We start from the raw sequence: 57,671 nt of genomic DNA, 5'->3' as shown, positions 1-57,671 counted from the left end.
AATAAACAGGGACGGTAAGGTCTCCGGCATCTTGCCCATGTCCGAGACCGTCGGGACAGTCAAACCGGCGGCAATGACCAAACCGGTGAGCACGATAATCGTGACCAGCGGGGCGGGGATCACACTGGTGAGCTTGGGGAAGAAAATCATGATCACCACACCCAAGCCGACGAGTGGGTAGACCATCCAAGGCACATCAATGAGGTGTTCGAGTTGGGCGGTGAAAATCATAATGCCCAGTGCATTGACGAAACCCAGCATCACCGATCGGGGGATAAAACGCTGAAGTTTCGCCACACCGAGGGCTCCGAGCACGATTTGTAGGACACCGCCCAACAAGACGGTGGCGATGAAATAATCCATCCCGTAACCACGCGCCACAGGAGCAATGACTAGGGCAATAGCCCCGGTGGCGCCGGTGGTCATTGCCGGGCGGCCACCGGTAAAGGCGATCGCAATGGCCATGACTACCGAGGAAAACAGACCCATGGCTGGGTCAACACCGGCAAGGATGGAAAAGGCAATGGCCTCAGGGATCAGCGCCAGGGATACCGCCAGTCCGGCCAGAATCTCTATACGGATACGGGCGGGGGAAGAAAATGCGTAACGGAAGGATGCGATGATCCCGGTAGGGGCATCAGCGCCGTCTGGACTCAGGAGGGGGCGGGGGGCCGCCGTGCTAGTTTCAGTCATAGATGTCCAATCTTTGAGGGGATAGGTAACTGGGCGAACGCCCGAAAGGAATCCAACCCTCTAGTAACTTTAGGTTTGGTGATGGTGGTCATGGTAGCGGGAGTTTTACTCAACCGCCAACCCAGGCACAGGAACCCGTGGGCAACATCACCGTGAAGGAGAACAGGCAATGCAAAACAGTAATTTCAAGATCGGCGAGGTCGTTGACCAGACTGGGTTGTCGATTCCCACCTTGCGTTATTATGACAACGTCGGCCTGATTACCCCATCGGGGCGTAGCCCTGGTGGGTTCAGGCTTTATAGTGAGGCTGATGTACGTCGTGTTTTGCTGGTGCGACGGATGAAACCGCTGGGGTTTACTCTGGATCAGATGCGAGAATTCCTGGAAGCTGCGGAGATTCTTCATAGTTCAGATGGCGGGCAGGACAGTGATCCCGCACAGCAGGCACGGAGTAATGCCAAGGCCACCCTTGCCGACATTCGTGAGGAGACGCGCACCCGCTACGAAAAGCTACGCAAGCAAATTGCCTACGCTGAGGAATTCCTCGATCTGGTCAACACCCTGGCACCCTAAAGTGCCCCCATCCTTCGCAGGGAGAAAGAGACCATCCGATTGAATGCGCTCGGTCGAGTCGCGTTCCAGATGAAGTGGACGAACGCCCGCGGCCTCTCCGGAGTGGATGGCGATAGTGCAGAGGACTTCTGAAATCCGTGCAGACGACTCCTCAAAACGACACAGTCATCCAAGGTCACATAATCGAAAATTGTCACTTAACCCGTTATTTTACCTACGCGGTGCTGTTGCAAAGTTGGGCCAGGGTCGAAAAGCCTACCCTCAAGACATTAGTTGTCCTTGCTCCGGGGTGCTTAAGCTGTCTCGAATATCCGGCTGACGATCACCGCGTCTGGGTTCGGGTGCCCGTAGGTAAACATCGTGCCCTGGCCCAACTTTGCAACAGCGCCGTCTAAAAGTATGTTCAGATCTCCTTGTTTAAGGATTGAAAACTGTAGTGTCTTGCTGTGGAGGCAGCAAGGTGGCGTATTGAGATGCCAAGTAAGTCCCGTCTTCCCACTTGGCTTTCAGCATCCTGGCGATACACATGACAGTGACATGGTGATCGCCTGCTCGGTGCAGAGATACCGCTTCTGATTGCGCACTGGCTCCGCTGACCCAAGTGTCCTCCACTAGCAGCACGTGCCGACCGGCGACTGCAGCAGGATCTATCACTGAAAAACGATCTGGGCTTATTGTGTGGGACGCGCCGGTGTTATCACCTGAAGATTCTAAAGCCGCTGGTGTGAGACGATTTCGGATATATGACCGAGAGCAGAATTGAGGGCACTAGCAAGTGCCCCACGGTCGCGTCCGGGACTGCGGTTGGTAGAGGGGACGTGAGTTATCACTTCTACCGGACTGACTGCTTGAGCAAGAGTTGGAAGATTATCTCGTAACGTGGTGTACCCTAACCGACTTAACTCAGTGTCCTAAATTGTTCATGACACGTGCAGTTTTATCAATCATGACCGCAACTTCGTGTTGCTCGTAAACATTTTGCATATTCCGGCCAAGGCTGACGTCTATCCACCCATTTGTGGCATGTTCTGACTTTGTCTCCGTTGCAGCTATGGCATCAATGATATTGCTTTGGTCTTTCCAACGGGCATCATTCAAAATGTAGACCACGGCCTTGTCCCAGGCCTGCTCAAAGCTTGGCTCCCTACCGTAGAAGAACGTTGTCTTTAAAGTCGGCGAATATACGCGAAATTCAAACATGTACCTTATTGTAAAAGTGGGGTGTAATCAACTTTTACAAGTGTTATCTGTCTCGGAGAGGATAAGAATCAGAGCATGATCCTCTACGTCCGGTTCCTACCCCAGATCATTCCCACCGAAAGCCGCCGCCAACCGGCCTGACCTCGCTCACTCGCCGGGCCACGGCATCACCATGGGGCTTGACCCTCGAGCCGGGAGCCCGGGTGCTTGCCAAGGTCCAGCGAAGCTCTCCTGCTGCCGTGAACTATGTCGCGGTGGACATCGCGTCCTACGAGACGGCCGATGAAATCAGGGAATTCCTGGCCGGAAATGGGGCGTCATCCCTGGCCTTTGCCTCTGATACCGATACGCGGCTCATCACCGCCTACCGGATAAACCAGGTAAGCACCGCTGTAATCCTGGACGCCGCGGGCACGGAGGTCTTCCGTGCCGTGGAGCCGGGTGCTGCGTAACTGCAGACGGCACTGGCCGCGGCGGGAGCCGGCTCAGTGAAGCCCCTTAGCCTGCGGCGGGCTCAGATGTAACTGCAGATTTGTTCAGCATCGCAGCGCTGAGGGTCGGCCACCTCGGCGGTTGCATATTGTTCGGCCACGGTCACCCGGAGCGCGGTGAGCTCCGCGATTTTCCGGTCCAGGTCCTGCAACTGTTTCCCCAGGACATCCCGTACGTGGGTGCAAGGCGTCAAACCGCTATCGCGGATCCGCAGAATGCCCTGGATCTGCGCCAGGGTCAGCCCGGCGATTTGGCTGCGGCGAATGAATTCGAGGCGGCTGAGGGTGTCGTGGGTGTAGTCACGATAGCCGTTGGCCGAGCGCTCAGCCGGTGGGAGCAGGCCCCGGTCCTCATAGAACCTGATCGTCTTGGTTGTTATACCGGCAGCATCAGCAACTTCACCGATTCGCATTTCGGGTCCTCATCTCGTTCCAAAAAATCGCATATGACCCTTCCATCGTACTGGAATGTTCCGCATCGGCACCCGCAAACCAACAGGTCCCGTCGCCAGCTTGACCTTCCCCCTTAGTGGAAGGTTGATAATGGGGTGTGACGTACTACTGGCCGTCCGGTTTCGTGTTGGGGTCCCCTGTCGGGGTCCCGGACACGAGCCGGACATATGAAGGGATGATCATGTCAATAAAAGTGAAGGGCCGGGAGCGCTCTGGCCTGGTGCTTGCGGCAGGCACTCTGCTGTCCTCCCTTGGTGTTGTGATGGTGGCGCTCGTGTGCTGCGGGGTACCCGTTCTGACGGCTGCAGCCGGTGTTTTCGCCGCGGCCGGCGCAATGGCCGGCAACCTCTGGTTCATTGCCGCCGCAGCCCTTGCCGCGGGGGCCCTGCTCCTGCGGGCGCAGCGTCGGGGCAGCCCGGGGACGGATTGTTGCGCCCGTTCCCGCCCGGGGGCCAGCCTGTCCGCGGGTTCTACTCCAACACCTCATTCATCGTCGGAGCAGGAGCGGTCCGGGCAGTCCCGGGCCGGTGCTTCTGAGGATGCGGGGTCACAGGGATGACGGGTGTTTTGGGTCTGGCCTTTCTGACCGGAATGCTTGCCACGGTGAATCCATGCGGGTTTGCGATGCTGCCAACCTATCTGGCGTATTTCATTGGTTCAGGCCCCGGTGCGGGACGGAAGCGGCCGTTGCTTGCAGGTCTTCAGGCCGGGGTTGCCCTCAGCGCCGGTTTCGCCACTGTCTTTGTTACGGCCGGCCTGCTCGCCGCTGTAGGCCTGCGGTCGGTGGCGTCGGCGCTTCCCTGGGCGGCGGCGCTGATCGGAGCGGTTATTGTGGTTGCCGGCCTTGGCATGGTGTTCGGATGGCAGCTGCCCGGGGCGAGGTTGAACCTGCCCCGGATTCTGAAGACGGACGGGACCAGTTCGGGCCTCAGGGCGGTCTTTGGCTACGGGGTGGCCTATGCGGTGGCTGCGCTCTCTTGCAGCCTGGCCCTGCTGCTGGCTGTTGTCGCCCAGGCTGTGTCCACCGGGAGCCTGGCCGGGCTGCTGGCGGTCTTCGCCGCCTACGCCTTGGGCTCCTCGGTGGTGCTGGTCCTTCTGTCCCTCGGTGCAGCGGTAGCGCGGGACGTCCTGGCACGCCACGTCCGAAGGATCCTGCCGTTTGTTAATCGTCTCGGCGGAGCCGCGCTTATCCTCGCAGGGATCTACCTGTTGCTCTACTGGGTTCCGGCCCTGTCCGGCGGGCAGGCCGGGGAGATCATGGGCGGGACGGTCACCGAAGCCAGCGTGGCGCTGTCCGGTTTCATCTCGGGCAACTGGCCCATCATCACCCTCACCGCGGTGGCCGCCGTCCTCGCCGCCGCGGCCCTGGCCCTGCGGCGCCGCAGTAAAAGCAAGGCACAGGACAACAGCGCAATCACGGATGGGGCTGAGAGCAGCGACAGCACCGAAGCGTGCTGCGGCCCGGAACATCTTCTTCCCGACACGGCGCCAGGGCGCACCAACCAGAAAGGAAACCCATGACAACGACCAGAAACCACCGGCGGATCTTCACCATTACTGCCGTCGTAGCGGCCGCGGCCCTCATCCTGGTCCTGGCCCTCACTGCGTTGAACCGCGGGAGCGAAACCGCTCCCGCCGCCGGGCCAGCGGGCGCAAACAACGTGGACAGGATCGAGATCACATCTGTGGACGGCAAGGCCCTCACCGTCCCTTCCACCCGCCCGACAGTGCTGTATTTCATGGCGAGCTGGTGCTATACCTGCGTTCCGCAGGCAGAAGCGATGAAGGAACTGGAACAGGAATATGCCGATAAGGCAGACTTCGTCGCCGTGGACGTGACGCCGGAGACCACAAAAACCCAAGTGGACCAGTTCCGCGAAATGGCCGGCACACCCGGATACCCCTTCGTTGTCGACCGGACCGGGGAACTCACCCAAAAGTACGCGGTCACATCCCTGGACAGTACCGTCGTCATCGCACCTGACGGTGACATCCTGGGCCGGGCCGATTCCCGGCCCATGAAGGCCGATGCCCTGAAGGAATTTCTTGACACAACACTTCCGTAGCAACACCGATCTCTTCGCTCCCGTTCTTGACCTTCCCGTGCAGGGGAAGGTGCAGACTAGGGACAGCATGCAAAAAGGAACGCCCCCGGGGTGTTCATTCGAGACTCCAAGGAGGACTAATGCCTGAGGCAGCACCAGATTTTGATTTAGCCGTGATCGGTTCCGGAGGCGGCGCCTTCGCCGCCGCCATCCGGGCCACCAAGCTGGGCAATCGGGTCGTGATGATCGAACGCTCCACGGTGGGCGGGACCTGTGTGAACACCGGGTGCGTTCCCTCCAAAGCCCTGCTGGCCGCCGCCGAAGCCCGGCATGTCGCTGTGGATGCGACCGGAAGGTTCCCCGGGATCAGCACTTCCGCCGCCCCGGTGGACATGGGTGTACTGATAGACGGGAAACGCTCCCTGGTCGAGGGAATGCGCTCGGATAAATACGTGGATCTGGCCGCCGACTACGGATGGGACCTGCGCCAGGGCACCGCGGTGTTCGCCGGCACCCCGGAGGAACCGGTCCTGGAAATCACCGGACCCGACGGCACCCGCGACTCCCTGACCGCCGCCCATTATCTGGTCGCGACCGGTTCGACCCCGTGGGCACCCCCGGTGCCGGGACTGGATGAAGTCAACTACCTGACCTCGACCACCGCCATGGAACTGAACGAGGTGCCCGAGTCCCTGATCGTCTTCGGCGGCGGGTACGTGGCCCTGGAGCAGGCGCAGCTTTTTGCCCGCCTCGGATCCAAAGTGACCTTGCTGGTCCGCTCCAGGCTTGCCTCGCACGAGGAACCGGAAGCCTCCCGTGCGCTGATGGGCGTCTTCGCCGACGAGGGCATCCGCGTGGTCCGCCGCGCAGCCGTAACTTCGGTCCGCACAGATCCCGCCGGCGCAGAGGTCCTTGTCACCGCCACGGTCGCCGGGGGCCAGGAGGAATTCCGCGCCGCAAAGCTGCTGGTAGCCACCGGCCGACGCGCCGTCACCGACGGACTGAACCTGGACGCCGTCGGCGTCAAGACCGGCGACACCGGCCAGATCCTGGTCGAGAGCACACTCGCCAGCTCCAACCCCAGGATCTGGGCCGCAGGGGATGTGACCGGGCACCGAGAATTCGTCTACGTCGCGTCCGCCCACGGAACCCTGATGGTGGAGAACGCCTTCAACAACGCCGGGCGCGAGGTCGACTACCGGCACCTGCCCCGCGTGACGTTCACCAGCCCGTCACTGGCCGCGGTCGGCATGACCGACAAGGAAGCCAACGAGGCGGGCATCCGGTGTGAATGCCGGGTCCTGCCCCTGGAATACGTTCCCCGGGCACTGGTGAACCGGGACACCCGCGGCTTCATCAAAATCGTCGCCGACGCCGACACCGGACGGATTGTGGGGATCACCGCCGTCGGCAAGGAGGCCGGTGACCTGGCCGCCGCCGGAGTCTACATCCTCGAGGCCGGCATGACCGTTGACCAGGTCGCGAACCTCTGGTGCCCATACCTGACCATGGCCGAAGGGATCAAAATCGCCGCACAGTCCTTCACCACCGACGTCTCCAAACTCTCCTGCTGCGCCTCCTGACCCGCGCCAGATCCCAGCCTAATCCCATTACGTTGTTGGCAGTTCCGCTTGAAGGAGCCCAGGATTCGTACTCCTAGCCCCATGCTGGGGCAGGCTATGTTTATCTGCGTTCCTTCTGCCTTGTGGCAGTGGAACTAGTCGCTGGCTTCGGTATGGCTTATTTTCGTCCCTGTCTGAAAATGATCCGGGGGGGGTGTTCCCGATCTCTGTCTTCGCATAGATAAAGCGCGTTAGCATTTATTACCCTTAAAGAGTGATTACCAACGAACTTCGAAATTTACTAGCCAAAGCAACCACCCATGCACAGCGTTTTCAAGACGGAGAAGACCACACTGTAGCCGCAGCACTCCTCACCAAATCAGGCAAACACGTACTCGGTTTGAACGCGCACCACTTCCTCGGTGGTCCTTGCGGGGAAGTCTCGGCTTTAGCTAACCATGCTGCTAGTTATCCAGAGGACCCAATCCAAGCAGTAGTCGCCGTATACGGACCTACTGGTCAAGTTATTCCTCCCTGCGGTAAATGCCGCCAGGTGCTTTTTGATGTTGATCCGTCCATTCGGTGCATCGTGCGCGGAAGCAATGGACTTGAAGCACTTACCGTAGAAGAACTCTTGCCTTTCGCATTCAACTGGCGAGATATGGAACAAGAGCAGCGCATCTACATGTGGGAAGGCTACGAGGAATCAATTCGTAGCGGAGAAAAGCAACAAACCATCCGGGTAGATGATCCTTTCCATGAAGGAAGTGCCCAAATTGTCTTCGAGAAAGAATCCGGAGAGGTCGTCACCATTCCTGCACAGGTCACGTCCGTTGTCTCGACCCAGCGAAGTGAATTGTCGGAAAAGCAAGCTAGAAATGACGGTTTTGGTTCTCTCACCGAGCTTCAGGAAGCGCTAGATACTCACTATCCCGGATTAGCTGCCGATGACGAAGTCGACCTCGTAGAGTTCAAACTCCAGTAATTCAAACAATCTAAAAGCGCACTTACCCTTTTTGTAGAAGCAGTAAAACTACACCAGAGTTTGTGACTTAGGGGAGTGCTTCACATCTGCAAAACCGACGACTAATTTCTTGTTTTTTCTGTGTGTCAGCTCACTAACCAAAAGCCTAGGACACGCACCTGTGCGCCTTGTTTATTGGAGCGCACGGGGATACTGGAGACTACGAGTACGCACTAGACGCCGCCAACAGTGCAGCCGGACACCTGCAAGCAATACAAGCGGAGCTGCCTTCCACTTCCCCACTGGCCCGTGACACTGGAAGGCTTGCAAGGCTCGTGCGCGCCGCACAGCGGAACCTGTCTCAACAGCGTCCCGCAGATAATTCAGTCGAACTTCTTAACTTAGCCGCCAGCCTCAAAGAAAGGCTGGAAGGGGCGGATTCTAGGGGTCATTTTTCTTTGGCTAAACGCGGTTTTAGGCCGAATTTCGGCTCTCGACCACGAGCTCTAGGCCACGGGCTTCGTCCTCGTTTGAGAACCAGCCGGTGGCCTTGGTCGGGCTACGCCGCAAGCGGTGGCGCGTTGGGGAAAGCGTCGGTGCTAGTCTCATTGCGTCCGCGGGTGAAATTGGATAGCCGAAAGTTTAATTGCTGGGATTCTGTAAACTCTGTGTGATTAGATTCACACGCCCCGACAGCGCTTCAAAAAGACCTTCCGGGCGTTATAGGAGCCACCGATAACGCCCGGTCGGGGCCGTTTGGAACACTGCTGCTCCGTCAGAGCCCGAAGGCTCCGCCACTGACGAGGATCACGATACCGAGGCCGATGAGAACGATGGGAAAGAGGATGCCCTCCCAGCGTTCGAGCACTTCCGCGATCGGGGGGCGGGTTGCGACGAACTTTGCCAGGGCCACCAGGACCGCAACGAGCGCGAGGAAAATAACGCAGTAGGCGACTACTGCGAGAGGTTCCACGCTGAGGAATACAGGGGTGTAGACGCCGATGTTGTCGCCACCGTTGGCAAAGGTGACGCCTGCGACTGTCCCCACGCCAACCTTCTTGCCGGCAATCTTGGCCTCGTCGTCATCGTCCTCATCGTCTCCGCGCCAGGCCTCCCATGCGGCCCAGAGGCCGAGGCCCAGCGGGATTAGACCGAAGTACGGGATGGCTGTCGAGGGCAGGAATGCTCCGGCGCCCATGGTCACTAGAACCGCGGCACCGAGGATGCCCGCGAATCCGAGGTACTGGCCGGCCAGAATGCGGGCGGTAGTGCCGCGCTGGCCTGCCCCTCGCGCGAAGAAGAGGGAGAGCACGATGATGTCGTCGATGTTGGTAGCTGCGAACAGGCCTATCGCCTGCAAGACCGAGGTGAGGATCATGCGTCCTCCCCAGCTGCGTAGCACCCGGGAAGCGAGCAGGCGGGATCGATGCACGGGGCGTCTTCGTCTACTGCCAAGGTGGCATCGACCAATGTGGTCAGCGCCTGCGCCAGGTGCGGATCGGCGATCTCGTATCGTGTCCGACGCCCCTCGGGCTCGGAGACGACAATCCCACAATCGCGCAAGCATGTCAGGTGGTTGGACACGTTCGGGCGTGTCAGGTCCAGATCTCGGGATAGTTCCGCCGGGTAGGCGGGATGGTCGAGCAGGGTCAAGATGATCCGAGATCGAGTGGGGTCGGCCAGTGCACGACCCAGGCGGTTCATCACGTCGAGACGCGAAGCAATAGTCAGCATGCGCTGAACTATACAGCGATCGCTGAACTAGTCAAGTTCCGGGTAGCGGTGCAGCTGTGTGCGCTGCTGAAGAGACAGTGAAAGTAGCAGAGATGGCGCAGATTCCGGCAAAGTTGCGAAAACAGCTGAACCACGCTCGTTTCTGATGATCGGCCCATGTGCGATTTGTGCCGCGCCGAAGGCAACCGAATTGGCTCGAAGTTCCGTAGCGTTGAAAGTTCCCGCTCGAACCGTAAGTCACCGGAGGTGCTCACCTTTGACGAACTTATCGAGCGTTCACGGTGGAGCGTGGAGCTTGCCGAGAGGCAGGAAGAGTCGGAAGCGGAATTTCCTGACTTCCCGTTCTCAGGAGCGCTCCTGCTCACGTCAAAAATTTACTTCTGTTGTGTAACCCGAGGCGAAACTGCGTGTAACCGGGGTGTTGCCGCGGGCCTAATACATCTGGTCAGGAAGTTTCATAAAAGCCCCTCGTCCTGAACTAGCCCCCGAAAATTGGACTGGTTTAACTCTAGGCGGTTAGGGCTTCAAGGGTCTGATTCCGATATTGCATCGGGGTCAGGCCCTTGAGTCGTTGTTGGACGCGTTCGGTGTTGTACCACCCGATGTACTCATCGATCGCCTGGTTGAACTCTGCGACCGTGTCGAAGACTTCACCGTGGTACATCTCGGTTTTCACGTGCCCGAAGAAATTTTCCATGACCGCGTTGTCGTAACAGTTGGCTTTACGCGACATCGACTGAACACCACCGTTGTCGCCAATCAGGTCACGCCAGGAGGCATGCTGGTACTGGAAACCTTGGTCAGTGTGCATCATCCACCCGGGTTCAGGTGCCCACGCCGCGATCGCCTTGGACAAAGAATCGGTGGTCAACGCTGTCGACGGCGATGTAGCCACGGTGTGGGCAACGATTGAACGGTCGAACAAGTCCATCACCGGTGACAGGTAGACCTTGCGGCCTGCAACCCTGAACTCGGTGACGTCGCTGACAAAGACGGTATTTGGCTTATCTGGGGTGAATTTGCGGTCAAGTGTGTTGTCAGCAATGTGGCTGATCGTCCCAACATAGGAAATATACGGTCTGCGCTGGCGAATCTTAGCTCGAAGCCCCATCTGGCGCATGAGTTTGTAGACGAGTTTGTGGTTGACCACCCAGCCCTGGTTGCGTAGGTCAAGTAGCACTCGCCGGTAGCCGTAGCGATGCTTGTTACGCTCGAAGCTTTCCCGAATCGCTTGCTTGAAAACGGCGTGGTTATCTGGCTTACTGAGTCGTTGTTGGTGGTAGAAGAACGTCGACCGTGGGATACCTGCTGCCTCTAGGAGATATTCCAAGCGGTGGTGAGACTTGAGGATGACAATCGCCTGGACTTTCAGGCGCGTCCCTGATTCCTCAAGTCCCGCATTTTTTTTTAGATAGGCATTTTCGGCCCGCAACCGTTCGTTTTCGCGACGCAGCTTGTCTTCCTCCGACAGCGGCTTCGGCGTGACCGATCCTTTGGGCCTGCCCTTCGGCTTTGGTTTCAACGCGTCATCGCCGTCTTTGCGCCATTTCCACGACCACCCGCGGACCAGCTGCTGTGATGACAGGCCAAATTCACGCGCAAGATCCATCGCTGTCTAGCCAGCAAGGTGGCGTTGGACAACTTCCTTCTTAATCTCAAACGAATACTGCTGCTTAGTCGGTTTCTCCACAAGACATAGCCTGCCATGCAGCACAAACCGACAATAGAGCCGGCGCACAGCGTGTTTGGAGACACCCAGAGCATTAGCAGCGGCTCTATAGCCCATGCCCTGCTCAAATAGTTCAACCAATTGCTCGCGCTGATATTCACTTAGCGAACTTCGTGCTCTCAATGACAACTACTCCCCACTAGTCGGTAACTGATTTCTCAGTCCAACTAATGGGGAGCAGTTCATCCGTCACGGGGCTTTCAAGAAACATCTTCAATCTTTCCACGAAACCCCTGGCCGGCCGAAGGAAAACGGCGCTCAATAAAAGGAAACTCCCCTAGTGCTTCTCGTCGTTGGAAGCACTAGGGAAGAATCCATATCCGCAGTACGGGATATGCTCTTTGAAAAACCATGCTGAGCTGCCATCGTGAACATCACACCATCGAAATCCGGAGATGGAAACCACAGAAGTTTCCACTCCGGTTCTTTTTATTTTTCCTAGTCGCAGTTCTTCTGCTTAGTACGCAGCATATCCATGCTCATCAATCATGTACTGGGTAGCAGTATTTAATTCCTGCTGGGAAATATCCCGCAAACTCGGCCCCGCCGCTGACCCTCCCCAGTGGTCGTAGTAGCGGGGGTTGGGGTGGAGTTCGGATAGTCCTGCGAAGTGCTCATAGCACTAAGGCAACCACACCCACGCCCGCTACGAAAGGCCAACCACACTAACCTTGTGGACAACCCACACAGGGCTAGTGTGGTTATCCACAGAAATCCACGTTGGTTGCAGTGTTCGATAGCGTTTAGGCGGGCATGTCGGTATGGGCCTCTTGGCTTGAGGCCATAGGCTTCTTAGAAAACCTCCTCAACCGCTACACCCCACGCATGCCGTGCGAGCCGGTCTTTGCGGTCATTGATACCGAAACCACCGGCTTTAACAAGCGCTACGACCGCATCATTGAACTTGCTGCCGTGCACGCCGACGCATACTTCAATCCCGTCAACTCCTGGCACACATTGTTCACCCCTGACACCAACGCCGTGTCCACTACTCGGGGGCACCCCCGCCCACCTCGGCACTCAACCCTGCTGTGGCGGTTACTCGTAGCGAAGCGAGCTGAGCATCCCGGTTTCCATGTGATAGGCGTTATGGCAGTGAAATGCCCACTCACCGGGGTTGTCAGCGATCAGGTCGGCGATCATGGTTTCACCGTGGCGGAGAAGGACGGTGTCCTTGCGTAGCCCGCCGCTGCCGGGCAGCGCCCACGTGTGGCCGTGGATGTGCATGGGATGGGGCATCATGGTCCTGTTGCGCATGACCATCCGCAGGCGCTGGCCCTCCTGCACGGTCGCGGAGGACGATTGGCCGTCGGTGAGAATGCTCCATTCATACGGCATCATCTGCCCGCCCAGGTCGATGCTGACTTCTCGGTCTGGTGTGCCCTCGGGCAGGAGTGCACGGTCTGCTGGCTTCAGGGAGGACAGAAGCAGTCCGGTGGACGATAACTCGGGGAAGTCGACATCGGGGCGGGGAGCCTGGCCGCCGGCGGTGCGGATGACGGCGAAGGCGCGGTCGTCCTTACCCACCGCCAAAGCCGTGAGCGGGAAGATGCCGTCGCCGAGGATGACCTCGACGTCGACACGCTCGCCCATCGACAGGTAGATCGATTCGGTCTCCCGGGGCTGGACAGGGAAGCCGTCGGTGTGGGTGACGGTCATGCGGTGGCCACCGAGGGCCACCTTGAAGATGGTGTCACCGCCGGAGTTGATAAACCGCAGGCGGGCCTTGTCGCCTGGGCGAGCCTCGAAGGTCCGGTGAGCACGGGGGATACGTCCGTTGATGAGGTAGTGCGGATACATCACATCGCCGGCATCCCCGCCCAGTACCCGGTCCGGGGTGCCGTGCATCATATGGCCGTGACCTCCCATCCCCTTCTTCCCGTTATGGTCGTCCGACCCCATTCCGGTGAGCTTGTCGAGCTCATCGTCGGGAGTGCCCTGAATGCCATCGACCCAGTCGTCGAGCACGATGGTCCACTCGACGTCCTGGTCCTCAGCGTCTTGCGGGTCACGGACGATCAGTGGGGCGTGGAGGCCGCGATCAAGCTGCAGGCCGGAGTGGGAATGGTAGAAGTAGGTGCCACCGTGGGGGACTTCAAAAACATAGGAGAAAGACTCGCCAGGTTCAATGGGGTCCTGGGTCATGCCGGGCACACCGTCGGCTGCGTTGTGGAGTGCGATGCCATGCCAGTGGATGGAGGTGCTCTCAGGCAGTTCATTGGTGATATCGACCTGGAGGACATCGCCGGCGGTGGCCTCAATGGCCGCATCCCCGGTGTCAGAGACGTATCCCCACGTCTTGGCTTCGATACCGCCGATATCCAGAGAGAGGGGCCGGGCGGTCAGTGTCCGGCGCACCGTCGGCTCACCGAGCGCAGTGGGGGTGGGAGTGGGGCGAAGGGAGGAACCTGGTGCCGGGGCAGCGGGTCCAGGGTCGCTGGTGCAGGCGGCCACGGCCCCGGTGCCGGCGAGGACGAGCCCGCCGAGCAGAAACTGTCGTCGGGAAAACGCATTCGTCATGATTTAACCTTCCTGGTGTAAGAATTCAGTGACACGGGAGACAGGCGCAGGTGAGGACCCTGCTGAGCCATCACGTCAGGCGCAGGTCTGTGACACAGGTGGCACCGTCGTCGGCGGTGGAAAACTCCGTGGTGCCGGTACGCCCCTGGTAGCTGACCTCAATCAGACCGGTGACATCATCGGGAAGCCAGAAGCCAATAAACCCGTTGTCGAAGGTGGTTGTCGCCTCGTCCACCAGCACCTCACCGGTCGCCTCATCGGTGATCGTGACCTGGATATCCTCATTGTCGAGTTCCCCCTGGCAGGTCGTGAGGCTGTGGTAGAAGCAGTCGTGGGTGGAGGTGAGATAGGGTGCGATCGAGACATACGTCTGATTGTCGGGAAGATCGAGCACGACTTCCTGGTCATCGCTCGAGAGCAGCAGTTCATCGGCACGCACTGAGGCGATCAAATCCGTGGGACGCTCAGTGACCTTCTGCCGGTCGAGGTGATCAATGATCTCCACCGCGCCCATGTCGGCCAGGCCATGGGCAGTCAGGAATGTATCCTGGGACACCGTCCCATCGGCGGTGGGTTCCGGGTCGGCAGCCGAACACCCCGTGAGGGCGAGGGCAAGGGCGGCGACTGCGATCGCTGCTCGTTTCACGTCAATCTCCTTGGATCGTGGTAAGACCATGAGAAGACACCGCCTCAAGGTCGATGCCATATCTTTATCTAGCACGGGTGCCTGACGGACTAGAAATCAAAAACCCTGCTCACAGCCTTATAGCAGGGCGAAAAGAGGGTGAATTCGGTGAGCTGGGTCACCACCGGGACACCACCCCACAGCCGTGGGCGATGTCCTTCTACCCGCCCCGGGTATGCGGTGCTTGCAGTAAAATCCCTGGTGGCGCCTGCTGAACCGACCAGGGGAGGCGATGCCGCCGGCCCGGGGTGGGGCACAGGGGTGACGGCGGTCGAAGGGTTATATTTGAAGATTTGATGAAGATTCCCCGCCGGGCACTGAGCGAGGATGGTATTCCCCCCCTGGCCGGAGCGATACTGGGGTCTATGGCTGACCACACACCGACCACCGCCACGCCCCCGGGGCGGGTGCTGGTCGTCGATGATGAACAACCCCTGGCTCAGATGGTGGCCTCCTACCTCATCCGGGCAGGCTTCGATACCCGTCAGGCGCACACCGGCACCCAGGCCGTGGACGAGACCCGTCGCTTTTCCCCCGATGTTGTGGTGCTGGATCTGGGGCTGCCCGAACTCGACGGCCTGGAGGTGTGCCGACGGATCCGCACCTTCTCGGACTGCTACATCCTCATGCTCACCGCGCGTGGCAGCGAGGACGACAAGATCAGCGGTTTGACCCTGGGGGCGGATGACTACATCACCAAACCTTTTAGCATCCGGGAACTGGTGACCCGGGTGCATGCAGTGCTGCGCCGTCCGCGCACCAGCACCACCCCACCGCAGGTGACCACCCCCTTGATCGTTGGTGACCTCATCCTTGACCCCGTCGCCCATCAGGTGCGGGTGGGGGAGACGACTGTGGAGCTCACCCGCACGGAGTTCGAGCTGCTGGTTGCCCTGGCCCTGCGCCCCGGCCAGGCGCTGACCCGCCACGACCTGGTCACCGAGGTCTGGGACACTACCTGGGTCGGTGATGAACGCATCGTCGATGTCCACATCGGCAACTTGCGTCGCAAGCTCGGCACCGACACCCGAGGCCGGGGGTTTATCGACACCGTGCGTGGCGTGGGCTACCGGGTGGGGCAGCCATGAATCACGGACCCGGCTTGACCTTCCGCTTCCTGGCCGCCCAGGTGTTGGTCGTGGTGATTAGCCTGATGGTGGCCGCGGCCGTGGCCACGACGGTGGGGCCGACCCTGTTCCATGATCATATGTTGATGTCCGGCCGGGAGGACCCCTCGCTGGAGCTGTTCCATGCCGAGCAGGCCTACCGGGACGCCAACCTGATCACCCTGGCCGTCGCCCTGCCCACTGCCTTGATCAGCGCCCTACTGGCCAGCCTGTGGTTATCGCGTCGCCTGCGCACCCCCCTGCAGGATCTCACCCGCGCCGCTACCAGCCTGGCGGCCGGTAACTTCCGTATCCGCGTGCCCGCCGGAGAAGCAGGCCCCGAGGTTGCCACCCTGGCAGATGCCTTCAACACCATGGCCGACCGGCTGGAACACACCGAACAGGTCCGCCGCCAGATGCTCTCTGATCTGGCCCACGAAATGGGCACCCCCTTATCGGTGCTCACGGTCTACCTCGATGGTCTCCAGGACGGGGTCGTGGACTGGAATAATGCCAACCATACGATCATGGCTGACCAACTCACCCGCCTGACCCGGTTGATGGAAGACATTGACGATGTCTCCCGAGCCCAGGAACACCGGATCGATTTGGACCTGGCAGAGGAAAGGCTCGGGGATCTGCTCCATACCGCCGCTGCTGCCGCGGGGGAAGCTTATGCTGACAAAGGCGTCGATTTACAGGTCGAGACCATTACGGACACCGCCCGGGTGCTCGTGGACCGGCAACGCTTCGGCCAGGTGATGAGCAATCTCCTGTCGAACGCGCTACGGCACACCCCGGCCGGCGGGCAGGTCCAGATCAGCGTCCACCGACAGGGGGCGTCCACCGCGCTCATCCACGTCGCCGATGACGGCGAGGGCATCCCACCTGGCCAGCTCGGACACATCTTCGAGCGCTTCTACCGGGGGGGATGCCGCCCGCAGCCGGGACAACGGCGGGTCTGGTATCGGTCTGACCATCTCCAAGGCATTGATCGAGGCCCACGGCGGCACTCTCACCGCCACCTCCCCCGGACCCGGTCGCGGAGCGGTGTTTGCCCTCCGCCTCCCGCTGTCCCCTCCCGACAGTGAGGAGGCTGCTCGGTGAGCACACCCTGCCCCGTGTGAGGGCCGTGCCCTCCACTCCTTGAAAGTATACCCCAGGGGGGTATATGCTAGCGAGCGTTACCGCATCCCACCGACCCGTAGGAGCTTTCCCATGATCACCTCCCCGCCCCGCCTCTTGCCGATGGCCTCCCACGGCTGCAGCTGTTGCGGACCTGCCTCACGTGCCGACACCGCCTCCGTCCCTGCCGCCAGCGACTCGTCAGCAGGAGGGTCCTCCCCTAGCTACCAGGTCACCGGCCTAACCTGCGGGCACTGCGCGAAAAGCGTGACTCAGGCCCTTCAGGGGCTCCCCCAGGTCGACGACGTCCAGATTGACCTCGCTGCTGGTGGTGTTTCCACCGTCACGGTCACCGGTGCCGTACCTCCGGAGATGGTTCGCCGGGCCATCGAGGAGGCCGGCTACACCGTCTTATCCTGATCAGTTTTACCCATCATCTCGACCCCGACCGGGTTGAGCGGAAGGAACGTCATGAGCACTCCCCACCATTCCGGCGATCACCATGGTGATCACCCCGCTCCGGAAACAGACCACAACCACCACCCGGATCATGCCAGCCACGAACACCACACAGATGCCGACACCCACGGCCAGGCGATGCCCCACGATCACCCGCACTCCGCCCTGGACGACGACCACCACGTTCATAGTCACGGCGAACACGCCGGACACAGCACCGCAATGTTTCGGGAACGCTTCTGGTGGTCGCTGATTCTGTCCATTCCCGTCGTTATTTTCAGCCCCATGGTCGCCCAGCTGCTCGGTTACCACCTCCCGGCATTCCCCGGATCCACCTGGATCCCCCCGGTGCTAGGCACGATCATCTTCGTCTACGGCGGAACGCCTTTCCTCAAGGGAGGATGGAACGAACTGAAATCCCGCCAACCCGGGATGATGCTCCTGATCGCCATGGCCATCACCGTGGCGTTTGTCGCCTCCTGGGTCACCACTCTGGGGCTGGGCGGTTTTGACCTGGACTTCTGGTGGGAGCTGGCCCTGCTGGTGACCATCATGCTGCTGGGCCACTGGCTGGAGATGCGTGCTCTCGGGGCCGCGTCCTCCGCGCTTGACGCGCTGGCTGCCCTGCTGCCGGATGAGGCCGAGAAAGTCATCGACGGGACCACCCGCACCGTGGCCATCTCCGAGCTGGTCGTCGACGACGTCGTGCTGGTGAGGGCCGGTGCCCGGGTGCCGGCCGACGGAACCATCATCGACGGAGCCGCCGAATTCGATGAGGCGATGATCACCGGCGAATCCCGTCCCGTCTTCCGCGACACCGGTGACAAGGTGGTCGCCGGTACCGTGGCCACCGACAACACCGTCCGCATCAGGGTGGAGGCTACCGGCGGGGGCACCGCCCTGGCCGGGATCCAACGCATGGTTGCCGACGCCCAAGAGTCCTCCTCCCGGGCCCAGGCCCTGGCGGATCGGGCGGCAGCGTTGTTGTTCTGGTTCGCGCTGATCTCCGCTCTGATCACCGCGGTGGTGTGGACCATCATCGGCAGCCCGGACGATGCCGTGGTGCGCACGGTCACGGTGCTGGTCATCGCCTGTCCGCACGCCCTGGGCCTGGCGATTCCGCTGGTCATTGCGATCTCCAGCGAGCGGGCCGCGAAATCCGGGGTGCTCATCAAGGACCGGATGGCGCTCGAGCGGATGCGCGCCATCGACGTGGTGCTCTTCGACAAAACCGGCACCCTGACCGAGGGGGCGCACGCGGTCACCGGTGTCGCAGCAGCTGTCGGCGTCACCGAGGGCGAGCTGCTGGCCCTGGCCGCCGCCGCGGAGGCCGACAGCGAGCACCCCGTGGCCCGCGCCATCGTGGCGGCCGCGGCCGCCCATCCCGAGGCCTCCCGTCGGCAAATGCGTGCAACTGGTTTCAGCGCCGCCTCCGGCCGGGGGGTCCGGGCCACTGTCGATGGCGCTGAGATCCTCGTGGGCGGGCCGAACATGCTGCGCGAGTTCAACCTCACCACCCCGGCCGAGCTCACCGACACCACCAGCGCCTGGACCGGGCGTGGGGCCGGTGTGCTCCATATTGTCCGCGACGGTCAGATTATCGGTGCGGTGGCCGTCGAGGACAAGATCCGCCCCGAATCCCGCGCCGCCGTGAAAGCCCTGCAGGACCGCGGGGTGAAGGTCGCGATGATCACCGGTGACGCGCAGCAGGTGGCCCAGGCGGTTGGCCAGGACCTGGGGATCGATGAGGTCTTCGCCGAGGTCCTGCCCCAGGACAAAGACACCAAGGTCATGCAGCTGCAGGACCGGGGTTTGAGCGTGGCCATGGTCGGTGACGGTGTCAATGACGCCCCCGCTCTGACCCGCGCGGAGGTCGGTATCGCCATCGGTGCCGGCACGGATGTGGCCATGGAATCTGCCGGGGTGGTCCTAGCCAGTGATGACCCGCGGGCAGTGCTGTCGATGATTGAGCTGTCCCAGGCCAGCTACCGCAAGATGATCCAGAACCTGGTCTGGGCCTCTGGCTACAACATCCTCGCCGTGCCGCTGGCCGCCGGAGTGCTCGCCTCGATCGGGTTCGTGCTGTCCCCGGCCGTGGGCGCGATCTTGATGTCTGCCTCGACCATCGTGGTGGCCCTGAACGCCCAGCTGTTGCGCCGCATTGATCTGGATCCGGCTCACCTGGCTCCGACCGAGTCGAAAGAGGAACACGCCACGCCTACTCCGGCATCCACCGCCGTCCACTGATCCACCGCTTCTCTCCACTGCCCCCATATGCCCCTGAAAGGTGCTGTTGCAAAGTTGGGGCAGTAGGAAGAGTGACGTGAAATAGTCACAGCCATGGGTATTTTCTCCGGTCGTCATTTCTCCCCGTGACATCATTCTGTGGGCAGTGGGTGGTACTGCCGCTACGGGGTGAGCTACCGCGATCTGGAGGAAATGATGACTTCAGCGGGGCGTGCCGGTCGATCACACCACGATCTACCGCTGGGTCCAGAAATACGCCCGTGAGCTGGACAAGCAAACACGGTGGTCCCGACAGGTAACTGACTGGCAGGCCAGTTCCTGGCGGGTGGATGAGGCCTATATCCGGGTCGGCGGCAGGTGGCCGCAGCGAAGTGTTTCCTGGCCAAGGCCGTCAGATCCAATGCGTCAGCCGGGTATCCCAAAGTGATCAACGGCGATAAAGCACCCTCCCTAGCCAGGGCAATCGCCGAGTTGAAGTCAGAGGGAATCTGCCCGCCAACAGTGGAACACCGGCAGGTGAAATACCTCAACAACATCCTGGAAGGCGACCATGGTCGGCTGAAGCGGATCCTCGGTCCGAAAGGCGCGTTTAAGAACCGGACATTTGCATATCGGACGTTGAAAGGGATGGAGGCGATGTACTCATTGCGGAAAGGGCAAGGCGTGATGTTTGTCTACGGGCAACCGAACCCGGACGCGGTGATCGTCAACCGGGTCTTCCGGAGTGTCTAAGCAGGCTGGGCCATAATGCTGGCCAGGCGACGAAGAAAGGAGTGTTCGCGGTTCTCCACCCAACTTTGCAACAGCACCCTTCGAAGTCATACAGAAGCTCGCTCGACACTATAACGGCGGCGACAGTTTATGTACTGTCGCCTGCCAAGCTCCACACCAAGAATCGTCTCCAGGTTCGGCAGTGCTGGACCGACACGATGGCGAGGTGTGAGGACATGCGATAGGTGAAGCGGAGTTAGCCGAATAGGACGCCCACTGGCCCCGAACCAAGGTCTCACCTCGGACCCAAACCGGCCACATAAAGCACTGCGCCACGAAACTCCGCACTAGGTTTCGTGGTGCACTCTCGGCGCGCTTTCCGTTGCAGGTTTTCCGAAACGGTGGACGTGGCGTGTAAGGAAACGGTGGAAAAAGTGTAAGCCGCCCTGTCAGCGGCGGCAATGCTAGAGGTTGGAGAGCTAACTGAAAGCTCCCCCCTCGCGACCTACTTTTATGGGGCGCGAGGGTTCTTTATTTTTCTCGCAGATTCGTAGAAATACTAACTCTTCTATGAGCTCTGTAGAAATAGCGGGGAGAGAGGAAGGTCTAGAAACCACGGAGTCTGGTTCGCGTTCATTAAGTACGTCGCTCACTGCGAGAGTAACGGTGTCAACGCCACCAATCCACTGATGAAGATACAAATGCGGAATAGTTGTTGACACCTCAGCGTTATTGCGAACATGCCATCACTTTTTGATTCCCTCCAACTGGGTCGTCTGACCCTGCCGAACCGCATAATCATGGCTCCGCTGACGCGCTCGCGGGCGGGGCGCGACGGCGTTCCCACCTCATTACACGAGACTTACTACACTCAGCGCTCCTCGCTGGGTCTCATTGTCACCGAAGGCGTCTTCCCCAAGGTAAGCCGCCGCGCTTTCCCCGGTCAGCCCGGAATTGACACCGCGGAACAGATAGCCGGATGGCGTCGCGTCGCCGACTCCGTTCATGAAGCCGGCGGGCACATCTTCATGCAAGTGATGAATGCTGGACGTTTATCTCACGCCAGCCTGCAGGAGGGCACGGAGCCGGTCGCGCCCTCCGCTGTGGCATCGGGCACCGCGGTCCGAGACTTAGAATCACGCAAGGACTGCCCGGTTCCACGAGCCCTCGATACCACGGAGCTGCCAAGCATTATTGACGAGTTCCGTCACGCCGCTCGCAACGCCATCGACGCGGGAATGGATGGCGTGGAGATTCACGGTGCGAATGGTTACCTGCTGCACCAGTTCCTCTCGCCGAACTCGAACTTGCGTGAGGATTCCTATGGAGGATCACCGGAGAAGCGGTTCCGACTCATCGAGGAGATTCTACGCGCGGTGGCCGATGAAATCGGTGCAGACCGTGTAGCTATCCGACTCTCCCCGCAAAACAACATTCAGGGTATAGAGGAAGTGGATGCGGCCGACGTTCTCGCCACCTATGGCGGGCTTCTCGATGCCACCGCGGACCTCGGCCTTGCCTATGTCTCTTTCATGCACGCAAATCCTGCGGGTGATCTGATGACCGAGCTGATTTCTCGTGCCCGCGCGAACGGTCGCACGCGCGTCATCCTCAACCACGGCTTCGGCCAGCTGCCCGACCGTGATGCGGCCGAACGGCTGATTCAACAGGCGGACGCCGCCGTGGTGGGTCGGCTGGCCATTTCTAACCCGGACTTGGTACGCCGCTGGCAGGAGGGGCTACCGGTGACGGCACCGGACGAGTCCACGTTCTACACCGGCGGAGAGAAGGGCTACACAGATTACCCCTTTTTCACGGTGAGCTCGTAGACGCCAGCTGGCATAAAAATGTGGGCGTCGAAGCGCGAGAAGAAACCTCCGGTTTGTCACTTACAGTAGGAAAATCGAAAAGTCGACTGTATAGTTTCCGGTTGAATCAACCTATCTATTGGATGCCAGCTCCTTCCATGCCAGTAACTCGGCAAGTAAACCTACAGCTGGCACCCCCAGTGGTTTTTCAGGAGACGCCGACCCAGAAAGCCGGGAATTAAACCACGCAACGCAGGCCCGAGAAGCCCAGAAAGTGAGATGGATGTGAATACGCGAACTCAGCTGTCAGCTGTACAGCACCCTCAACTCACTACTAGCCGGCGCAATCACCGCCGGCACCTGGCGCTGGCCTGCTGCTTCCTCACCTTCGCAGCCACGGCCACCAGCTGCGCCAACAACGAAGGCGAGGAGGTTGCCGCGACGCAAACCTCGTCGTCAAGCTCGCTTACTACGGCGTCGTCGACAAGCTCGCCGCCGACGACGGGACCAAAGGTTCGAGAAGGCGGTACGCCGCGCATCGGGCAGCTGTGCCCGAACCAGACCGGCGAAATACGAATGAGCGCCAACGGCCAGAATCTTGAATGCGCACAAGTCGGCGAGCAGGAGGTGTGGACGGTGCTGCAGCAAACCCCCGCGAACCCGACATCGCAGCAAATGTGGATCTCCACTACTTCGACGACCTCTGAGCCACAGCCTCAGGAACCTGAGCCGACGACTCCGAGCGAGAGCACAACGGAGACTAGTGAGACGGAGAGCTCGACGACCTCTGATTCTTCCACGCCGCCCGATACTTCAACGACTCCGACTACCTCCGGCGAGCCGACGGAATCGGAATCGGAGCAAGACGAGCAGCCAAGCGAAGATAATCAAGGGCTCACCGGCCTGTTCCGCTAGGTTCGTCTCTGGCTGCGAGGTTCGTCGGCTCGGGACTTAGTTAGGTAAGGTGCACTAGCTCGCCCTAAAACACCAAAATCCGCTGCAACAATACTGCAGCGGATTTTTGTGATTGCAGAATCACTCAGGCAGCGGCGAGCCTGAAGGAAACTTCGGCTCGCCACCGCACAGCAGAAATCGTGGCGCTCCCCTACTTGCGGTGACGGCGGTTGTAGAACGGCGTCGGAACGACGGTGGCGGTAATGTCGGCGCCTTCAACGGTCAGCTCCGTGCCAGTGGAGGACTGCCAACGCTGAACGTATGCAAAACCGATGGGGTGACCCAAAGTCGGCGACACCTTGGCGGAAGTCAGCACACCAACCTCGTTACCTTCCGCATCAATGAGCTTGGTGCCACGCTTCGGAGCTTCATCACCGGAGAAACGCAGACCAACCAGTAGCTCCTTCGACTGCGGACGATTAATCAGTGCGTTGCGACCAATAAACTGCCCCTTGGTCGGCCCCATGATGGACTTCAGGCCGGCCTCCAGCGGAGTGCGGTCGCGAGTCAGCTCGTAGCCATAGAGCGGCATACCGGCCTCAAGACGCAGGGTGTCGCGGCAGGCCAGACCACACGGCAGCAGGCCGAGGTCAGCGCCGTTGTCAGCCGGATCCTCCGGGTTTTCCACCTTGCCACCTGCTGCAATGATTGCACGCCAGACCTCGACGGCGCGGTCAGCCGGCGGGAAGATCTCGAAGCCGTCCTCACCGGTGTAGCCGGTTCGGGCAACAATCATTTCCACACCTGCGACCTCGAGCAGGGTGCAAGAGTAGTAGTTCATGCCATCGAGAGTCGCGTGCAGATCCTGCGGCAGCAGACGGCGCAGAAGCTTCGCAGCCTTCGGCCCCTGAATGGCCAGGAGCACATTCTTGTCATTCATGCTCTCAACCTGGACGTTGTAGCCACCAACGCGCTCGCGCAGCGTCGAGTACACATCTTCAGCGGCTGCGGCATTCTGCACCAGCATGAATTCGTGACTACCGAGGCGGTAAATGATGAGGTCATCAATAATGCCGCCGTCTTCCTGCACAATCATGGTGTACTTGGCACGGCCCAACGCCAGCGGCTTGATTGCCGAAATCAGGGAGTGTGCAAGGAACGCCGCCGCATCCTCACCAGTGACGCGGATGATACCCATCAGCGACAGGTCGAAAATACCAACGGCCTCACGCACTGCGTTGTGCTCTGCAATTTCCGAAGAGTAGCGGAACGGCACTTCGTAGCCACCAACATTGCGCATTTCTGCGCCAAGGCTTACGTGCTCATCATGCAGGGCGCTACGGAAAGAATTGTTGTTCTCAGAAGCGCCAGAATTGTCAGTCATACACACTCCAATTATTGCGGTGGGGCAAACCAGATTGTTACCTTCCCACCTTATATCTAAGACTCCGTGCTCGCTTCCGCGAGCCCCTGCGGATCCAGGGCAACAGGCCCGTCCATTAACTATCATGCACTGATTCGCACATGCTTGACGACGACCCCGCGCCCACCACAAAGGCCCCGCTACCAGTGACGATAACGGGGCTTTTGCATTTGTCTATTCAGTTAATTGAGTTTGGCCGAGCTGTTCGGGCAGCGTTGCCAGCCAAAGGCTCAGTGGTTATTAGTGATCAACCGCAGCCTCGGTACCAACACCGGTCAGGGAGCGAACTTCCATCTCAGCTGCCAGGTCATCGAAGTTATCCGGCTTACCCATGTAGGTGGCGATGATGCCAGCCAGGAACGCCAGCGGGATTGCGAGCAGACCCGGCGAGGTCAGCGGGAACCAGGAGAAGTCAACGGACGGAATCATCGAGGACTCAGCGCCGGAGACTGCCGGGGAGAAGATAATCAGAACCAGCGAGGCGATGACACCGGTGTACATGGAGGCAACTGCGCCTGCGGTGTTGAAGCGCTTCCAGAACAGGGACATCAGGATGGTCGGCACGTTTGCGGATGCTGCCACTGCGAAGGCCAGCGACACCAGGAAGGCGACGTTCTGCCCCATGGCCAGGATGCCGAGGATAATGGCGACAACACCCAGCACGATAACGGTAATGCGGGAGACACGAACCTGCTCGGCTTCCGTGGCCTGTCCCTTGCGAATCACGGCCTGGTAGAGGTCCTGGCCGACAGACGCGGAAGCGGTAATTGCCAGACCAGCGACCACGGCCAGCACGGTAGCGAACGCCACTGCGGAAATCACAGCCATGAAGATGGAGCCACCGATTTCGAAGGCCAGCAGCGGAGCTGCAGCGTTGGCCCCGCCCGGCGCGGCCATGATGCGGTCCGGGCCGACGAGTGCAGCAGCACCGTAGCCGAGCACCAGGGTCAGCAGGTAGAAACCACCGATGAGGATGATTGCCCAAGTCACGGACTTACGAGCTTCCTTTGCGGTCGGCACCGTGTAGAAGCGCATGAGCACGTGTGGCAGACCAGCAACACCGAGGACCAGTGCCAGGCCCAGAGAGATGAAGTCCAGCTGCTGGACGAAGGAGCCGCCGTACTTCAGACCCGGCTCAAGAATGGCGGAGGCTTCGTAGCCCTTCTCGGCGATGTAATCCGAGCTTGCGTGCATGTCCACTGCGTCCTGCAGGAGCTGGGAGAAGTTACCCTTAACGCCAACCAGGATGATCAGAGTCATGATGATGACAGCACCGACCAGCAGGACGGCCTTAATCATCTGCACGTAAGTCGTGCCCTTCATACCACCGATGAGAACGTAGGCAACCATGATGATGCCGACGACCGCGACAACGATGGACTGCTGAGTGGAGTCGTGGATGTTGAGCAGCACGGCGACCAGGGAACCTGCACCGGCCATCTGCGCGATGAGGTAGAACAGGGTCACCGCGAGGGTCGAGATAGCAGCCGCAGTACGTACCGGGCGCTGCTTAAGACGGAAGGACAGCACGTCGGCCATGGTGAACTTACCGACGTTACGCAGCGGCTCTGCAACCAACAGCAGCGCGACCAGCCAGGCTACGAAGAAGCCGATGGAGTAAAGGAATCCGTCGTAACCAGTCAGCGCAATGGCGCCGACGATACCGAGGAAGGAAGCCGCCGAGAGGTAGTCACCCGCAATGGCAAGACCGTTTTGGGTACCGGAGAACTGTGCGCCACCGGTGTAAAAGTCTGATGCTCCCTTGTTTCCGCCCTTGCCCACTCGAGTAACGATGAACATGGTCGCAACAATGAAGGCGACGAAGACCGCGATGTTGAGAATCGGGTTACCTGCTGCTGCAGTGTCATCTGCAGCAAAGAAACTAGTCAGCATGCCTATGCCTCCTTCTTTGCGACGATTTCAGCGATTTCTCCGCTTTCCAGTGCCTCGCGCAGCTCTGCCTGCATCGGCTCAAGCTTCTTGTTGGCGAAGTTGATGTACACCCAGGTGATGGCGAAGGTGGTCACGAACTGGAGCAGACCAAGGACGATGCCCAGGTTGATATTGCCCAGTACGGGAGTCGCCATGAGATCCGGCGCGAACGTCGCAAGCAAAACGAATGCGATGTACCACACCAGACCTGCGACGGTCATCGGGATGGCGAAAGAACGGAATGTAGAGCGGAGCTCTTGGAACTGCGCTGAGTTTTGCACGTAGCGGTACTCGGCCGCCTGTGGCTTATGCCGGTCTGTCGGCAAGGGAGTTGCGGACACGGGCTAATCCTTTCCAGGAAGTTATGCAGGTGTTCGTAATGAGGTTCAGCACAGCCACCCCGAGGGTGTGCCATGCACCACATTTTTCATTATGTGTGGAAACAAAGTTACCTGGAACACAGTTAGCAAAGAAGTTAAATGCGGCTAACTACTTCTCAGCGAGCCTTAAGGCACCCCCAAAAACGCCATTACCTGCATACTTAGGCGCCGTTTTTACTACCCCCATTTACGCCGTTGTACTCGTGTTCTCCGCTTCTTCCGGCAATGGCTTACTCTGACGCCACCACCACAGCGCTTCGATAATGACCGCGCCGATGGCCCCCACGATCAGCGCGGGAATCAACAGCTCCCGCCCTACCCAGTACAGATTAAGCACTGTGGCCACTGAACGAACCGAGAAGATGAACAGGTAGGCTCCTGCCGATACCGCCAGCAACAGAACCTTCCACCAGGTGTATGGCCTAGCCACGACCACCAAAACCCAAAATGCCGAAACAATCAGCACAATGAGGGTCGCAGTAGACGCCTCCCCTCGTGCCGCATCGCTGGCGTCGACTCCCGGGTTTGCCCACAACCAAAACATGAAGGTCAACAACCCCACCGTGATGCCCGCCGGTATCGCTAAGCGCAACACGCGCCGCACGAAACCATCGCGCGCACGCTCCAAGTTAGGAGCCAACGACAGCACGAACGCCGGGATTCCAATCGTGAACCATCCCGTAATGGTCACATGAATCGGCTCGAATGGATAATCCATCCCCCACAGCCCCACAGCCAGCGCCAGCACCACCGAGTAGATGGTCTTCGTCAAAAAGAGGTTGGCCACACGCTCGATATTGCCAATGACGCGACGCCCCTCCGCCACAATCATCGGCATCACGGCGAAGCGATTATCCAACAGCACCAACTGCGCAACCGAACGTGTCGCCGGCGCCCCATCGCCCATAGCCACGCCCAGGTTCGCCGCTTTTAGCGCCAGCACATCATTGACACCATCACCGGTCATCGCCACATGATGCCCCCGCGACTGCAGCGCATGAACCATATCGCGCTTATTCTCCGCCGTGACACGGCCGAAGATCTGCCGCGACTCCACAATGTCTGCGAACTCGTTGCGGATCTCGGTGGGCTTGGCTTCGCTATTCTCATCGCGGCTGACCGGAAGCTCAGAAGCATCGACAGGATTGTTAGCCCCCTCCATTTCCAGCTCACGTGCAACAGCCCCCACGGAGCGGTCATTGTCACCAGAAATGACCTTGACCTCGACGCCTTCTTCATAGAAGTAGGCCACCGTGTCCGCCGCATCTGAACGCACCTTCTGCCCCAGCACGACAAGTGCGACTGGCTCCAACTCCACCTCGCCACTCTTCCGCAGCGCACCGCCGGGCAGGTCATCTGCCCCAACTGAAGTCCGCGCGAGCAGGAGCACACGAAGTCCTTCCTCCATAAGCTCCCGAGCTTTCTGCATGCCGACCGCGGAGTCGTCGACAAGCACATCGGGCGCGCCGAAAACCCACGTCGCACCGCCGTGATACGTCAGCGCCGACCACTTATTCGCCGAGGTAAAGGGGCGGGTTCTGGCTTGTTCATGCTTTACGACGTCCCCTGCGTCCGCAAGCCCATCGAGCAGTGCACGAGCCGTTGCGTTGGGACGATCGTCGAGCTTGCACAGATCGATGAGTGCGGAGTCGACCTCATCGCGGGAGGTACCGTCACCCGATACGATGTCGACTTCCACTAGCTGCATCGCATTTTCGGTGAGCGTGCCAGTTTTGTCGACACACACGGTGTCGACACGCGCGAGACCTTCGATGGCGGGCAACTCATTGACCAGCACGCGATGTCGCCCCAAGCGCACCACCCCAAGGGCAAATGCGATGGTGGTCATGAGGACAAGCCCCTCAGGGACCATGGGCACCAGCGTGGCGACCATCCCCAGCAGCGCATCGTTGAAATCATCGCCGGCGACAAAGAGCTGCGTATAGATTGCCAGGGCGCCGACGGGAATGAGAATCCAGGAAATGTAGGTCAGGATCTTGTTGATGCCGCGGAAGAGCTGGGAATCAGTCAGCGTGAATTTGTTGGCCTCAGCTGCGAGCTTGGCGGCGTAAGCCTCCTTGCCCACTTTGGTGGCCTGATATCGCGCCGACCCCACCACGACCGAGGAACCCGAGTAGACCATGTCCCCAACGCTCTTATCGACGGCATCGGATTCACCGGTGAGAGAGGACTCATCGACAGCCACGTCAGAGGCGTAGCGGAGAATACCGTCAACGACGATTTGGTCACCGGGACCAACCTCGATGAGATCGTCGAGGACGACGGACTCGCGGTCGATCTCGCGAGCAGACTCCCCGTCGCGAATGACCATGGGTTTTGCACGGCCGACAATGGAAAGCTTGTCCAGTGTGCGCTTGGCACGCAGTTCTTGGATGATGCCGACGATAGAGTTGGCGATAATCAGCAGACCAAAGGCACCGTTGACAATTGAGCCGGTATAGAGCACGACTGCGAATAAAACAGCGAGAATACCGTTAATCCGGGTAAACACATTGGCACGGATAATGTCCCACACACTGCGCCCGGATGTTGGCGGCAGCTCGTTGACGTGCCCCAACTCAATGCGTTGCTGGACCTGCTGTTGAGTAAGACCACTGTCGGGAGTTTTCCACGAGCCCATGCCTGCCTACCCTATTCGCCTAATTGCTGAACCTATTCGACCTATTTGCCAATGAAATTCGGTTCGCGCTTTTCGGCTCGCGCCTTCGATGCCTCCGCAGCATCCTCGGAAGCCCACACCGTGTCGTAGAGCTCCTGCTGGTAGTCCTTCAACGGGCTATGTGTCTCATCGTCGTTGAGCACTGCCTTGTGGTAGGCCAGCGACAGGGGCGCGTAGGTGGCGATACGAAGCGCTGCCTCCTCCGCCTTGTCCGGACCACCGAGGTAGGAAGCCAGACCACAACCGCGGGCGGCTTCCTGATCCATGCGCTCGGCCGCCAACAAAATAGTGCGGGCGCGGGCACCGCCGACGAGTACGCGTACGCGGCGAATTGTCCAGGCATCGACAGCGATACCGAGCTTGACCGGCGGAATCATAAACCAGCCGCGCTCACCCACGACGCGCAAATCGGCCGCCATCGCCAGCTGCATACCAGCTCCGACAGCCGGCCCCTGCACATCCGCTATAACCACCAGACGGCTGGCCTCGATTGTGCGCAGCATTCGACGGAGCTGTTCGTGGAAGGAATCTTCATGGTGCTGGCCACTCAGGTCGGCGCCCGCACAGAAAGCGCGGCCTTCGCCGCGCAGCAGGATAACGCGCTGCTCTGGAACCTCAGCGGCAGCTTCCACCGCATCGGCGATGTCACGACACACGTCGGCAGTCAGGGAGTTGCGCTTATGATCTCGGTCGATGGTGATAGTGACAATTGCGCCGTCGGCTTCGACGCGGATTTCAGATGCTGGGTTCGTCATAGCATTTAGGCTACCCGCGAAACACCAATAGTGATGGGGCTATAAGCAAATCTAAATTCGCTTATTCGTTGCCGAATACCCGCGGGTCGCCACTCAGGCGACCGTCGGCACGCGCCATCGACGCAATCGTTTCCATGTCCTCGTCGGCGAGTTCAAAGTCGGTGACCTGAAAGTTCTCCTTGATGCGCGACGGCGTGCCCGACTTCGGGATGGCCACGATGCCACGCTGAAGGTGCCAGCGGATAGCAACTTGGGAGGGAGTTTTACCCAGGCGATCTGCGATTTCAGCAATCGGCGAGCCCTCAAAGTACTTCGCGCGCCCCAACGGCGACCAAGCCTGCGTGACAATACCGCGACGACGATCGTCTTCAACCTGCTCATTCTGCGGGAACTGCGGATGCAGCTCAATCTGGTTGACCACCGGAGTCTCCGAGAGCTGGTCGAGCACCTCTGGGTAAAAGTTCGCCACACCAACCGAGCGAATCAGCCCCTCACGCTTGAGCTCCAGCAGCGTATCGAAACACTGCCCAAACGTCCCCTGCTTCTCCACCGGCCAGTGCACAAGCACCAGGTCAACGTAGTCAAGGCTGAGCCGTTCTAAAGATGCCCGCACGGACTCGCGCGTCGCCGCCGACCCCTGCGCATCGTTCCAGACCTTCGTGGTCACGAAGATATCTTCACGCTTTACGACGTTCGCAGCGACCGCATCAGCAATACCCTGCCCAACCCCTCGCTCATTGCGATAGAGCGATGCGGTGTCGATGTGGCGGTAGCCGATTTCCAGGGCGTAGCGCACGGATTCGCGCGCCTGCTCATCGTCAAGCTTGTAGGTACCGAACCCCAGAATCGGGATGGCGTTGCCATCGACCATTTCCACGTTGGCAATTCCGGTTGTCGCTGCATCGTACTTCAGATTGAGTGTGGTCATGCCAACCGAGTGTACGGACTGAAAATTTTTTAGATTTTTTCTACCCTGCTGACCTGCGGTTTAGAAAGGTGAGTGCGCTTCATTTTGTTGCGAACAGTTGACGTAGTGTTGTGTTTATACAACACTTTGGAGTGTGTCCCCAAAGATTAAACCCAAAGAACCGATATTCAACAGAATTTCAGTGCTGCGGGCAGAACACGGACTCAGCCGAGCCGAACTAGCCAAACAAGTAGAGGTCAATCCTCAAACGATTGGCGCGTTGGAGCGAGGTGACCACTACCCCAGCTTGGATCTGGCATTTCGCATCTGCGCGGTGTTCGATCTCCCCGTTGAGGCGGTGTTTTCTCGCGAGGAATTCAAGCCCATGTCCTCTGCCCTATACCGAAAGGAAAGCTAACGATGCCAGCTATTCGGACTGAAAACGCAACACCGAACTTTTTCGAAAAGCTAGAAGCCCGGCGCGAAGCGAAGTACACAAAGCGTGTCGAGCAGATGTCGAGCTGGTTGCCCAAGTGGCGCAACCAGGCGGCGCGGCGGAAGCTGGTCATCGCATTCGAGGTGTGCCTTGTGCTGATGCTGCTGAGCGGCATCGCGCTTCTCGGTAGCCTGACCGATATTTTCCCGGGATGGCTTTCTCTGCTCTGGCCAGTGATTTCCCTCATTATGGTCGTCGTCTGGACCAGCCTCAACATCACAGTCGACATGGTTGACAGCGCACCGACCTCGCTACTGGACGAATACCAGCAGGAACAGATTCTGAACCTGCGGGGACTGACATATCGCTGCTTCACCTACTTCGGCTTGGTGACCTTCCTCGCTCTCGTTCTGGTGGGCACCTATGTCCTGAACGCGCAACCTGACTGGGGACACTACATTCCGTACAGCTTCGGAATCTTCGGAATTATCGCTTTCCTCTACATTTCCACGCTGCCCACCGTCGTCTACGCCTGGAATCTGCGCGACGACTAGTACGGGCTCAAAAACTCATATCCCTCCTCTGCCCTTCACTCCTCAATCTAAGGATCACCATGAACAGCCTCATTATTGACGGGCTTGAGAAGTCCTACGGAGACCTGCAGGTTCTCCGTGGCATGAGCTTCCAAGTTCACCCTGGAGAAATCTACGGCTTCGTCGGCTCTAACGGTGCCGGCAAGACCACCACTATGCGCATTGCCCTGGGCGTGCTGGCCACCGATAAAGGCGAGGTACGCATCGGCGATACCCCGATGAATGACTCGCTGCGCCGCACGATTGGCTACATGCCAGAAGAACGCGGCCTCTACCCAAAGGATGAGGTCCGCAAGCAGCTGATTTACTTTGCTCGCCTACACGGTGTGCCCACCAAGCGCGCGGAGTCCAACGCCGACAACTTGTTGGATCGCCTCGGTCTCACCGAGCGCGCTAACGACAAGGTCGACACGCTCTCGCTCGGCAATCAGCAGCGCGTGCAGCTGGCAGCCTCCCTCGTCCACGACCCAGAAATACTAGTCCTCGACGAGCCCTTCTCTGGTCTCGACCCAGTTGCGGTCAAGGTGATGAGCTCCGTACTCAAGGAGTACGCCGACCGCGGCACCCCGATTGTGTTCTCTTCCCACCAGCTCGACCTTGTCGAGCGCATGTGTGACCGCGTCGGCATCATCCGCGACGGCCGCATGCTCGTGGAAGGCACTGTTGATGAGCTGCGAGCACGGGGCCCACGGGCTTTCGTCGTCAAGCTCGATGGTGCGCCCCAGGATTGGGCGACCTCCGTCGAGGGCGTGACAAGCGTGGAGCGTGATACCCATGGTGCCACCGTCGTTCACCTCGATTCCAACGCCCCCGCCGACACCGACCAGAAGCTGCTACACAGCGCGATGGCAGCGGGAACGGTCCGTTCGTTTGGACCTCTGCAAATTCCACTTACCGAGCTCTACCAGGAGGCCGTACAGCAATGAGCACCAACACTTACAACGCCTCAACGGCCGTCAAGACTGTTTTCGTCCGCGAACTCCGCGAGCATCTGCTGAAGAAAAGCTCGCTAATCACGCTCATCATCATGGCAGTGGCGGCCGTCGGCGGTATCTTCGTTGCCGACTACATGACCTCCAAGTCCGATAATGACACCGTAAAAATCGCGGTCGTCGGAGAAGCGCCGTTCGCGGACTCTCTCGCCGACGCCACCGCCGAAATAAAGGATGCTGAAGGCGCGGATGCCGCAGCCGGCGCATTTGCCACAGCATCGCTCTCACCGTTGGAGATTACGTCCGCGGCAGACGACAAGGCCGCTCGCGCTGCCGTCACCGACGGCGACGCCGACGCCGCTCTCGTCCCCGACACCGCAGAAGGCAAGGAGGGCTCGTGGAAGCTGCTTGCCGACGACGCCCCATCCTGGCTGGCCCCAATGCTGCAGGAGTCGCTGCAGAAACAAAATGAAGCCATGCTGCTCAGCGAAAACGGAATCAACCCCAGCGAGTTTTTCTCCAAGACTCAAAGCGCAGCCGTGTCGGTGGAGTCGCTGGATGAAGCCAAAGACGAGAAGATGCCCGCAGTGGTCATCACACTGATTGGTGTGATGGTCATGATGACCGCCATCCTCGTCTTCGGCGGCGCGGTGGCCACCAGCGTCATCGAGGAGAAGTCCTCCCGCGTCATCGAGATCATTCTCTCGACCGTTCGCCCGGCGCACCTGCTGGCTGGCAAGATCCTCGGCGCCGGTCTGGCTGGCATCATCATGATGAGCGTGCTGACCGCCAGCGCCGCAGTTGCCCTCATGATTACCGGATTGGCGGAGAGCTTCGATGTGCCGTGGTCCGCAGTCTGGCTGCTGGTCCCGTGCTTCATCCTCGGTTACTTCTTCTTCGCCGCGCTGTATGCAGCCTCCGCATCCTTGGTCAGCCGTATGGAAGATTTCCAGGGCGCACAGATGCCGGTACTGGTGTTCTCGCTGATCACGATGTATGTTCCGCTGTTTGGCTGGAGCAAGTTGGACTCTACCGTCATGCAGATTGCAGCGTGGATTCCACCGGTTTCCATCACCACTGCCCCGATGCAGTACGCCGTTGGCAACTTCTCCGCACTCCAGTTGGCGGCTTCGCTGCTAATCATGGTTGTGGGAGTAGCCGCAGTCATCGCACTCGCCGCCTGGATCTACCCGCGCAATGTCCTGCGCACCGGTGCCGCGGTCAGCTGGAAGAAGGCTCTGACAGCCAAGAGCTAGCCCCCGGCCCTGCCCAAAAGAGCGTGGCTCCTTCGGCACGGTCACCTAAAACCGAATAATCGTCAATCGCGTAGTTTGCTCAGCGCACCTTATAGGCCTTTGCGCAGCGCACCTTATAGACCATGGTCCGCCGCAAACTGCGCGATTTTTCCTGTCTCGCCATAGGAGGTCTGCGCCCCCACGCCTGTCGCCGCATGAGCCGAGACCACCGCCGCAAGACGAGCTGCCGTCACCACATCATCGCCCGCGGCCAACGCGGTGAGGACCGTACCCATGTACGCATCACCGCAGCCCGTGGTGTCCACGACCTCGATGGGCAGCGCTGGAATGCGAGTGACTGCCACCTCGCTTTCCGACGTCCTCAAGACCGCAGACCCCTCCCCGCCAAGTGTGACAATGGCCGTGGAAATCCCGTGTTCGTCGGCAAGCGCGCGCCCAACCGCATCCCACTGACCGTGCTCGCAACCGGCGACCGCGCGCTCGGAGCCGATGATGGCTGCGAGTTCGTGCTCGTTGACAATGAGGACATCGACCAGCGCGAGCAGGTCCTCACTGACCGCCCGAATCGGCGACAGGTTGAACACCACCGGCACACCCCCATCGTGGGCAATCTGTGCGGCGGCCAGGACAGCCTCATCACAAATCTCCAGACACAGACCGAGGCACCCAGCCCGCTGAATCTTGTCCGCATGACTGCGCACCATCTCAGCATCGACTTCACCATTGGCGCCAGCGGAGATGACAATGAAATTCTCCGCCGCATCATCAACGACAATCATGGCTGTACCAGTGGCGGAGTCGACGGTCTCAACTGCGGAGATGTCCACGTGAGCGTCGGTAAGCGCGTCGCGCAGCAACTGCGCGTTGGGATCCGAACCGACCGCGCCGACCAGTTCCACTGCCGCGCCCAGCCTGCCAGCCGTCGCCGCCTGATTCGCCGACTTACCGCCCGGCAGAATGCGCAGAGGACTGCCCTCGATAGTCTCACCACCATGCGGCAGGCGCTTCACGGTGACAGTCAGGTCTGCGTTGATGGAACCGACGACACATACGTTTGGCCTCTGTTCAGCCAGCTCGGTGAGGCGCTCAGTAATCGGCATTGGTTCGACTCCTCGGTAGTGCGGACACGTTTTTTCCGACAATAGCGCTACCCCTTTCCGCCCACCATCAACTAAGCCGGTTTACCCCTTGTTTACTACCGTGGAGGTATGGCTAGAATCAGCGCCCAACAAGTAATAGATACCGTCCTCGACCACGGAAGTTTCACATCCTGGGACGGCGCGCCCAAGCATGGCAACATCGACGAGTCCTACCGCGGCACACTGTCCCGAGCCTCTGAGAAAACCGGTCTCGATGAGGCCGTTATCACCGGCGAAGGCACCGTCGGCGGCAAGCGCGTCGCCGTCATCTGTTCTGAGTTCGGCTTCCTCGGCGGTTCTATCGGCGCCGCTACCGCTCGTCGTATTATCCGCAGCATCGAGCGCGCGACTGCGGAGCAGCTGCCGCTGTTGCTCTCCCCGACCTCGGGTGGCACTCGCATGCAGGAGGGCACTGCGGCGTTCGCGCTCATGATCTCTATTACCACCGCAGTGGCGCGCCACAAGGATTCTCACTTGCCATTCCTGGTGTACCTGCGCAATCCCACCACCGGTGGTGTCATGGCGTCGTGGGGGTCGGCAGGCCACTTCACCTTCGCAGAGCCCGGCGCACTTCTCGGCTTCCTCGGCCCGCGCGTCGTCGAGCTGGCTACCGGCGAACCCATGCCCGAAGGCGTTCAGACCTCCGAGAACCTGTTCAAGCAGGGCATTATCGACGGCATCATTCCGCTCGAAGGTCTGCGCGGCGCTGTCCGCCGCACCATCGACGTGCTTGCCGACGGAGACCCCAGCGAACCCACCCCACCGCCAGTAGCAGCCATTGACGGTCGCGATACCTGGGAAGCTATCCTGCGCACCCGCGATACTTCTCGTCCAGGTGGCGGCGATATTATCGATGCCCTTGTCGACTGCTCCGTGCCAATCTCCGGCACCGGCGATGGCCACAAGTCGCTGTCGGTCCGGGCTCGCCTGGCGCGGATTGGTGAGCGGCCGGTGATTCTGGTCGCCCAGGATCGCCATAACCAGCCGCCGCTGGGCACGCATCCAATGGGGCCTGGCTCACTGCGTTTTGCCCGCCGTGCGATGCGCATCGCGGAGAGCCTGAACATTCCGCTAGTCACGGTCATTGACACCCCAGGCGCTGAGTTGACCAAAGACGCCGAGGAAAATGCCATGGCCGGCGAGATTGCCCGCACCTTGACCACGCTGGTGAACTTGAAGGTTCCGACCGTGTCACTCATTCTCGGCCAGGGCTGCGGTGGCGGTGCGCTGGCCATGCTGCCCTCTGACCGCGTGCTGGCAATGCACGATGCCTGGATGTCTCCGTTGCCGCCGGAGGGCGCTTCGGCGATTATCTACCGAGACACCGAGCATGCCCCGGAAATGATGGAGGAGCAGGGCGTTGGCGCCGAGGCCATGCTGAAGACCGGGGTCATCGACGAGATTGTGGCCGAACCTGAGGATTCGTCCGAACTGCCCCGCCGTGCTCTGAGTGCTATCGAGCACGCCCTCTGGGAGCTAGAGAAGAATCCGGCTCGCGTTGGCCGTGAGCAGCGTTTCGACCACTACCGTCGCTTCGCGCTGGGCGAGTAAGGGGGGCTGGGGCCTGGTGTGGGACTGGCGTGGGGCTGGTTTGGGCCTTCAGCCCCCACCCCAACCTCAGAAAGCAAGAAAGTGACTGAGTTTATGACACTTTTGGGCAATTTTTCACGCCTGAAGTGTCATAAACGCAGTCACTTTCTTCGCCGGAAATCCTGCAAACCGCCGACGGAGGGATGGGCAGGAGCCGCGAAGCGAAGCTCAGCCGGCCAGCAGAGCTAGCATGCGGACTTTTACTTAACGTCCAACAGGTCGATGACGAAGACCAGGGTCTTACCAGACAGGAAGTGTCCTGCACCAGCCGGGCCGTAAGCTTTCTCCGGCGGGCAAATCAGCTCGCGGCGACCGCCGACCTTCATGCCCGGAATGCCTTCCTGCCAACCGGCAATCAGGCCGTTCAGCGGGAACTCGATGGACTGGCCACGGTTCCAGGAAGAGTCGAACTCTTCACCGGTTTCGTAGTCAACACCCACGTAGTGGACCTCGACACGAGCACCCGGAGTGGCCTCCTTGCCGTCACCGACAGTGAGGTCGTTGATGACGAGTTCCGTCGGAGCCGGACCGGACTTAGCAGTGAGTTCTGGCTTGGACAAGACAATCTCCTATCACAGTTGGTTTTTTCACAGTTGGTATTCAGCCCAACGTAAATGGACCCAACTTAAATGGGGTTTCTTAAAATTCTAGGAAAAATAAAAGGCGCGTACCAACCTTTCGAAGGCTAGTACGCGCCTTTTCGCGTTTTCAACGCTGGACTTTTCTATGCTGGGTTACCTGCGAGAAACTCCTACGCGGTAATCGCTAGAAAATCCTTAGCGCTGGTCGCGCGGAACGAAGTCACGCTCGGTCTCGCCGGTGTAAATCTGGCGAGGACGGTTGATCTTCGATGCCGGGTCAGTGACCTGCTCGTTGAACTGAGCGATCCAGCCCGGGAGGCGGCCGATGGCGAACAGGACGGTGAAGAAGTCCGTCGGGAAGCCCATGGCGCGGTAAATCAGACCGGTGTAGAAGTCAACGTTCGGGTAGAGCTTGCGGGAGACGAAGTAGTCATCAGCCAGTGCAATCTCTTCCAGCTTCATAGCCAAATCCAGCAGCTCGTCGCCGCCGAGGTGCTGGAGCACCTCGTGAGCGGTCTTCTTAGCGATAGCTGCACGCGGGTCGTAGGACTTGTAGACGCGGTGACCGAAGCCCATCAGGCGGACGCCCGGCTCCTTGTTCTTCACGCGATTCATGAACTCGGTTGCGTCGCCACCGTGGTTCTGCTGGATGTCCTCGAGCATCTCCAGAACAGCCTGGTTAGCGCCACCGTGCAGCGGGCCAGACAGAGCGTTGATACCAGCAGCGATGGAGACGAACATGGAAGCGCCGGAGGAAGCGACCATGCGGACGGTGGAGGTGGAGCAGTTCTGCTCGTGGTCAGCGTGCAGGATGAGCAGCTTGTCCAGAGCGTCAACCACTACCGGATCAACCTCGTAGTCAGCGGTCGGGTAACCGAACATCATGCGCAGGAAGTTCTCGCGAGCGTTCAGGTTGTTGTCCGGGTACATGTACGGCTCACCCTTGGATGCGCGGTAAGCGTATGCAGCCAGCATCGGGACCTTAGCCATCAGGCGAACCGCAGCCAGGTTGCGCTGCTCTTCGTTCAGCGGATCCAGCTCGTCCTGGTAGTAGGAAGCCAGAATGTTGACCGAGGAAGCCAGGGTCTGCATCGGGTGTGCGCCACGCGGGAAGATGCTGAATGCGCGACGGAAGTCCTCGTCCAGCAGGGTGTGGTGACGAATGTCGTGGTTGAACTGCGCAAGCTCTTCCTCAGACGGAAGGTGGCCGTGAATCAGCAGGTAGGAAACCTCGTTGAAGGTAGCCTTCTCAGCCAGCTGCTCAATCGGGTAACCGCGGTAGCGCAGAATGCCGTTACCGCCGTCGATGTAAGTGATCTTGGACTCGGTAGAACCGGTGGCGGTGTAGCCTGGGTCAAAGGTGGTCAGTCCAGTTTCCTGGAGCATCTTGCCCAGTGCAATACCGTCGTTACCCTCGGTTGCCTTGACGATGTCCATCTCGAACTCGCCGCCCGGGTAGTGGAGTACAGCCTTGCCGTCTTTAGTAGCCACAACTTCCCTTTCACAGAAAAATTCTTCTTAACGACTCCAGAGTGCGGGGGAAGCAGGCACAGCGGAAAACAGCATGCTGCCTCCCAACTCCACGCCACCCCTTCGGGGTCGCATTGTTTTCAATGATTCAATTATGCGCGACATTTGCGTTCCATTGCATCTTGCCCAGTGAAAAAAGTTTGCTTAGTTCACATCGACCGTGTCGTAACCATAAAGAACCGACACCTGCAGTGGATTAGAACACACAATATCAAAGAGTGTGAGCAGTGCAACACCCTCTACCCCATTCGGGCAGCCTGGGCTTACCCAATCTTGACCCCTCTTCACCCCGAAATGCAAATGGAAAAACGGGTTTATTACGTTGTCACTGCTCATTTACCAATCAGGAGGTCAGGAGCACATTCAACAGCCAATGTCTTTAAAAGTTCAAAAGCCATCGAGCCGATGCCCGAAAACACATCGACTAAATCCACAATAATTCACCCCTCGCCGCCCGCCCGAGGCTCCACACCGCCAAGTTTTCAGCACCAACAAAACTGGAAAAAATTCTTCGCAAACTTTGCAAATACGCCAATCCACCCTGTTTTGTTATGCAAAGTACGGAAGCGGGGGCAATTGAACCCCACCCTTTTGCTATAAGTACCCCCGATTACCGCTAGAGTTTGAAGACAACGGCTGTATATCAAGCTTCACTTTGAATGCACTTTGAAAGGTTGCGCCTCATATGAGCGATCAATTCCCAGTCCTCCCTGAAGAGTTCCAGCCCGGCGACGGCCGCTTTGGTTGCGGTCCGTCGAAGGTTCGCCCGGCACAGATTCAGGCAATCGTTGACGGCGGTACCTCTATCATGGGTACCTCCCACCGTCAGCCGGCAGTGAAGAACGTTGTTGGTGAGGTTCGCGAGGGTCTGGCTGAGCTCTTCCAGCTTCCGGACGGCTACGAGATTGTCCTGTCCCTCGGCGGCGCAACCGCTTTCTGGGATGCTGCCACCTTTGGGCTCATCGAGAAGAAGTCCGCTCACCTGACTTACGGTGAGTTCTCCTCCAAGTTTGCCAAGGCCTCCAAGATGGCTCCGTGGCTCGACGCTCCGCAGATCATCGAAGCAGAGCCGGGTTCCGCACCTGAGGTTGTCGCTGGCGAAGAGGGCGTTGACCTTATTGGTTGGGCTCACAACGAGACCTCCACCGGCACCATGGTTCCGGTCACCCGCCCGGCAGGCTCCGAGGGCCAGCTCGTGGCTATCGATGCCACCTCCGGTGCCGGCGGCCTCCCGGTCGACATGTCCCAGGCTGACGTCTACTACTTCTCCCCGCAGAAGTGCTTCGCTTCTGACGGCGGCATCTGGTTGGCTGCAATGTCCCCGGCTGCCATCGAGCGTATTGAGAAGATCAATTCTTCCGACCGCTTCATCCCGGCTTTCCTGAACCTGCAGACTGCCGTTGATAACTCCCGCAAGAACCAGACCTACAACACCCCGGCCGTCGGCACTTTGCTGATGCTGGCTGATCAGGTCAAGTGGATGAACGCCAACGGCGGCCTCGACGGCATGGTTGCCCGCACCACCGAGTCCTCCTCCCACCTCTACAACTGGGCTGAGAACCGCGCGGAGGCAACTCCGTTCGTCACCGATGCTGCAAAGCGCTCGCTGGTCGTCGGCACCATCGACTTCGAGGACAACATCGACGCCGCACAGATTGCCAAGGTTCTGCGCGCCAACGGCATCCTCGACATCGAGCCGTACCGCAAGCTGGGCCGCAACCAGCTGCGCATCGGTATGTTCCCGGCCATCGACCCGGAGGACATCCGTCGTCTGACTGGCGCTATCGACTGGGTTCTGGACAACGGCTACGCTGCAAAGTAACAGTCAAATACCGGCCTCAGCCGCTTAACTCCCGCGCCACGCGCAAGGGCATTGCCCCATTTGTCCGTGACGCGGGAGTTTTGTCGTTTACCATGATTAGTGAGCATTACTTATAACGTCGACCAACAAGGAGGTTCTCGCATGAGGGAGCTGAAGCCCGTTCTGGACGGCGATGTGACCGATTCACTGATTCTCGTTCCCGCCGATATCACCGAGCAGGAACGGCAGGAGGGACTTCGCTTCACGCTGCCTCTCGACGAGAACCTGCGCACTTTCCTGGTCGAGCACTTCGAGCTCGCCGATGCCGCCGGTTCCCCTGCTGCAGCTGATTCCGCATCGCTTGCCGACGGATCCAGCGCCGCCACCGCCACTGCCAGCGGTAGCTCTGGGGAGAGTGCTACCGCAGAGAGGGGCTCCACCGACGGAAGTTCCACTAGTGGCAGCACAGCGGAAGCCACCACCGCAAGCGGTGACACGGCGGAAGGCAGCGAGACGATCGGCAACTCCGCTACGGCAGGCGGGGCACCGAAGAAGACTCCAACGGCGCCGAAGCCTGTTCTGGAAGAGCCTCGAGTAGTTTTGTCGCCGCGCGAAATCCAGGATCGCATTCGCAGCGGCCAGACGGTGGAGGAGCTCATTGAGTACAGCGGCATGCAGCCGCGCAAGATTGAGTCCTTCGCCTACCCGGTGCTTGCGGAGCGCGCACGTATTGCGGAGCTTGGCAAGCAGTCGAAGCCACGTCGCATTGATGGACCGGCCAAGTTGTCCCTGTGGGAGATTCTCGCCACCGCTTTTGCCGCTCGTGGCCAGGAACTCGCCGATGCCTCGTGGGATGCCTACCGCGACCCGAGTGGACAGTGGATTGTGACGGTTACTTGGAATGTCGGCCACACCACCAACGTGGCCGAGTGGAGTTACCAGGCGGAGGGACTTTCCGCGCTCACCATTGCTCGCAATGAGCTGGCAGCAGAGCTGATTGACCCCGACTTTGCCCGCCGCAACCGAGACTTGGCTCCGCAGGCCAATCGAGCTGCTGATACCGCGGATACCTCTGAGATGCCAGCCGCATGGCAGTCTTCGGCGGAGCCGCAGCGAGGCCACGGGGAGCAGGATGTTCCGTCGCAAAGCGATGCCGCCGACGACGATGTTGACGAGGCGGAGTTCTTGCAGCACCCGGACGCGGAGCAGCCGAAGCGCAAGAAAAAGACTGTCATGCCGTCTTGGGAGGATGTGCTTCTCGGCGTACGTCCGAACGGCCCGAAGAAGTAGGAGTTTCCCTCGACAATGAGCTCCATGACCAGTGGCAACGCTTCTGATTTCGAATTCTCCGCGATTCGCCGCGGTGTAGTCACGATTTGGTTTATCAGCACCAATGACCCTGCTGCGACCCTGGAGACAGGTGTTCAGCACGACCGCGGTTTCGGGCGTCGTTTCCTAGCTCTCTATGACTCGACGCTGCCGGTAACACCGATTGGTGATTTCCCGCTCAACCGCTCGGCGGAAACCGGTGACGGTGAATACTACATCGGTGGCTTTGAGGGCGTTGCCGTACTGCAGACGGTTCTCGATGATGTCTCGCAGCTGTCCAAGCTGTCGCCTCGTCTGCGGCAGGAGATTGCCGCCACGGACGTCTACGCGAGTGTGTCGAATAAATCCACGGGCTTCGGTGCCTTTGCGCATTGGCACGATGGCGAGCTCAAGCGCGCTTTCTCCGCTACTCGCTACCGCACACTGGAAGACATCGGTCTTCCCTGCCCCGCAGAGGGCAGTTTCTGGGCGGGCAAGCACCGCCCGCTGCCCGACGCTTTCGAAGATACGGGTTCACGTCCACGCGAGGGGGTCGGTTTGCCGTTCGTCCCGGCAGAGCTTGCCGACGCCGTCATCACCGACTGGCTCGGATTCGACCCGCATTCGCCCGCTACAGATATCCCTGTTAGTGGTTTTGCGGTGGATGGCCGTCGTGCGGCTCCCGGAGCTTCGTATTCGACGTCTCGTAGTCCACGCGGGCTAATGGGTGAGCCGGGTTCGTCCGAGTCTGGCGCAGAGCTTGACCGCGCCTACGACGACTACGAAGTTCACAACGCAGAGCCGAACCGAGACTTTCTGGAGGAGCTCAGTCGCTTTGGGGCTAAGGCCAAGAACTTCGCTGGCCGCACCTGGCGGCGGGCGCGAGGCAAGTTCGGGAAATAGTTTCTACCGCCCTGCGCGCTGTGACTGAACGCGCAGTCGCTCGTAGAACGCGATCGCCGCGGAGGTAGCCACATTCAGGCTGTCAGTTCCCGGTGACATGGGAATGCGGGCACGCACATCGGTGGCTGCCATCGCGTGCTCGGTAAGCCCCTGCCCCTCAGCGCCAACGAGAATCGCGACCTTGTCCGTGTCCATGGCATCCCACAGGTCCACCGTGCCCGCAGGGGTCATCGACACCACGCGGAAGCCCTGCTCTTTGAGCTGGTCCAAGCTTCGCTGCCAGGTGGTCGTAGTACCGGGCAGAGTCGCAAATGGGACTGTCAGCACATGCCCCATGGAAACGCGCACGCTGCGGCGATACAGCGGATCGGCGCAGGCCGCGCCGAAGACGACCCCATCCACGCCCATGCCCGCCGCGTTACGGAACAGGGCTCCGATGTTCTCGTGGTCGCCGACGCCCTCCATCACGGCCAAGGTGGTGGCTCCGCTCAGAACTTGGTCCACCGATAGCTCCGGCGCGCGGTCAGCGGTGGCCAGAAGGCCGCGGTGAAGATCAAATCCGGCCGCTGCGGCCAGAACCTCGCGGTCGAGTTCAAACCAGGGCACCGTTTCCGCAATAGCGGCCTCGCTCGCGGTCAGTCCGTCGGCAAGCGATGCGAGCTTCTGGCGGGTACCAAAGACTGCGCGGAGCGGAAAGCGTGAGCGCACTAACCGCGGCACAATGAGCGTGCCTTCGGCGATGACCAACCCCTTCCCACCGGGCAGATCGGGGCGGGAATCGGACTTGTTGAGGTTGCGGATGTCATCGAGACGGCTGTCGGCGGGATCGTCTATGACGATGGGCGCAAAGCGTTCGAGGGATGTGGTGGTACTCATGGAAACTCTTTAGCCGCCCAGCAGAGCGGTGAACGGATCGGCGGCGAAGTAGATGACGAACAGGCCGGAGACAATCCACATCAGCGGGTGCACCGACTTGGCGCGACCCGAGAAGATAGCCATCGCAGCAAAGGTGATGAAACCGATGCCGATACCATTTGCAATCGAGTAGGTAAAGGGCATGGTGACCATAGTCAAAAATGCCGGCAGTGCGATGTCGAAGCGGGTGAAATCAATCTCGGTGATCTGCCCGATCATCATGGCACCGACGATGACCAGCACAGGCGCGGCGGCCTCGATGGGCACGATTTCATAGAGCGGGGTGAAAAACATCGCTGCCAGAAAGAGGATGCCGGTGACAATGTTGGCAAGGCCAGTGCGTGCACCATCGGCGATGCCCGCTGCGGAGTCGACAAAGACGGTGTTCGACGAGGAGCTGACTGCACCACCGACAATGGCACCGGTGCCTTCGACAACCAGTGCGCGCTTCATGTCCGGCAGCACACCGTCTTCATCGACAAGTGCGGCCTGCTTGCCCAGACCAGTCATCGTGCCCATGGCATCGAAGAAGTTAGCCAGCACCAAGGTAAACAGCAGCATGGTGGCACTGAGGGCACCGACGCGGGCAAAGGATCCGAAAAGATCCACAGCTCCAACGAGGGACAAGTCCGGCATGCCACCTACACGGTCCGGCAGAGTCGGCACCGCGAGATTCCAACCGGTCGGCACTGGCTTGCCATCAGCGAAGGAGGGACCCGCATCCGTCAAGGCCTCGACTGCGAGCGCAATGACGGTATTCAGCACGATGCCGATAAACAGGCCGCCTGGAATATTGCGGACAACCATGATGCCGCAGATAATCAGCCCGAGGACGAACACGGCGGTCGGCCACGAGGCAATCTGACCATTGATGCCGAGCTGCACCGGAACAGTCGTGTCAGCAGCATCCGGAATACGGCGAACCAGGCCACCGTCGACCAGACCAATCATGGCAATGAATAGACCGATGCCCACACTCATCGCGGCCTTCATATCGGACGGAATCGCGTGGAAGACAGCTGTGCGGAATCCGGTCAGCGCCAGCAGCACGATAATCACGCCGTCCAGCACGACTAGGCCCATCGCTTCTTCCCAGGCCAACCCCTCGTTAGCAACGAATGTCACGGCAACCAGGGTGTTGATGCCCAGGCCCGTCGCAATGCCGAAGGGGTACTTGGCAAAGAGACCAAAAGTAATGGTCATGACACCCGCGGCGAGCGCGGTGACAGCGGCGACCTGTGGTATCCCCAGGCTATTGCCATTGACATCCTCGATATTGCCGAGGATCAGCGGGTTGAGCAGAATGATGTAAGCCATCGCAAAGAAGGTCACTACGCCACCGCGAATCTCGGTTACGGTTGTCGAACCGCGCTCCGTGATGTGAAAATAGCGGTCCACTGCCGAAAGATGGCTCCCCTTCCGTGCAGGCTTGGAGTCCTTCGCCTCATCTGAGGATGTTGCAGAGGTGGACGTACCTTTGTCCATTTTTTATGCCTCTCTAGAGTCTCTTTACTATCCGTGTCACGTGTTTATCCGTGTCAAAGCGGAATTTTTGTGCCGAAAGCCGTAACGGTGCAGTCTCTGGGGCCACGGTGGCGTCGAAGCTGCACCGTCTTCGTCATCGCGTTTGCCTAGGTGGAAAGCTACAGGTGCGAATCCTGGTAGGGTTCCGCTACCGGTGCGCCCTGCCCCGTTACTTCCGGGATAGCTGAGTGAGCACCGCAGCCGTGGTCAAAGCTTACGGCCGTGGCATCGAATGTCCATTCGTTGACACACACTCCCCAGTTCTTACCGAGCGGCCCGGTGAGCGGGACCATAAAGGCGCAGGTTCGGCAACGGTGCAATGCTTCCCGAGCAAAGTCACTCTCGGGGCCGGTATCGCCCTCTTCCCAGCGCTGCTCGGTATCTTCCACACCACGCGCCGACAGCGTGCGGGTCTGCAAGTCATCGCCGTCGAGTCGCTCATCTCCCACTGCAGCCGGCAACAGATCGCGCGGGCCAAGGTCGCCGGGGCGCAACCGCTCCTCGTAGGGAACCCATTCGGGCGCCTGCAGCGCGGTTTCGCCAGGGACAAGAGCCACTTCACTGACCGTCGCCTGTTGAGTGCCCGGCGCGCACGCGACCACCACATGCCACTCCCAGCCCCTATATCCGGGCAGGTCAGCCGCAAAACGATGCACCGCAACGCCCTCGCCCACGACACTTACACCGGTGTGCGCGCCGGCAGGCCCCTCCCCGAGCTCTTCAATCGCGGTACGGGCGGTGTCGACCGCCTGGTGATTCATCACCTTCCCCCGTCGGCGGCTGTTTCGGGAACGTCGTCGATTTTCAGTCACGTTTCCTATCCTAGAGTGAAGCTATGGACAGATTCCCGTCGGGCGACGCAAAACCCGCCCGCTCTTTCCACTCATCACGCTTTACGACGCCCCGAGCTGCCATCCTCTCAGTGGCAACCGCCGCCCTGTTGGCCGGTTGTGCGGCTGAAACTGGTTCAGGTGGCAATCCCTCAGGCGAGGCCCCTTCTAGTGGAGCTAGTGCGGACTCGAACTCCGGCACCGCCCCGAGATCGACTTCGACATCGGTTAATCCCTCCGAGCTGGTCGGTGCCGATAAGGCGCCGGGGCTCGGTGACGTTCCAACACTGAAACTGACCATCGAGCAGTCCTATCCTGTCTTGGCTCCGCCACTTCCCACGGAGAAGAATGTCGCTGCGCCTTTTGTCCAGGGACTTGAGTTCGAACCCGATGGTTCTTTGTTGATGGGCACCGGCCTCTACGGTGAGTCCCAGATTTACCGATTGCCGCAGTGGCTCGACAACTCTGCGGCCGAGCCGACCAACGTGGAAGATTTGCAGCCTGACCTCTTCGGCGAGGGCATCACCCGCCATGGAGATACTGTGTGGCAGCTGACGTGGAAGGAAGGACGCGCCATAGAACGTGACGCGGCTACTCTCAAGCAGCGTCGCGAGGTTCCCTTCGACACCGAGGGCTGGGGCGCGTGCTCCTTCGATGACACCATCGTGACCTCCGATGGCAGTGGCACCCTCACTTTCCGCGCCCCCGATGACCTCTCACCCCTGCGTCAGCTGCCCGTCACTGCAGCAGGCACGGAGACAACGTGGCTCAACGAACTCGAGTGCGTCACTGTCGACGGCGACGCAGCTCCGGACGAAGTGCCGGACGAAGCACCAGCGGACACGAGCGATTCAAACAACCAGAGCAACGCGGACGGACCAAACTCCCCGCAATCGCACCGCGAGATTTGGGCCAACGTGTGGCAGAGTCCATTCATCTACCGCATCAACCCGGAAGACGGAAAGGTCACAGGCATCGTCGATGCCACCGAACTCTTCCGCGACTTGTACGCGCAGCTCGCCCCGGCAGAGCAAAACAGTATTGATGTGCTCAACGGCATTGCACTAATGCCGGATTCTTCCTCCACCTCCCCCAATGGAACCCGTCAGTTCCTGCTTACAGGAAAGAAATGGCCCACAGCCTACCGTGTTACCGTGAGTGAATAGCAGTATCTGGCCCGAGAACGGCTAGTGTGACTGAACGTAGCTTCAATTCCGTTACGAATGTCGGGAAGTGAGAGTTGATGGGATCGAGTAGGCGCCGCTGGCAACAGAATAGTAAGGCGTTCGTGGTTGTCGGCGCTATTGTCGTGGTGGGTCTTGTCGTCACCGGCATCGTCCTTGCTGTCAATAAGTGGACCAACCAGGCAATCGACGACCCACACGCGCTGTCCATCGAGGTCATTCAGGACGGCGAAACCACAGAAGTTCTTCCCTACCGCGTCTGCGACCTCTTTGAGAAGAATGCCTGCACCACGACTGAGGCCAACGCCGCCAAGATCTCCCTGGGCGAGCAGGAGACGGCTGAGGTTAACGTCGGCTCTACTGTTGGCTCTAACTCCTGGACTCTGCAGCGCTTCTTCTCCGACGATGCGGTCAACTCCACCTCTCGCAAGGATCCGGGCGAAGCCACTACCGAGACCATCGCTGGCTCCGCAGCTGTTGCCGGCAAACGCACCCCACTCGGGGTCGTGGAGGTTTCCACCGCGCTCATCGGAAAGAACTCCGAGGGCGAAGAGACCACCTACGGTATTACTTGGTCGATTGTCAACGAACCGTCGTAAAGCACAGCAAAACGCCCGCTCACTGAGGTTTTCCACTTTCATGAGCGGGCGTTTTCACGTCTTCTAACGACTTACGAGTCCAGCTCGCGCGCGACCGCACGCAGGACTTCAGCCATCTGGTGGCCGTCCTTACGCTCCGGGTAACGCCCGGCGCGCAGGTCACGCTGCACCGTCGACTCCAGCATGGAAATCATGTCCGAAATCATGCCGTTGAGATCGCTGGGGCTGTGCTTCTTTGCTTGACGACGGGCTCCTGCGCCCCCACCTGCCCCGCCACGGCGGTGACGGGCACCGCGCGGTCCCTCGTCGAGCACCTTGATCCGGAGAGCCTGCGGGCCTGGGCGGCCGTCAGCGTAGTCGTACTCCAGGCGCTGACCAGTTACGAGTTCTTCCACGCCTTTCGGCAGCACGTTCCTGCCGATGTAGACATCTTCACCGTCCGGATTCGAAACGAAGCCAAAACCGCGATCCTTGTCGTACCACCTGACCTTACCGATGGGCACTTTCCACCTAACCTTCCCGTGCCCTGTGACTGGGGGCACTCAACCTCGTTCCCCTTGTGCAGCGGTGACTGCCCTTCGGGGTCTTCGGATCGGAGATGCAATTCTTCCGCATTTGCCACCGTCCTCGCACGCACAAATGGCCAGAGTTAGAGGCTCGCTCGGGGCGAGCTTGGCCAGACAGGACCGCGAGGATATGCCAGGCCGGGTGCTGTCTTAATGGTGTTCCTTTAATTAAGGTGCGACCAAAACAGGACGCACTCCAACCGGGAACACATTATTTATTACTGCTTACTAGTGCGAAGTGGCGGCAGCGGTAGCGGCGTGCATGTGCACGTCACCTCCGATTACCTAAAGAACTCAATTATACCCATAGATGGGGACATAAAGGGAAGACGGATCTGTGTGAAGCGAGCACTCTCGCGGATTGACGCACCGAGACGGCAACTAACTGCCAGCGTTGGTTCTTTATGGCTATCTCTTATGGCCATCCTTCTCAGTGCATGCGGCGCGCCAAAACCGGAAAAATAACAAGACGATAACGTGAGCTTTATCACATTTTGAAGTTTTAACTTACACAACACCAATAACAGTCACGTCTTTTACCTGCAGTTTCACCTACTTTTATGTATATTTCCCACCTGCGCTCAAAATTAAGAATCCGGCGATTCGCGTGACTATTTCGTTATCAACCGCTACGGTGTGCAATCGACGCGTTTAACGGACGAAGTCGCATAGATCGCCTTCATCTCACTCCAGTGCGATGACATCGGCCCGTTATCAATAACGTGAAGAACTTTCCATAAGAGTGAGATGGGGTTGCATTAGCCCCACTGGCGCCACAAAGAAAATCGACGAAAAGGAAATTTTCATATGGCTCGCCACGCAGCTAAGACCAACACCTTCGCTTCCACTTCGGCAAAGGTTGCACTGACCGGCGCAATCCTCGGTGCCGGTGCCGCTATCTTCGCACCGACCGCTTCTGCAGCTCCGGACTCCGACTGGGACCGCCTGGCACAGTGTGAGTCCGGTGGCAACTGGCACATCAACACCGGAAACGGCTACTACGGCGGTCTGCAGTTCTCCGCAAGCACCTGGAACGCTTTCGGTGGTAACGAGTTCGCTTCGACCGCTGATCAGGCTTCCCGCGAGCAGCAGATCTACGTTGCTGAGAAGGTCCTGGCTCAGCAGGGTTGGGGCGCATGGCCGGCTTGCTCCGCAAGCCTGGGTCTCTCCTCCGGCCCGACCGATCGTCCGCACCCGAGCCAGGGCTCCGCTCCTGTTCGCGCACAGGCCGCTCCGGCAGCTGCTGCTTCCGACTCCAAGACCGACCTGGTTCAGCAGTTCGCTGACCGCCTGTCCAACGTCGACAGCCTGTCCGACGCTCAGGCACTCATCGCTGAGTTCCGTGCACTGACCGGCGAGGTTGAGCTCCCGCAGGAACTGGTCGCAGCCATTCCGTTCGACCTGTCGAAGCTGCAGGGTCTGATTTAAGACTTTCGAGCTAGCCAGCTCATCACAGTAGCCCCGAGGGTAATCCCCTCGGGGCTACTTTTTGCCTTCCGCAGATTGGCGGTGCCGACCCAATGCGAGTTAGTGACTGCGTGAATTACTGTCTGCGTTTATGGCTGGCAACGGCGTGCCAACGCGAGTTAGTGACTGCGTTTATGACAAAAATGGCCCGAAAAATGGCTTGAAAGTGTCATAAACTTACACAGTTTCACATTTGCAGCCCGCATCCATGGGGCCATTCCGGTGGATTAACCGGAAACGGGCTTGAATAAGCCCCCGCCCACTTCAAGCCCCCACTTCAAGCGCCCCTACTCAAGCCCCCGCCCCGAGGCCACAGATGTGAAAACCCGCAGCCATGACTGAACTAGCAGTCACGGCTGCGGGCCTCCAGCAGATGTAGCTCTGCTAAGAACCTAAAAGATTACTTGTTAATCACCGTGGTCGGGTGCACGTAACCCAGAGTCTCCGGATCAACCGGGAACTCAATGTCGCCGAAAGGCGAATCTGCACCAGCGTGGTGAGCAATCAGTTCAGTAACAGCGTGCTGACCAGGCTCGAGGTCCTTCGGCCAGCCGGGATCGACATAGGATTTCTTTGCAACGTTAGCCATGCTGAGATTATCCCAAAAATTTTCTCCCCAGTCACCTTCTCCCCTCCTTAAATCTCACTAAAGTGGGGATTGTCATGACTAGCACCACCCCCTTTGCACTCTTTTCCGACTGGCTGGCAGGTCAACCAGACCAATTTGTGGGCACTATCCTCAGCAATCGCCCCGATGCGCTGTCGCCACCGCCGAAGTCTTCCCAGGTGCTAGCGGCAAGGCTCCAGCTCCGCGCTTCTGTCTCCCGCGCGCTAACCAAACTGCCCGCACTGGAGCTCGCCTGCATTGAGGCCGCCGCCGACCTCGGTGCTGACGCCGAACCCGTCACTGCGGACGCCCTCATCGACTACATTCTCGACTTACTCTCTCGAGCAGAGGTTCCCGCCAATCAACGGCCCACGGCCACGCATATTCGGACAAGCCTCGATACCCTGCGCGAATACGGACTCATCTGGGGCAACGGTCCCGGCCCCCGCGGCACCTTCACCGGCAAGTCCACCCGCAAGAAGCCTCTGCCCTGGCAGGACTACTTCTGCCTCAGCGATGAGGTCGCCACCTCGTTGCCACCTGGCTGGTATCTTCTGCCCAATCCCGATGGCCCCAGCCGCAGCCAGCTACGCACGGCACTCACCGAGGTCACAGACAGGCAGCAGCGTCTCCTGGATACCCTCGCCAACTCCGGAGGGCTCGGCGTCACAAAGGACGCTCATCCGGATGCCGACCCTTCACTGCCGGTCCCAGCGCTCATCAACGCCGGCCTGCTCGAACGCATCGACGAGGGCACCGTCCGCCTGCCCGCCACCGTTCGCGCGCTTATGCGTGGAGTCGGGCTTGCCGACGACGACGTCCCCCTGCGCCCCGAAACCCCCGCTACCCACGCGATCGCCAGCGGTAACGACCGTGCTGCCGCCACTGCCTGGGAAACTTTGCGACAGGCGACTGACCTGCTGGACTTGCTGGGAACCGACCCCGCGCCGACCTTGAAAAACGGTGTCATCGGAGTGCGGGAAACCCGCAATCTCATCGAGGAGCTCGGCGTCGACATCTCGGAGCTGGCTCGCGGCGTGGCTAATCTCAGTGCAGCGGGCCTGGTTCATGTCGGCACTCCGCATCCGGTGCCACTGCATGACACCGGTGGTGACTATTTCGCCCCCACGCTGGCAGCCGACGGCTTTCTCGACGCCGATCTGGTTGACCGGTGGGTGAGTTTGACGGTCGGCACTCGCACTAGCGACGCAGCTCCCTGGCGGGTCGACCAGCTCAATGAGGAAGGCAAGCGCATTGCTCTGCTCTCCCCACAAGCTCGGCTCTCCGGGGTACCGTCAATCCGGGAAATGGTGCTGGCCTGCTGTGCGCAGGTGGCGTCGTCGGCAAGCGACAACGACGTCATTGCTCTGACTGACCTGCGTGAATCCGCCGCCTACTACTACCCAATCACCAACGCGAGGTGCACAGACGAGACGCTCAGTGGCGTGGTCGACGAGCTGGTCGCCCTCGGCATCGTCGTGCGGGACCCGGGCGTGGAAACAATTTCCGTCGGACTTAGCGAGGTCGGCAAAGCCACGGTCGCGCTCATCGAATCCGGCACCGCCGAGGCCTTCGACGATCTACGTGCAGCCTGCAACAACCTCTTGCCGCCGAACGCCTCGTACCTGATGGTCCAGGCGGACAACACCATCGTCGTACCGGGCCCCGCATCCCCGGAGATGGAACGCATGCTCAGTTCGATTGCGCAGCTGGAATCTCCCGGCCTCGCCAGCGTCTACCGCGTGACCGAAGACAGCCTTCGCGATGCCCTCGACGCCGGCATCAATGCCGCCGATATCTCGGAGTTTCTTTCGCGCTACGCCGTCGGCGAGGTGCCGCAGTCCATTACCTATTTGCTTGACGACGTCGCCCGCCGCCACGGTCGTCTCCGCGGTGGCCCCGCAGCTTCGTTTATCCGCTGTGACGATCCGGCCCTGCTGGCCTCATTCCAGAGTCACCAGGCTGGACAAAGCCTGGCGTTGCGGAAGATTGCCGAAACGGTGCTAATTAGCCAGGCCCCGCTTGCCCAGGTGATTGAGACCGCTAGAAATGCGGGCTTTTCCATCATCGCCGAAGATGCAGAGGGTTTGGTGCTGGATCTCGGTCGCGCTCCCTGCCGCATTGAGGCGCCGGCTCCGGTGCCTACTGCGCGTACAACGATGCCCGAACCGGAACGCATCAGCCAGGCGTTGACGGCTATTGCCGATGGCAACCGTGCTGCTGAGCACGCCGGTAGTTCCAGTGGCGCTACGGCCAGTGGCAGCACTGCTGGGGTCTCTGGCTCGGCTGCAGATTCGGCGACAGGTACGGGGACAGCTGCCGGTGCCAGCACTAGCGCCAATGGCACGAGCGACTACGCCTCCGGCACCGAAGCGTTCAAGCTTCTGCAGCGCGCGGCTCGCCATGGCGACGACCTGTATTTGAGCTACGTTGACCGCAACGGCAAACCCGGCCGCAAGCGCGTGCGCCCAGTCACCGTCTCCGGTGGGCAGGTCGATGCTATCGACCCGGCCACCAGTCAAGTGCTGCGCTTCCTGCTGCATCGCATTACCGAAGTACGTCCTGTCGACTAGGCGGCGGGCGCGCGGACCGTCGTAAAGCGATGCAGAAGCGAATGTGGCGGTTCGGGATGATTCGAGCCCGTGACGCATCTTCTGCGTAATCGTGGCAGAATTGACCTTTAGCTTATTTTTGGTCGAATGTCTGCGAGGCGAGGAAATAATGGGTTTCGGTACGGGGCCGCTGATCGTCCAATCGGATAAGACGGTGCTGCTGGAGGTCGATAATCCGGAGGCGGATGCGGCACGCGCGGCGCTGGCACCGTTCGCGGAGCTCGAACGCGCTCCTGAACATGTGCACACCTACCGCATCACCCCGCTGGCGCTGTGGAATGCCCGCGCCGCCGGTCACGACGCGGAGCAGGTGGTCGATGTCCTCGAGCGCTTCTCCAAGTTCCCCGTCCCACAGCCGCTGCTTATCGACGTCGCGGAGACCATGGACCGCTATGGTCGCCTGAGCCTGACAAAGCATCCAGCTCACGGCCTTATTCTGGTTTCACACGACCCTGCGGTACTGGCCGAGGTGACCAAGCACAAAAAGATTCGTCCGATGCTTGGCGAGCAAATCGATGCCGACACCTGGACCGTGCACCCCTCCGAGCGAGGCCGAATCAAACAGGAGCTGCTGAAAGTCGGCTGGCCTGCCAATGACACCGCCGGATACATCGACGGTGAGGCACACGCCATCGCTTGGCAGGATCAGGGCACCGGAGGCCACGACACCTGGGAACTGCGCGACTACCAGCGCATGGCGGCTGATTCCTTCCGCGAAGGTGGCTCCGGCGTCGTGGTGCTGCCCTGTGGCGCAGGCAAGACAATCGTCGGTGCGGCGGCCATGGTAGACGCGCAGCGCACCACTTTGATTCTGGTCACCAACACCGTCGCCGGCAGGCAGTGGCGCGACGAGCTGCTGCGACGCACCTCGCTGACCGAGGACGAAATCGGCGAGTACTCCGGCGAAAAGAAGGAAATTCGCCCCGTCACCATTGCGACCTACCAAGTGGTCACGCGCAAGACTAAGGGAGAATACCGCGCACTCGAGCTATTCGATTCCCGCGACTGGGGCCTCATCATCTACGACGAGGTCCACCTCCTGCCCGCTCCCGTGTTCCGAATGAGTGCGGATCTGCAGTCGCGCCGTCGACTGGGGCTCACCGCTACCCTGGTGCGCGAAGATGGCCGCGAGGGCGATGTCTTCAGCCTGATTGGCCCGAAGCGCTACGACGCCCCATGGAAGGACATTGAAGCCCAGGGCTGGATCGCACCGGCAGACTGCGTTGAGGTCCGCGTGACCCCGACCGAGTCCGAGCGCATGCTCTACGCCACGGCTGAGGCCTCCGACAGGTATCGTCTGGCCGCAACGACGCCGACGAAGATTCCCGTCGTCAAGCAAATCCTTGCCCGACACGAGGGCGAACCCGCTCTGGTGATTGGTGCCTACCTGGATCAGCTCGAAGAGATCGGCGAAGAGCTCGGCGTCGACGTCATCGAAGGGAAGACATCCAACGCCAAACGCGAGGAGCTCTTTGGGAAGTTCCGGCGCGGCGAGATCAACACGCTGGTGGTCTCCAAGGTTGCGAACTTCTCCATCGACCTTCCCGAAGCCTCCGTCGCCGTGCAAATCTCCGGCACCTTCGGTTCCCGACAGGAGGAGGCACAGCGCCTGGGGCGTCTCCTGCGCCCGAAGTCCGATGGCGGTGGCGCCGTCTTTTACTCGGTGGTGACTCGCGATACGCTCGATACCGAATACGCAGCTCACCGCCAGCGTTTCCTGGCGGAACAGGGCTACGCCTACCGAATCGTCGACGCAGACGAGTACCTCGGGCCCTCCCTGCCCGGTGATTCCACCGCTAGCTCGGAATCCTAGAAAACTGGATAACTAAAGGACTGCCATGAACTTTCACTTCCCCGTCAACCGCGAGCACACCAACGCCAACAACGAGTACTACCGCGATGCCCGCCGACTGCTCATCTCCTCCGGCATTTTCTCTGCTCTGCTGCTCGTCGGCGCTGTGCTGGTTCTAATAGTTTTCGACCGCACGCCGTTTGTTATCGGCAGCGCGGTTGTGCTTTTCGCCCTCGCAGCTCTCTACGTCGGCGTTACCTTCCAGGTGCGACGCGCAATTAAGGATCCGCAAGAGCTTTACGACGAATCCCCGCTGGTTCCGGCCATGATTGCGCGTGTGGATGAGCGGACCATGGTGCTGATGACCCTGGTGGACATGCGTAAAACCCCCTCCGATGGCGAGCCCGTCCCGGCCCTGGCTACACGTACGGTCACCACGATTTCCGGTGTTCCCCGCCGCGTGGGCGCGAAGGTGCCAGCTGTTGCTGTGGCCGGTACACACAAGAGCCGCACCGAGTTCTACGACGAAATCACCCCAGTGCCGCTCGCGTGGTCCACTCCAGACAAGTCAATCATTGCCCAAGCCCAGCGCAATATTCCTGTCAACGATTGGAATGTGCTCGAACGCAACATCGACCGGGTGGAAGAGGTACACGCAACGAAGCGCAATCTCCTGCCGCTGAACTAGTCGGGGGCTGTTAGCCCCGACCTTTTGGCACTGAGCTGTTGCCGCCCCGCCCCCCGATTTCCCTTAGCAGCGCTCCCCTCTGTGGTGCTCACATGCACAGCGAGAGCGCCATTAGGAACTGAAACGGGTTGACTAGCTCTTGCCCCAGGACTCTTCGTTCTGCCGGTCAATCGCTTCCTTATCGTATTCACCTGCCGGGTCCTCTGGCAGCTCACGTTCCGTGTGAGTGGCCTCTAGAATGAACCGCGCCGCGTCCGTAATCTGTTCACGCTGAACCTTTGGAACCGCAATCTGGTGAGTCGCCAAGAATACCGCCTGAGTGGCGTCTCCACCTGCCTCCTCGACCTTCTTCAGGTACTCGGTAGCTGGCCGAACGACAGTATCGCGGGAGGCCGCCTGAACGTGGACACGCATGCTTCGCGACGGCTCATGCAATCCCGGTGACACTTCCTTTGCCGAATCATCAGAGGTGCCGAAGAATGCCTGCAACCACACCGCAGGAGCACCACGCAGGTCTAGAGCCGGGGCAACGAGCAACAGAGCAACCGGAGTGTCTTGACTAATCTGGTCTACCGCGGAAACAACGTTGTGGCCGCCTGAAGAGACACCATAAAGAACTAACGGGTTCTGATCACTGATGGGCATTGCACCCAATTTTTGAAGCTGCAACGAATCATCTGCGACAGATGCGACTACCCGCGCAATGTCATAGACGGCCTCAGATACCTTATTCTCTGGTGCGAGCCGGTAATCCACGTCCACAACAATTGCGCCCGATCGGGCTGCCAGGGCAGCCATATTTGGGCCGAAGGAATTCTCACGCAGACTGCCGTCGCCCATCCAGAAAGCGCCGCCGTGTGCGGCAACTACCACAGACCCGGTTGGATCCTGTGGGACAAAAACCCGCACCGGAACGCTAGGACTATCCCCCACCGTCGTATCCGTCACCTCTACTTTGCCGTCGGCATACGCAAGGTATGGCGAGGAATGGTTGACGGCCGCCCCCAGGACCATCATTGAACCGTGAATGATGGCGTCTGGCATACGAGCGCCGCGGTCATTGACTGAAGCACGAGCCTTCTTAATGTCTTCCTCAGAGGCACCCAAGGGGACAACCTCGCTCAAGTAGGAATAGGCCGAGACGTGTTCTTCGAGCCATTCAATAAGCTGTTGTAGCTTACCTTCTTCGGTCGTTACGGGAGTGAAGTTGTCTTGAGCCTCGTCCTCAGAAGAAGCGAGGTTAACCACATCGGAGTTAGGTGTCTGATTAGTCATAGAGACAGTCTGCCACAGAGAGCCAACGAGGATTCACCAAAAGAGGAAACCGAGGATCCGATCGACGCTTAGTTAATTCTGTTTACCTGTGGGTAAAACAAAAGTGGGCCGCAGCACCCCCGCCCCACACGGGAACTGGCTACCACGACCCACACAATAAACTTTTTATGCCGGCGGCGACCTACTCTCCCACACCCTCCCGAGTGCAGTACCATCGGCGCTGGTGGACTTAGCTTCCGGGTTCGGAATGGGACCGGGCGTGACCCCACCGCTAACACCACCGACAAAAACCAGGCAACAACCCATCCCCACCACAACTTTGGGTGGGTGGTGTCATGCCAGACACTGAATAACGGACGCGAGCAAAAACTCTTGTTCAACCACTGTTTTTGTGTGTTGAATGTTTGGTCTATTAGTACCGGTCACCTCCACACCTTACGATGCTTCCAGATCCGGCCTATCAACC

49 protein-coding genes, 1 rRNA gene and 4 pseudogenes (1 of these 54 running past the window's edge) are annotated in these 57,671 nt (G+C 59.9%); 28 read left to right on the top strand and 26 right to left on the bottom strand.

Annotated elements, in window-relative coordinates:
- Positions 1-693, bottom strand: partial view of a SulP family inorganic anion transporter gene (locus QP981_RS02310; protein WP_070528177.1) — the 5' end (the start) only. Its footprint begins 867 nt before the window's first position; the window shows 693 of its 1,560 coding nt (coding positions 1-693); the start codon lies at positions 691-693; its stop codon lies off the left edge, out of view.
- Between the two features lie 169 nt (positions 694-862).
- On the opposite strand from QP981_RS02310, the gene QP981_RS02305 reads away from it, so the two are divergent.
- Complete coding sequence (locus QP981_RS02305) at positions 863-1,267, top strand: MerR family transcriptional regulator (RefSeq protein WP_005531126.1); 405 nt, start codon at positions 863-865, stop codon at positions 1,265-1,267.
- A gap of 293 nt (positions 1,268-1,560) precedes the next feature.
- Here the strand turns inward: QP981_RS02305 and QP981_RS02300 are convergent.
- Positions 1,561-1,638, bottom strand: a pseudogene (locus QP981_RS02300) (IS6 family transposase); the annotation flags it as partial.
- Positions 1,639-2,170: 532 nt separating this feature from the next.
- Entirely contained in the window at positions 2,171-2,467 is a 297-nt protein-coding gene (locus QP981_RS02295) for a hypothetical protein (RefSeq protein ID WP_005531125.1), read from the bottom strand.
- A 179-nt stretch (positions 2,468-2,646) separates the two neighbouring features.
- Here QP981_RS02295 and QP981_RS02290 point away from each other — a divergent pair, with 179 nt between their 5' ends.
- Positions 2,647-2,919 (top strand): alkyl hydroperoxide reductase, encoded by a 273-nt coding sequence (locus QP981_RS02290; protein WP_070624762.1) that lies wholly within the window; start codon positions 2,647-2,649, stop codon positions 2,917-2,919.
- A 62-nt stretch (positions 2,920-2,981) separates the two neighbouring features.
- Here the strand turns inward: QP981_RS02290 and QP981_RS02285 are convergent, their stop codons facing one another.
- Complete coding sequence (locus tag QP981_RS02285; RefSeq protein WP_369815758.1) at positions 2,982-3,365, bottom strand: heavy metal-responsive transcriptional regulator; 384 nt, start codon at positions 3,363-3,365, stop codon at positions 2,982-2,984.
- A gap of 227 nt (positions 3,366-3,592) precedes the next feature.
- On the opposite strand from QP981_RS02285, the gene merT reads away from it, so the two are divergent.
- From merT to QP981_RS02260, 5 genes are all read left to right on the top strand, one after another.
- Positions 3,593-3,970: a mercuric ion transporter MerT gene (gene merT, locus QP981_RS02280; protein WP_034973490.1), complete on the top strand. Its 378-nt coding sequence runs from the start codon at positions 3,593-3,595 to the stop codon at positions 3,968-3,970.
- Complete coding sequence (locus QP981_RS02275) at positions 3,967-4,932, top strand: cytochrome c biogenesis CcdA family protein (RefSeq protein ID WP_005532162.1); 966 nt, start codon at positions 3,967-3,969, stop codon at positions 4,930-4,932. Before merT ends, QP981_RS02275 begins: the two co-directional genes overlap by 4 nt.
- A complete protein-coding gene (locus tag QP981_RS02270) occupies positions 4,929-5,477 on the top strand; it encodes a TlpA family protein disulfide reductase (RefSeq protein ID WP_014316113.1) in 549 nt (182 codons plus the stop codon). Before QP981_RS02275 ends, QP981_RS02270 begins: the two co-directional genes overlap by 4 nt.
- A 119-nt stretch (positions 5,478-5,596) precedes the next feature.
- Positions 5,597-7,039 (top strand): mercury(II) reductase, encoded by a 1,443-nt coding sequence (merA, locus tag QP981_RS02265; RefSeq protein ID WP_005532160.1) that lies wholly within the window; start codon positions 5,597-5,599, stop codon positions 7,037-7,039.
- Between the two features lie 253 nt (positions 7,040-7,292).
- Positions 7,293-8,003 (top strand): ASCH domain-containing protein, encoded by a 711-nt coding sequence (locus tag QP981_RS02260; protein ID WP_070523555.1) that lies wholly within the window; start codon positions 7,293-7,295, stop codon positions 8,001-8,003.
- A gap of 754 nt (positions 8,004-8,757) precedes the next feature.
- Here QP981_RS02260 and QP981_RS02255 read toward each other — a convergent pair.
- The 6 genes and pseudogenes from QP981_RS02255 to QP981_RS02230 all read right to left on the bottom strand — a co-directional run bounded on the left by QP981_RS02255 (position 8,758) and on the right by QP981_RS02230 (position 14,611).
- Complete coding sequence (locus QP981_RS02255) at positions 8,758-9,360, bottom strand: cadmium resistance transporter (protein WP_070523118.1); 603 nt, start codon at positions 9,358-9,360, stop codon at positions 8,758-8,760.
- Positions 9,357-9,716: a Cd(II)/Pb(II)-sensing metalloregulatory transcriptional regulator CmtR gene (gene cmtR / locus QP981_RS02250; RefSeq protein ID WP_070523117.1), complete on the bottom strand. Its 360-nt coding sequence runs from the start codon at positions 9,714-9,716 to the stop codon at positions 9,357-9,359. Before cmtR ends, QP981_RS02255 begins: the two co-directional genes overlap by 4 nt.
- A gap of 508 nt (positions 9,717-10,224) precedes the next feature.
- Positions 10,225-11,480: pseudogene (locus tag QP981_RS02245) on the bottom strand (IS3 family transposase).
- Between the two features lie 757 nt (positions 11,481-12,237).
- Positions 12,238-12,399, bottom strand: coding sequence for a hypothetical protein (locus QP981_RS11270; RefSeq protein ID WP_502869562.1), 162 nt, complete (start codon positions 12,397-12,399; stop codon positions 12,238-12,240).
- 84 nt (positions 12,400-12,483) lie between these two features.
- A complete protein-coding gene (locus QP981_RS02235; protein ID WP_284857847.1) occupies positions 12,484-13,965 on the bottom strand; it encodes a multicopper oxidase family protein in 1,482 nt (493 codons plus the stop codon).
- A gap of 70 nt (positions 13,966-14,035) precedes the next feature.
- On the bottom strand, positions 14,036-14,611 hold the full coding sequence (locus tag QP981_RS02230; protein ID WP_284857848.1) for a CueP family metal-binding protein: 576 nt from the start codon (positions 14,609-14,611) through the stop codon (positions 14,036-14,038).
- 404 nt (positions 14,612-15,015) lie between these two features.
- Here QP981_RS02230 and copR point away from each other — a divergent pair, with 404 nt between their 5' ends.
- The 7 genes and pseudogenes from copR to QP981_RS02195 all read left to right on the top strand — a co-directional run bounded on the left by copR (position 15,016) and on the right by QP981_RS02195 (position 23,021).
- On the top strand, positions 15,016-15,738 hold the full coding sequence (gene copR / locus QP981_RS02225) for a two-component system response regulator CopR (RefSeq protein ID WP_038626116.1): 723 nt from the start codon (positions 15,016-15,018) through the stop codon (positions 15,736-15,738).
- Positions 15,735-16,863 (top strand): annotated as a pseudogene (gene copS / locus QP981_RS02220) (two-component system sensor histidine kinase CopS). The gene copR and the pseudogene copS overlap by 4 nt, the downstream one beginning before the upstream one ends.
- Positions 16,864-16,974: 111 nt before the next feature.
- Positions 16,975-17,301, top strand: coding sequence for a heavy-metal-associated domain-containing protein (locus tag QP981_RS02215; protein ID WP_048731341.1), 327 nt, complete (start codon positions 16,975-16,977; stop codon positions 17,299-17,301).
- A 51-nt stretch (positions 17,302-17,352) separates the two neighbouring features.
- Entirely contained in the window at positions 17,353-19,587 is a 2,235-nt protein-coding gene (locus QP981_RS02210) for a copper-translocating P-type ATPase (RefSeq protein WP_284857846.1), read from the top strand.
- Between the two features lie 93 nt (positions 19,588-19,680).
- Positions 19,681-20,319, top strand: a pseudogene (locus tag QP981_RS02205) (IS6 family transposase).
- Between the two features lie 719 nt (positions 20,320-21,038).
- Positions 21,039-22,127: an alkene reductase gene (locus QP981_RS02200; RefSeq protein ID WP_284857845.1), complete on the top strand. Its 1,089-nt coding sequence runs from the start codon at positions 21,039-21,041 to the stop codon at positions 22,125-22,127.
- A 258-nt stretch (positions 22,128-22,385) separates the two neighbouring features.
- Positions 22,386-23,021 carry a hypothetical protein gene (locus QP981_RS02195; protein ID WP_284857844.1) on the top strand — a complete coding sequence of 212 codons (636 nt, stop codon included), beginning with the start codon at positions 22,386-22,388 and terminating at the stop codon, positions 23,019-23,021.
- Positions 23,022-23,211: 190 nt separating this feature from the next.
- Here QP981_RS02195 and gcvT read toward each other — a convergent pair whose 3' ends face one another.
- The 6 genes from gcvT to QP981_RS02165 form a co-directional block, all read right to left on the bottom strand.
- Complete coding sequence (gene gcvT / locus QP981_RS02190; RefSeq protein ID WP_070602777.1) at positions 23,212-24,384, bottom strand: glycine cleavage system aminomethyltransferase GcvT; 1,173 nt, start codon at positions 24,382-24,384, stop codon at positions 23,212-23,214.
- A 279-nt stretch (positions 24,385-24,663) separates the two neighbouring features.
- The gene (locus tag QP981_RS02185; protein WP_070549884.1) at positions 24,664-26,316 is read right to left on the bottom strand and encodes a monocarboxylic acid transporter; all 1,653 of its coding nucleotides are present in this window, start codon (positions 26,314-26,316) and stop codon (positions 24,664-24,666) included.
- A 2-nt stretch (positions 26,317-26,318) separates the two neighbouring features.
- Positions 26,319-26,696, bottom strand: coding sequence for a DUF485 domain-containing protein (locus tag QP981_RS02180; protein WP_070437585.1), 378 nt, complete (start codon positions 26,694-26,696; stop codon positions 26,319-26,321).
- Positions 26,697-26,922: 226 nt separating this feature from the next.
- Positions 26,923-29,376, bottom strand: coding sequence for an HAD-IC family P-type ATPase (locus QP981_RS02175; RefSeq protein WP_284857843.1), 2,454 nt, complete (start codon positions 29,374-29,376; stop codon positions 26,923-26,925).
- 41 nt (positions 29,377-29,417) lie between these two features.
- On the bottom strand, positions 29,418-30,170 hold the full coding sequence (locus tag QP981_RS02170; RefSeq protein ID WP_284857842.1) for an enoyl-CoA hydratase: 753 nt from the start codon (positions 30,168-30,170) through the stop codon (positions 29,418-29,420).
- A gap of 61 nt (positions 30,171-30,231) precedes the next feature.
- Positions 30,232-31,098, bottom strand: coding sequence for an aldo/keto reductase (locus QP981_RS02165; protein ID WP_284857841.1), 867 nt, complete (start codon positions 31,096-31,098; stop codon positions 30,232-30,234).
- Between the two features lie 133 nt (positions 31,099-31,231).
- Between QP981_RS02165 and QP981_RS02160 the strand changes: the two genes are divergently transcribed.
- The 4 genes from QP981_RS02160 to QP981_RS02145 are packed head-to-tail and all read left to right on the top strand — an operon-like array spanning position 31,232 to position 34,294.
- Positions 31,232-31,495, top strand: coding sequence for a helix-turn-helix transcriptional regulator (locus QP981_RS02160; RefSeq protein ID WP_042388879.1), 264 nt, complete (start codon positions 31,232-31,234; stop codon positions 31,493-31,495).
- 2 nt (positions 31,496-31,497) lie between these two features.
- A complete protein-coding gene (locus QP981_RS02155; RefSeq protein WP_284857840.1) occupies positions 31,498-32,067 on the top strand; it encodes a hypothetical protein in 570 nt (189 codons plus the stop codon).
- Between the two features lie 59 nt (positions 32,068-32,126).
- Complete coding sequence (locus QP981_RS02150) at positions 32,127-33,032, top strand: ABC transporter ATP-binding protein (protein WP_284857839.1); 906 nt, start codon at positions 32,127-32,129, stop codon at positions 33,030-33,032.
- Positions 33,029-34,294 (top strand): ABC transporter permease, encoded by a 1,266-nt coding sequence (locus QP981_RS02145; RefSeq protein ID WP_016423304.1) that lies wholly within the window; start codon positions 33,029-33,031, stop codon positions 34,292-34,294. Before QP981_RS02150 ends, QP981_RS02145 begins: the two co-directional genes overlap by 4 nt.
- 113 nt (positions 34,295-34,407) lie before the next feature.
- Here the strand turns inward: QP981_RS02145 and QP981_RS02140 are convergent, their stop codons facing one another.
- Positions 34,408-35,394, bottom strand: a complete 987-nt coding sequence (locus QP981_RS02140; RefSeq protein ID WP_284857838.1) for a ribokinase — start codon at positions 35,392-35,394, stop codon at positions 34,408-34,410.
- Positions 35,395-35,502: 108 nt separating this feature from the next.
- On the opposite strand from QP981_RS02140, the gene QP981_RS02135 reads away from it, so the two are divergent.
- The gene (locus QP981_RS02135) at positions 35,503-36,984 is read left to right on the top strand and encodes a carboxyl transferase domain-containing protein (RefSeq protein ID WP_284857837.1); all 1,482 of its coding nucleotides are present in this window, start codon (positions 35,503-35,505) and stop codon (positions 36,982-36,984) included.
- Between the two features lie 239 nt (positions 36,985-37,223).
- Here QP981_RS02135 and QP981_RS02130 read toward each other — a convergent pair whose 3' ends face one another.
- Both QP981_RS02130 and QP981_RS02125 read right to left on the bottom strand, forming a co-directional pair.
- On the bottom strand, positions 37,224-37,583 hold the full coding sequence (locus QP981_RS02130; protein ID WP_005511805.1) for an FKBP-type peptidyl-prolyl cis-trans isomerase: 360 nt from the start codon (positions 37,581-37,583) through the stop codon (positions 37,224-37,226).
- Positions 37,584-37,799: 216 nt separating this feature from the next.
- Positions 37,800-39,095, bottom strand: coding sequence for a citrate synthase (locus QP981_RS02125; protein WP_016423307.1), 1,296 nt, complete (start codon positions 39,093-39,095; stop codon positions 37,800-37,802).
- A gap of 724 nt (positions 39,096-39,819) precedes the next feature.
- Between QP981_RS02125 and serC the strand changes: the two genes are divergently transcribed.
- The 3 genes from serC to QP981_RS02110 all read left to right on the top strand — a co-directional run bounded on the left by serC (position 39,820) and on the right by QP981_RS02110 (position 43,146).
- Positions 39,820-40,956: a phosphoserine transaminase gene (serC, locus tag QP981_RS02120; protein WP_016423308.1), complete on the top strand. Its 1,137-nt coding sequence runs from the start codon at positions 39,820-39,822 to the stop codon at positions 40,954-40,956.
- Positions 40,957-41,097: 141 nt separating this feature from the next.
- Positions 41,098-42,225 (top strand): septation protein SepH, encoded by a 1,128-nt coding sequence (sepH, locus tag QP981_RS02115; protein ID WP_284857836.1) that lies wholly within the window; start codon positions 41,098-41,100, stop codon positions 42,223-42,225.
- A 15-nt stretch (positions 42,226-42,240) separates the two neighbouring features.
- Positions 42,241-43,146: a DUF6928 family protein gene (locus QP981_RS02110; protein WP_070601701.1), complete on the top strand. Its 906-nt coding sequence runs from the start codon at positions 42,241-42,243 to the stop codon at positions 43,144-43,146.
- Between the two features lie 3 nt (positions 43,147-43,149).
- Here QP981_RS02110 and QP981_RS02105 read toward each other — a convergent pair whose 3' ends face one another.
- From QP981_RS02105 to QP981_RS02095, 3 genes are all read right to left on the bottom strand, one after another.
- Positions 43,150-44,022, bottom strand: coding sequence for a TrmH family RNA methyltransferase (locus tag QP981_RS02105; protein WP_284857835.1), 873 nt, complete (start codon positions 44,020-44,022; stop codon positions 43,150-43,152).
- A 9-nt stretch (positions 44,023-44,031) separates the two neighbouring features.
- Positions 44,032-45,546: an NCS2 family permease gene (locus tag QP981_RS02100; protein ID WP_284857834.1), complete on the bottom strand. Its 1,515-nt coding sequence runs from the start codon at positions 45,544-45,546 to the stop codon at positions 44,032-44,034.
- 158 nt (positions 45,547-45,704) lie between these two features.
- Positions 45,705-46,397 (bottom strand): DUF3027 domain-containing protein, encoded by a 693-nt coding sequence (locus QP981_RS02095; protein WP_224433761.1) that lies wholly within the window; start codon positions 46,395-46,397, stop codon positions 45,705-45,707.
- Between the two features lie 23 nt (positions 46,398-46,420).
- On the opposite strand from QP981_RS02095, the gene QP981_RS02090 reads away from it, so the two are divergent.
- Both QP981_RS02090 and QP981_RS02085 read left to right on the top strand, forming a co-directional pair.
- Entirely contained in the window at positions 46,421-47,581 is a 1,161-nt protein-coding gene (locus QP981_RS02090) for a glutaminyl-peptide cyclotransferase (RefSeq protein WP_284857833.1), read from the top strand.
- 77 nt (positions 47,582-47,658) lie between these two features.
- Entirely contained in the window at positions 47,659-48,198 is a 540-nt protein-coding gene (locus QP981_RS02085; protein ID WP_222866997.1) for a DUF2771 family protein, read from the top strand.
- Between the two features lie 71 nt (positions 48,199-48,269).
- On the opposite strand, the gene QP981_RS02080 is transcribed toward QP981_RS02085, so the two are convergent.
- Positions 48,270-48,701 (bottom strand): cold-shock protein, encoded by a 432-nt coding sequence (locus QP981_RS02080; RefSeq protein WP_070545904.1) that lies wholly within the window; start codon positions 48,699-48,701, stop codon positions 48,270-48,272.
- A gap of 870 nt (positions 48,702-49,571) precedes the next feature.
- Between QP981_RS02080 and QP981_RS02075 the strand changes: the two genes are divergently transcribed.
- A complete protein-coding gene (locus tag QP981_RS02075; protein ID WP_016423316.1) occupies positions 49,572-50,192 on the top strand; it encodes a transglycosylase family protein in 621 nt (206 codons plus the stop codon).
- Between the two features lie 439 nt (positions 50,193-50,631).
- On the opposite strand, the gene QP981_RS02070 is transcribed toward QP981_RS02075, so the two are convergent.
- Positions 50,632-50,820: a hypothetical protein gene (locus QP981_RS02070; protein ID WP_016423317.1), complete on the bottom strand. Its 189-nt coding sequence runs from the start codon at positions 50,818-50,820 to the stop codon at positions 50,632-50,634.
- Between the two features lie 74 nt (positions 50,821-50,894).
- Between QP981_RS02070 and QP981_RS02065 the strand changes: the two genes are divergently transcribed.
- From QP981_RS02065 to QP981_RS02055, 3 genes are all read left to right on the top strand, one after another.
- Positions 50,895-53,411, top strand: a complete 2,517-nt coding sequence (locus QP981_RS02065; RefSeq protein WP_284857832.1) for a helicase-associated domain-containing protein — start codon at positions 50,895-50,897, stop codon at positions 53,409-53,411.
- A gap of 148 nt (positions 53,412-53,559) precedes the next feature.
- On the top strand, positions 53,560-55,263 hold the full coding sequence (locus QP981_RS02060) for a DNA repair helicase XPB (RefSeq protein ID WP_016423319.1): 1,704 nt from the start codon (positions 53,560-53,562) through the stop codon (positions 55,261-55,263).
- A gap of 25 nt (positions 55,264-55,288) precedes the next feature.
- Positions 55,289-55,930, top strand: coding sequence for a DUF3239 domain-containing protein (locus QP981_RS02055; RefSeq protein WP_284857831.1), 642 nt, complete (start codon positions 55,289-55,291; stop codon positions 55,928-55,930).
- A 132-nt stretch (positions 55,931-56,062) separates the two neighbouring features.
- Here the strand turns inward: QP981_RS02055 and QP981_RS02050 are convergent, their stop codons facing one another.
- Both QP981_RS02050 and rrf read right to left on the bottom strand, forming a co-directional pair.
- The gene (locus tag QP981_RS02050; RefSeq protein ID WP_069359667.1) at positions 56,063-57,205 is read right to left on the bottom strand and encodes an alpha/beta hydrolase; all 1,143 of its coding nucleotides are present in this window, start codon (positions 57,203-57,205) and stop codon (positions 56,063-56,065) included.
- A gap of 168 nt (positions 57,206-57,373) precedes the next feature.
- Positions 57,374-57,490: ribosomal RNA gene (gene rrf / locus QP981_RS02045) — 5S ribosomal RNA — on the bottom strand.
- Positions 57,491-57,671: the final 181 nt, after the last annotated feature.

It is taken from the genome of Corynebacterium sp. MSK047 (assembly GCF_030232285.1).
Lineage (GTDB): Bacteria > Actinomycetota > Actinomycetes > Mycobacteriales > Mycobacteriaceae > Corynebacterium > Corynebacterium jeikeium_D.
The sequence above is the reverse complement of the archived record's forward strand: the minus strand, read 5'-3'. Positions and strand labels throughout refer to the sequence as shown.

Bases quoted from the DNA above. Each gene is read 5' to 3' on its own strand.
- copR (WP_038626116.1), top strand. From the start codon at position 15,016: ATGGCTGACCACACACCGACCACCGCCACGCCCCCGGGGCGGGTGCTG.
- QP981_RS02110 (WP_070601701.1), top strand. From the start codon at position 42,241: ATGAGCTCCATGACCAGTGGCAACGCTTCTGATTTCGAATTCTCCGCG.
- QP981_RS02210 (WP_284857846.1), top strand. From the start codon at position 17,353: ATGAGCACTCCCCACCATTCCGGCGATCACCATGGTGATCACCCCGCT.
- QP981_RS02185 (WP_070549884.1), bottom strand. From the start codon at position 26,316: ATGCTGACTAGTTTCTTTGCTGCAGATGACACTGCAGCAGCAGGTAAC.
- QP981_RS02270 (WP_014316113.1), top strand. From the start codon at position 4,929: ATGACAACGACCAGAAACCACCGGCGGATCTTCACCATTACTGCCGTC.
- merA (WP_005532160.1), top strand. From the start codon at position 5,597: ATGCCTGAGGCAGCACCAGATTTTGATTTAGCCGTGATCGGTTCCGGA.
- QP981_RS02215 (WP_048731341.1), top strand. From the start codon at position 16,975: ATGATCACCTCCCCGCCCCGCCTCTTGCCGATGGCCTCCCACGGCTGC.
- QP981_RS02275 (WP_005532162.1), top strand. From the start codon at position 3,967: ATGACGGGTGTTTTGGGTCTGGCCTTTCTGACCGGAATGCTTGCCACG.
- QP981_RS02140 (WP_284857838.1), bottom strand. From the start codon at position 35,394: ATGCCGATTACTGAGCGCCTCACCGAGCTGGCTGAACAGAGGCCAAAC.
- QP981_RS02155 (WP_284857840.1), top strand. From the start codon at position 31,498: ATGCCAGCTATTCGGACTGAAAACGCAACACCGAACTTTTTCGAAAAG.
- QP981_RS02195 (WP_284857844.1), top strand. From the start codon at position 22,386: ATGGATGTGAATACGCGAACTCAGCTGTCAGCTGTACAGCACCCTCAA.
- QP981_RS02145 (WP_016423304.1), top strand. From the start codon at position 33,029: ATGAGCACCAACACTTACAACGCCTCAACGGCCGTCAAGACTGTTTTC.
- merT (WP_034973490.1), top strand. From the start codon at position 3,593: ATGTCAATAAAAGTGAAGGGCCGGGAGCGCTCTGGCCTGGTGCTTGCG.
- QP981_RS02055 (WP_284857831.1), top strand. From the start codon at position 55,289: ATGAACTTTCACTTCCCCGTCAACCGCGAGCACACCAACGCCAACAAC.
- QP981_RS02165 (WP_284857841.1), bottom strand. From the start codon at position 31,098: ATGACCACACTCAATCTGAAGTACGATGCAGCGACAACCGGAATTGCC.
- QP981_RS02295 (WP_005531125.1), bottom strand. From the start codon at position 2,467: ATGTTTGAATTTCGCGTATATTCGCCGACTTTAAAGACAACGTTCTTC.
- QP981_RS02235 (WP_284857847.1), bottom strand. From the start codon at position 13,965: ATGACGAATGCGTTTTCCCGACGACAGTTTCTGCTCGGCGGGCTCGTC.
- QP981_RS02085 (WP_222866997.1), top strand. From the start codon at position 47,659: ATGGGATCGAGTAGGCGCCGCTGGCAACAGAATAGTAAGGCGTTCGTG.
- QP981_RS02200 (WP_284857845.1), top strand. From the start codon at position 21,039: ATGCCATCACTTTTTGATTCCCTCCAACTGGGTCGTCTGACCCTGCCG.
- QP981_RS02255 (WP_070523118.1), bottom strand. From the start codon at position 9,360: ATGATCCTCACCTCGGTCTTGCAGGCGATAGGCCTGTTCGCAGCTACC.
- QP981_RS02050 (WP_069359667.1), bottom strand. From the start codon at position 57,205: ATGACTAATCAGACACCTAACTCCGATGTGGTTAACCTCGCTTCTTCT.
- QP981_RS02070 (WP_016423317.1), bottom strand. From the start codon at position 50,820: ATGGCTAACGTTGCAAAGAAATCCTATGTCGATCCCGGCTGGCCGAAG.
- QP981_RS02105 (WP_284857835.1), bottom strand. From the start codon at position 44,022: ATGAGTACCACCACATCCCTCGAACGCTTTGCGCCCATCGTCATAGAC.
- QP981_RS02065 (WP_284857832.1), top strand. From the start codon at position 50,895: ATGACTAGCACCACCCCCTTTGCACTCTTTTCCGACTGGCTGGCAGGT.
- QP981_RS02100 (WP_284857834.1), bottom strand. From the start codon at position 45,546: ATGGACAAAGGTACGTCCACCTCTGCAACATCCTCAGATGAGGCGAAG.
- QP981_RS02305 (WP_005531126.1), top strand. From the start codon at position 863: ATGCAAAACAGTAATTTCAAGATCGGCGAGGTCGTTGACCAGACTGGG.
- gcvT (WP_070602777.1), bottom strand. From the start codon at position 24,384: ATGACTGACAATTCTGGCGCTTCTGAGAACAACAATTCTTTCCGTAGC.
- serC (WP_016423308.1), top strand. From the start codon at position 39,820: ATGAGCGATCAATTCCCAGTCCTCCCTGAAGAGTTCCAGCCCGGCGAC.
- QP981_RS02170 (WP_284857842.1), bottom strand. From the start codon at position 30,170: ATGACGAACCCAGCATCTGAAATCCGCGTCGAAGCCGACGGCGCAATT.
- QP981_RS02150 (WP_284857839.1), top strand. From the start codon at position 32,127: ATGAACAGCCTCATTATTGACGGGCTTGAGAAGTCCTACGGAGACCTG.
- QP981_RS02175 (WP_284857843.1), bottom strand. From the start codon at position 29,376: ATGGGCTCGTGGAAAACTCCCGACAGTGGTCTTACTCAACAGCAGGTC.
- QP981_RS02090 (WP_284857833.1), top strand. From the start codon at position 46,421: ATGGACAGATTCCCGTCGGGCGACGCAAAACCCGCCCGCTCTTTCCAC.
- QP981_RS02060 (WP_016423319.1), top strand. From the start codon at position 53,560: ATGGGTTTCGGTACGGGGCCGCTGATCGTCCAATCGGATAAGACGGTG.
- QP981_RS02135 (WP_284857837.1), top strand. From the start codon at position 35,503: ATGGCTAGAATCAGCGCCCAACAAGTAATAGATACCGTCCTCGACCAC.
- cmtR (WP_070523117.1), bottom strand. From the start codon at position 9,716: ATGCTGACTATTGCTTCGCGTCTCGACGTGATGAACCGCCTGGGTCGT.
- sepH (WP_284857836.1), top strand. From the start codon at position 41,098: ATGAGGGAGCTGAAGCCCGTTCTGGACGGCGATGTGACCGATTCACTG.
- QP981_RS02075 (WP_016423316.1), top strand. From the start codon at position 49,572: ATGGCTCGCCACGCAGCTAAGACCAACACCTTCGCTTCCACTTCGGCA.